The following is a 57,116-nucleotide window of genomic DNA, read 5'->3' as shown; positions in this document are numbered from 1 at the left end:
CTGGGCCTGTTCATGCGCCCGGCAGCCAAGGTGGGCATCATCGTGCTGGTGCTGTTCATGATCGGCATCGGCCAAGCCTGGGCCCGCGGACTGGACATCGACTGCGGCTGCTTTGAAGTCGATCCGGCCAACACCGACCAAGTAATGGACTACGTCAAGACCCTGGGGCGCGATCTTTTCTTCCTCGTGCTCATGGTCTGGATCTGGGTGCGTCCGTTCAAGAAGTTCGCAGTTTACCCCTAAGGCCTGCTTGGGTAGGCTATTTCCAGGTGCAAAGACCGCAAACAACCCTGTAAAGGATGAGTGGAGCAAGTGAGTAATTCTCGGAAAGTCACGGACCCGAATGCCAGCGGCAAGTCCGGGTTCCTGTGGGGCCTGGTGGCCCTGCTGGTGATCGTCGCCGTCGTCATCGGCTACATCATCTGGAACGGCCAGAGCGCGAAGACCGACGAGCTGGCTGACCGTGCCGTCGACGTCAACATGGACATGCAGTACGAGGACAACTCCGTCGTGCTCAAGTCCGCCAACACCAAGGACGACGCCCCGGTCGTCGACCTGTACGAGGACTTCTCCTGCCCGCACTGCGCGGAGCTGGCAGTCGCCTCCGATGAGAAGATGGCCCAGGCCATCGAGGACGGCAAGATGGTGGTCCACATCCGCACCCTGAACTTCATGGATGGCCAGGATGATCCGGAGAAGCTCGACGGCTACTCCACCCAGGCGGCCACCGCGGCCCGCGCCCTGGCGGAAGACGGCGACGTCCACGCCTACTGGAACCTGCGCAAGGTGCTGCTCGAGGATCAGCAGGACGTTGCCCGCCAGTGGGGCGCCGAGGAAATGGCCGAGGCCGCCAAGGCTTTCGATGCCTCCGGTGACGCTGTGGACAAGATCAAGAACATGGATCTGAGCGCCGGCCAGGAATTCGCCGCCGCCAACTACCACAAGCTGGAAAAGGACACCGGTTCCGTCTCCTCGCCGCGCATCTTCGTCGACGGTGAAGAGCTGGAGCTGACCTCCGATCTGGGCGCCTGGGTCGACCAGGTCGCTAAGTAAGGCCAGCCGGAGAAAAATTAGCTCACGCTGGCGATTTGGTTCGCGCCTTCGCCAGCGTGTAGATTAATACGAGTTGCCGCACTAGATGCCGCACGGTATCTGGCTATACGGCACAAGGGGCTATGGCGCAGCTGGTAGCGCACCACACTGGCAGTGTGGGGGTCACGGGTTCGAATCCCGTTAGCTCCACTCCACAACTTCATACCTATTTTCTTTGGGGCTATGGCGCAGCTGGTAGCGCACCACACTGGCAGTGTGGGGGTCACGGGTTCGAATCCCGTTAGCTCCACCAATTTTCCAAGACCCGGGTTCAGCTCAGCTGGCCCGGGTTTTGCTATCCCTCCCGCGGGCCCGGTTCGCTGGGCCCGATTTGGTTACGATGGTGGGATGGCTACTTTTACCAAGGATGTTGCCCAACCCGATCAAGCCGGGGCCGAGGCCGCGGGCCTGCGCTGGCTGCACGCGGCGGTGCCCGAGGCCGTCGTGGAGGTCGTCGAGGGAGGCCAGAGCTACCTGCGTACCGAGCGGGTCGAGCCGGCCGCCCCCACGGCGGAGGCGGCGCGGGAATTCGGCCGGCGCCTGCGCCGGATCCACGCCGCCGGGGCCGAGGCCTTTGGCTGCCCGCCCGCGGGCTGGGAGGGCAAGAATTTCATCGGCCGCGTCGAACAGGACTGCATCCCGAGCGATTCCTGGGGCAGTTTCTACGTCGAGCAGCGCGTTCTGCCCTTCGCCCGCGGGGCGGGCCTTTCCTCCGGGGACCTGGAGACGGTCGAGCGGGCCTGCCAGGCTATCGCCGCGACCGACTTCGACGTCGAACCCGCCCGCATCCACGGCGACCTGTGGGCCGGCAACCTGCTGTTTAGCGAGGGTGGCGCCGTGGTCATCGACCCGGCGGCCCACGGCGGGCACCCCCACACGGACCTGGCGATGCTGGAGCTTTTCGGCGCCCCCTACCTGGACGAGATCCTGGCCGGCTACGGCGATCCGAAGGTCGACTTCGACCTGCACCAGCTCCACCCGCTGGCCGTGCACGCGATGACCCACGGGCGCGCCTACCAGCGCCCGCTGGTGGCGGCCGCACGCGGCGTGCTCGAACGCTACTAGCTGGGCAGCGGGGGAGGCTAGAGCGGCCGCGGGCCCTGCGGCATCTGGCGCTTATGGGCGCCGGCGCGCCAGAGGCGTTCGATGGTAGCGGCGGCCTCGTCCGAGACCGGCTTGCCCTCCAGGTAGTCGTCGATGTCGGAGTAGGCGACCCCGAGTGCCTCCTCGTCGGGCAGGCCCGGCTTGTTGTCTTCCAGATCGGCGGTGGGCACCTTGGCCCAGGTCGAGCGCGGCGCGCCGAGGTGCACCAGCAGCTGCGCGCCCTGCCGCTTGTTAAGGCCGGCGAGCGGAAGGAGGTCCGCGGCGCCGTCGCCCCATTTGGTAAAGAATCCGGTGACGTTTTCCGCGGCGTGGTCGGTGCCGACTACCAAAAGGTTTTTCTCGCCGGCCAGGGCGTACTGGGCGACCATGCGCAGGCGGGCCTTGGCGTTGCCGCGGTTGAAGTCGCCGAGCGCGTCCTGGCCCAAGGACTCGGCGGTGGCGGCGGACAGGGCATCGGTAGCCGGGGCGATGTCCAGGGTCAGGCGGTGATCGGGCTGGATGAAGTCCAGGGCGACCTGGGCGTCGTCTTCGTCGGCCTGCTGGCCGTAGGGCAGGCGGACGGCCCAGAAGGCGGCGCCGTCGACCTGCTCGCAGGCCAGCTGGGCGAGCCGGCCGGCCAGGGTGGAGTCCTGGCCGCCCGAAATGCCTAAGACAAAACCTGCCGCGCCGGTCGTATCCAGGTAATTAACCAGGAAGTCGACGCGCTGCTCGACCTCTTTTGCTGGATCGATTAAGGGGCGGGTGTGCAGGGCTTTTATGATTTCGGACTGGGTGGAGTTCGGATCTGGTGACATGTGCTTCATCGTAGTGGAGTGCGACAATGTAGGACGTGAAACAAAGTTCTTATATTAAAACGGTGGCGACGGTGGCCGCGCTGGGTGGATTGCTCTTCGGCTACGACACCGGCGTGATGAGCGGTGCGTTGCTGTTTATCTCCCCTGAGTTCGGCATGAGCGCCCACGAGGAGGGCTGGGTGACCTCGGCGCTGCTCATCGGCGCCGCCATCGGGGCTCTGAGCGCCGGGCGCGTCGCGGAGTCGCTGGGCCGGCGCCGCACGCTGATCCTGGGCGGCGTCGTCTTCGTGGTGGGGTCTATCTGGTGCGCGCTGTCCGGTTCCGTGGGGATGCTCGCGGCCGCGCGGGCCTTCCTAGGCCTAGCGGTTGGCGCGGTCTCCATTGTCTCGCCCATGTACATCTCGGAGACGGTGCCCACGGCCGTGCGCGGCAAGCTGGTCTCGCTGAATACCTTGATGATCGTGGTGGGGCAGCTGCTGGCCTACCTGGTCAACTCCGCGCTGGCGGGGCTGGGCAGCTGGCACCTGATGCTGGCGGCCGCGGCCATCCCGGGCGCGGCGCTGGCGGTCGGCATGTGGTTCCTGCCGGACACGCCCGTCTGGCTGGTGGCCCGCGGGCGCACGGAGCAGGCCCGCCGGGTGGCCAGCCGGGTCGGGCTGGAGCTGGAAGAGGTCGCCGACAGTCAGCACGAGCAGGTGGACAGTAGCGAGTTCTCCCGCCTGAAGTCCGCGCGCTGGCTGCAGGTGACCGTGCTGCTGGCCATGCTGATGGGCCTGACCCAGCAGATAACCGGCGTCAATGCCATTGTCTATTTCGCCCCGACCATGATGAACCAGGTGGGGATCTCCACCCAGCACTCCGTGTATACCTCCATGGTCATTGGCGTGGTCTCCGTTATCGCGTGCTGGGTCGGCCTCAAGGTGGTCGACCGGGTAGGCCGCAAGCGCCTGTTGCTTATCGGCCTGACCGGCAACGTGGTCTCCCTGTTCGCCTTGGCCGTCGTGTATTCGCGGGCGGAGGGGTCGGTGGCCTTCGCCAGCCTGTCTCTACTGCTGATGGCCAGCTTCATCGCCTTCCAGCAGGCGGCGGTCTCGCCGACGACGTGGCTGCTGATTTCGGAGCTGGTGCCGGTGGGCATCCGCGGCATCGGCATGGGCATCGCGGGCTTGAGCCTGTGGGCGACCAACTGGGCCGTCGCCCAGTACTTCCTGCCGCTGGTGGAGTGGCTGACCGGGCCGTGGGCCTTCGCGCTCTTCGGCGGGCTGGGGATCGTGGCCATCGGCTATACCCGGGTGCTGGTGCCGGAGACCATGGGACGCAGCCTCGAAGAGGTCTCGCAAGACCTACGGCAGCGCTACCAACCCCAGGAGTGAATTTTGGGGTCTGGGGCAACGTACGGTAAAGTGTTTCCCCGTGTCAGTGCTGAGGTTGCTCAGCACGTTCTTTGTTATAGATTCAACCGCATTTTTATTGCGCATTCAGAAAGGAGCGCCCGATGAAGGTCCGCAAGTCGCTTCGGTCGCTGAAGAAGAAGCCGGGCGCCCAGGTTATCCGCCGCCACGGCAAGGTCTTCGTGATCAACAAGAAGGATCCGCGTTTCAAGGCTCGCCAGGGCTAGTCTGAACCGGACGCGCGAAAGCCGCTCCCCGTCGCACCACCAGTGCAATACGGGGAGCGGCTTTCTGCGTTACGGGGTAATTACACGGATGTAAGTGAATTATCTCACAATAGCTCGGCTCGTCCTGCGGAAATGCCAACGGTGTAGTTACGTCGATGGTGAGCGCCGGCCTAGATGTGGGGCTTGAGCTTCGGGTGTCCTGCGGATATCCCGTGCCAGAGCACAAGATATAGTGCCTGTTGCGGGCTTTTGCCCCAAAGTATAGTGTTGTCGGTGTTGCTCCGGCGGGCCTAGGCGCAGCCTCAAGCGCGGGCGTCGAAGAGTGCAGGAGGTGCTCTACGACCGGCCGGAGAAGAAGTAATCTGCCTCCCCGAAACGGATTAAGGAACCTGCCACCATGTCTATCAAGCTCTACACCAAGCCCGCCTGCATGCAGTGCAACGCCACCAAGAAGGCACTGGACCGTGCCGGCCTGGACTACGAGGCCGTCGATATCTCCCTGGACGACGAGGCCCGCGACTACGTCATGGCCCTGGGCTACGTCTCCGCTCCTGTCGTGGAGGCTAACGGTGAGCACTGGTCCGGCTTCCGCCCGGACCGCATCAAGGAGCTGGCCACCCTGGCAGCGTCTGCGTAACTAGGAGTCGAAGATATCCATGTTGGTCGTGTATTTTTCTTCCGCGACGGAAAATACGCGCCGCTTCGTGGAGAAGCTGGGCTTCCCCAATGCGCGGATTCCCCTGCGTCTCAACGATGAGCCGCTGACTGTCAACGAACCCTACGTTCTGGTCTGCCCGACGTACGGCGGGGGAGCGTCCATCAATCACCAAAACTCCCGCCCAGTTCCCCGGCAGGTCATCCGTTTCCTCAACGATGAACACAACCGGAGCCTCATCCGTGCGGTTATTGCGGGAGGCAATAGTAACTTCGGCACCGACTTCGGGAAGGCGGGGGACGTCATCTCCGCCAAGTGCAAGGTGCCGTACGTCTACCGCTTCGAACTGCTCGGCAACTCCGACGACGTGGAGATTTGCCGAGGCGGTTTGCTAGCGAACGCGCAGCAGCTAGGCCTCGAGCCCCCGCTGAGCGCGTAGTGCAACTTTGAAACGCCGGCCGCGGGGAAGCGGCCGGACAGATAGACTTAAAAACATGAAATATCGCGTTGGCTAACTTGGGCGGTTGGCAGTCGCGTCTCATCTTGCGGGACACGGCTGGCCAACCGTCTTCGTGAGCCGGCGCTTCCGTAGTAGATGAAAGGCCTGAGTGCAGCCGTGGATAACCAGTTGGGAAAGACTGTGGCAGAGCCGGTTAAGCCGGAGGAAAAGCTCGACTATCACGCGTTGAACGCGCTGTTGAACCTGTACGACGAAGACGGCAAGATTCAGTTCCACCAGGACCGTGAGGCTGCTAACCAGTTCTTCTTGCAGCACGTCAACCAGAACACGGTCTACTTCCACGATCTGGAAGAAAAGATCGGTTACCTGGTCGACAACCAGTACTACGACCCGGCGGTCATCGCGAAGTACGAGTTTTCCGACATCAAGGACCTTTTCAAGCGGGCTTACGCTTTCAAGTTCCGTTTCAAGTCCTTCCTGGGTGCGTACAAGTACTACACCAGCTACACGCTGAAGACCTTCGACGGCCGCCGCTACCTCGAGCGTTTCGAGGACCGCGTGGCCATGACCGCCCTGTTTTTGGCCGACGGGGACCTCGACTTCGCCGGCAAGATCGTCGACGAGATCATGACCGGTCGCTTCCAGCCGGCCACCCCGACCTTCCTGAACGCCGGCAAGGCCCAGCGCGGCGAGCTGGTCTCCTGCTTCCTGCTGCGTATCGAAGACAACATGGAGTCCATCGGGCGCTCCATCAACTCGGCCCTGCAGCTGTCCAAGCGCGGCGGCGGCGTGGCGCTGCTGCTGTCGAATATCCGCGAGTCCGGCGCGCCGATTAAGCACATCGAGAACCAGTCTTCCGGCGTCATCCCGGTCATGAAGCTGCTGGAGGACTCGTTCTCCTACGCCAACCAGCTGGGTGCCCGCCAGGGCGCGGGCGCGGTCTACCTGAACGCCCACCACCCGGACATCCTGAACTTCCTGGACACCAAGCGCGAAAACGCGGACGAGAAGATCCGCATCAAGACCCTCTCGCTCGGCGTGGTCATCCCGGATATCACCTTCGAGCTGGCCAAGCGCAACGACGATATGTACCTCTTCTCGCCGTACGACGTGGAGCGCGTCTACGGCAAGGCCTTCGGGGATATCTCCGTGACCGAGCACTACGAGGAGATGGTCGAGGATCCGCGCATCCGGAAGAAGAAGATCAACGCCCGCCACTTCTTCCAGACCATCGCGGAGATCCAGTTCGAGTCCGGCTACCCGTACATCATGTTCGAGGACACCGTGAACCGGGCTAACCCGGTCAAGACCGGCCGGATCAACATGTCCAACCTGTGCTCGGAGATCCTGCAGGTTAACTCCCCGTCGGAGTTCAACACCGACCTGAGCTACCGCACTCTGGGCAACGACATCTCCTGCAACCTGGGTTCGCTGAACATCGCCATGACGATGGACTCCGACAACTTCGCCCAGACCGTCGAGACCGCCATCCGCGGCCTGACCGCGGTCGCGGACATGACGGCTATCGATTCCGTCCCCTCCGTGCGCCAGGGCAACGACCAGTCCCACGCCATCGGCCTGGGCCAGATGAACCTGCACGGCTTCCTGGGCCGCGAGCACATCGAATACGGTTCCGAGGAGGCCCTGGACTTCACCAACGCCTACTTCGCGGCGGTGCTGTACGCCTCCCTGCGCGCCTCCCTGAAGATCGCGCAGGAGCGCGGTGAGGCCTTCGCGGAGTTCCCGCAGTCCGAGTACGCGACCGGCGAGTTCTTCGACCGCTACGACCCGGCGGAATTCCAGCCGCAGACCGAGCGCGTCAAGGAGCTCTTCGCCAACTCGACCATCCACACCCCGTCCGCCGAGGAGTGGGAGCAGCTCAAGCAGGACGTCGCCCGCGACGGCCTGTACAACCGCAACCTCCAGGCCGTGCCGCCGACGGGTTCCATCTCCTACATCAACAACTCGACGTCGTCCATCCACCCGATTGCCTCCAAGATTGAAATCCGCAAGGAAGGCAAGATCGGCCGCGTGTACTACCCGGCCCCGCACATGGATAACGACAACCTGGAGTACTTCAAGGACTCCTACGAGATCGGCTACGAGAAGATCATCGACACCTACGCCGTCGCCACGAAGTACGTAGACCAGGGCCTGTCGCTGACCCTGTTCTTCAAGGACACGGTCACCACCCGTGACATCAATAAGGCCCAGATCTACGCCTGGCGCAAGGGCATTAAGACCCTGTACTACATCCGCCTGCGCCAGATGGCGCTGGAAGGCACCGAGGTTGAAGGCTGCGTGTCCTGCATGCTCTAGGCAGCTACCCCTGACCGCCGGGAGCTAAAAGGCCCGAGGGAATCGAAGTGATTTCCTCGGGCCTTTCGTTTTCTTAACTTACCTGCTTATGCAGCACTTACCAGTCGCGGTGGGAGCTGGCGCGGTTTTCGTCCAGGATGATGCGCGAGAGGTGCTCGGCGCGGTCCGGATCGCGGTCCCGGATGGCGGTGGCGAGCTCGTGGTGGAGCCGCGTGGTGCCGGCGACCGGATCGCGCTTGGGGGAGCCGAAGACGGATTTGCCCTTGAAGATAGACAGCAGGGACGGAGCCAGCGCGGCGAACATTTCGTTGCCGGAGGCATGGAGAATCATGGTGTGGAAGCGCAGGTCGGTGGACAGCTCCTCGCCGACGCGCGAGGACGGGGAGGTCTCCAGCTCGGATAGCCGGCTGGCTAGCGCGAGGAGTTCGGCGCATTCCTCGGCGGAGGCGCGCTGGGCGGCCAGGCGCGCGGCGATGGGCTCGATGGCCAGCCGCAGCTGGTTCAGCGAACCCAGCTGATCACTGCGGGTGCGCTCGGACTGGAGCCGCCAGTTGATCACCGCCTGGTCGTAGACGGCCCACTCGGTCATGGGCAGGACCGTAATCCCGACGCGCCGGGAGGAGGCTACTAGCCCGAGTTGTTCCAGAGCGCGCATTGCCTCCCGGGCGACGGTCCGCGAGATATCGAAGCGGGCGCAGATATCCAGCAGGGTAAAGGTCTGGCCGGTGGCGATGGTCCCGTGAACGATTTCGGATCCGAGCTGATCGAGGACGGAGCTCAGCAGGGGAGTGGGGTGCTGGGAGGTGGGGGCAAGCAAAATCTAAAATCCTCGCGCGTGAACTGGGGGAGTGGTCGGAAGTGGGACTGGGTGCGATGACCTGGTAGGTCCCTGGCGGTAATGGGCCCGGCAGTAGGCGCTTACGTGGATATTATCGCTGGCTATAAGGATTTGTTAACACTTGTTGGAGGACTACACCGGATCGTTATTGAGCAGGGGTAACCGGGCGCGGCCGAGGTTAGGGCGACCATCGGGGACTCGCCGGCGCTTCCTCGGGTATCGTGGTGGGTTGTAATACCCCCCGATCGATGAAGGTAGGTCACCTGCGTTGTCTCACGAGTACGATGCGTATGTTTCCGGCCATGACCAGCCGGTTAAGGCAATCAACTGGAATACCATTCCGGACGAAAAGGACCTCGAGGTCTGGGACCGACTGACGGGTAATTTCTGGTTGCCGGAAAAGATCCCGGTCTCCAACGACATCCCGAGCTGGAAGACGCTCACGGAAAAGGAGCAGGAGACCACCATGCGGGTCTTCACCGGCCTGACGCTGCTGGACACCATCCAGGGCACCGTCGGCGCGGTCAGCCTGCTGGACGACGCGGTCACCCTGCACGAGGAGGCGGTCTACACCAACATCGCCTTCATGGAGTCGGTGCACGCTAAGTCCTACTCCAATATCTTTATGACGCTGGCGTCTACCCCGATGATTAACGACGCCTTCCGCTGGTCCGAGGAAAACGAAAACCTCCAGAAGAAGGCCAAGATCGTCATGTCCTACTACGAGGGCGACGATCCGCTGAAGAAGAAGGTCGCCTCCACGCTGCTGGAGTCCTTCCTGTTCTACTCCGGCTTCTACCTGCCGATGTACTTCTCGTCCCGCGCCAAGCTGACGAACACCGCCGATATCATCCGGCTGATCATCCGCGACGAGGCCGTCCACGGCTACTACATCGGCTACAAGTACCAGCAGGGCGTGCGCAAGCTGGACGAGGCTAAGCAGCAGGAGCTGAAGGAATACACCTTCGACCTGCTCTACGATCTCTACGACAACGAGATCGACTACACCGAGGATCTCTACGACGAGCTGGGCTGGACCGAGGACGTGAAGCGCTTCCTGCGCTACAACGCCAACAAGGCCCTCAACAACCTGGGCTACGAGGGCCTCTTCCCGGCGGACGAGACCCGCGTGTCGCCGTCCATCCTGTCCTCGCTGTCGCCGAACGCGGACGAGAACCACGACTTCTTCTCTGGTTCCGGTTCCTCCTACGTCATCGGCAAGGCGGAGGAGACCACCGACGACGACTGGGACTTCTAGCAAGGCCCCGCAAACCCCGACACCCCCGGCGGATACGTCAACCGAAAGGATGACGTATCACGGGGGTGTATTTTCGTCTCTGGACCGGCGCCAAAGCGGGCATGGCGCGGGAAATATTGTGGGCTACACCACGTTCGCCCCCGGGTGGGTGTCGGGCTGGCGAAAATCTAGGCCCAATTTGCTGCGACAATGCCGCCACACGAGTCACAGCAGGCCACTTAGCTGCGAATTCGAGTCTTAGAAACGGCTGGCAAAGTGGGGTGGAGTTGGCCTAGGATTAGGCGGTGTAAAACTTTTAAGCGCTTGTATGGCATAAAGCTGGCAAGCGCTTGCTAGTCAGGAGGATATAAATGACCGCTGTGGCGCCACGGTTGGACGACTACGTCCAGCCTTCACGTCCTGAGCCGACGGGGCACGGTAAGACCGGCTCCAAGGCTTGGACGATGTTGACCACCACTGACCACAAGCAGCTGGGCATCATGTACCTGATCATGTCGTTCAGCTTCTTCTTCCTTGGTGGCCTGATGGCACTGCTGATCCGCGCTGAGCTGTTCACGCCGGGTCTGCAGTTCCTGTCCAACGAGCAGTTCAACCAGCTGTTCACCATGCACGGCACTGTGATGCTGCTGCTGTTCGCAACCCCGGTCGTCTGGGGCTTCGCTAACTACATCCTGCCCTTGCAGATTGGTGCACCGGATGTGGCCTTCCCGCGTCTGAACGCCTTCGGCTTCTGGATCACCACCATCGGTGGTGTCGTGATGCTGGCTGGCTTCCTGACCCCGGGCGGCGCTGCCGACTTCGGCTGGACCATGTACCTGCCGCTGGCAGACTCCGTTCACACCCCGGGTATCGGCGCTGACATGTGGATCGTCGGCGTTGGCGCTACCGGTGTCGGTACCGTTGCTTCCGCAATCAACATGGTCACCACCGTGCTGACCCTGCGCGCACCGGGCATGACCATGTTCCGTATGCCGATCTTCACCTGGACCATCTTCACCGCTTCGGTGCTGGCCCTGATGATCTTCCCGCTGCTGCTGGCTGCTGCACTGGGCGTTCTCTACGACCGCAAGCTGGGCGGCCACATCTTCGATTCCGCTAACGGTGGCGGCATCCTGTGGCAGCACCTGTTCTGGTTCTTCGGCCACCCGGAGGTCTACGTTCTGGCCCTGCCGTTCTTCGGCATCGTCTCCGAGGTCGTTCCGGTCTTCGCCCGTAAGCCGGTCTTCGGCTACGTCGGCCTCATCTTCGCCACCCTGTCCATCGGTGCGCTGTCGATGGCCGTCTGGGCTCACCACATGTTCGTGACCGGCGCGGTCCTGCTGCCGTTCTTCTCCTTCATGACCTTCCTGATTGCGGTCCCGACCGGTATGAAGTTCTTCAACTGGGTCGGCACCCTGTGGAAGGGCCACATCACCTGGGATACCCCGATGATCTTCGCCATGGGCTTCATGGCCACCTTCCTCTTCGGCGGTATGACCGGCGTTATGCTGGCCTCCCCGGCACTGGACTTCCACCTGGCTGAGTCCTACTTCCTGATTGCTCACTTCCACTACACCCTGTTCGGTACCGTGGTCTTCTCCGCCTTCGCGGGTCTGTACTTCTGGTTCCCGAAGATGACGGGCCGTATGCTGGATGAGCGTCTGGGCAAGATTCACTTCTGGCTGACCTTCATCGGCTTCCACGGCACCTTCCTGGTTCAGCACTGGGTCGGCAACATGGGTATGCCGCGTCGTTACGCCGACTACCTGGAGTCCGATGGCTTCACCATCTACAACCAGATTTCGACCATCTTCTCCTTCGTGCTGGGTGCTTCCGTCATCCCGCTGATTTGGAACGTGTTCAAGTCCTGGCGCTACGGCGAGATCGTCACCGTCGACGATCCGTGGGGCTACGGCAACTCCCTCGAGTGGGCCACCACCTGCCCGCCGCCGCGCCACAACTTCAACTCGCTGCCGCGTATCCGCTCCGAGCGCCCGGCGTTCGAGCTGCACTACCCGCACATGGTTGAGCGCATGCGCTCCGAGGCGCACATCGGCGCTGGACACTAATTAGTGTCAACGAGGCGCTGAACCCTCCTGCCAACTAAGCCACCTTCTAGGCCCGGTTCTTAAACGGGCCACAGAAGGTGGCTTTTGGCGATCCGAAAGCCGCGTCACGGTGGGGGCCCAAGGGGCTGTGACCGTGGCCGCATCCGGCTGTGGCAGGATAAAGGCTGTGGATAATCAAGCTTTAAAGGACGTAGTGATTACGACCTCGGGGCCGGACAAGCCCGGGGTATCGGCTGCCTTCTTCCGCGTGCTGGCGGCCGTCGGGGTGGAACTGGTGGACGTGGAGCAGGCTATCTTCTCCGGACGCATCACCCTGGCGGCCTACGGGCGCCTCGACCCCGCGCTCGTCGAGAAGGCGGAGGCCGGGCTGCGAAACACGCTGAGCATCTACCAGCACACCGTCACCGTTGAGGTGGGCACGGATCGCTCCCCGCGGCCGCGCTCTAGCCACGTGGTGGTCATCATGGGGGCGACGGTGACCGCGGAGCAGATGGCGGCGCTGGCGCAGGAGCTGGCCAACTTCGACGCCAACATCGACCGCATCCGGGGCCTGTCCCGGCAGCCGCTGACCGGTCTGGAGCTGTCCGTGACCGTGGCGGGCGATGCCGCCGGTTTGCGGGCCCGGCTGGCCGAGCTGGCCGGGCGCTTAGGCGTGGACCTGGCCATCGAGGAGGCCGGCCTGCACCGCCGCGCCAAGCGCCTGGTCTGTTTCGACTGCGATTCGACCCTGATTACCGGCGAGGTCATCGAGATGCTCGCCGCCCGCGCCGGCCGCGAGGCGGAGGTAGCCGCGGTCACCGAGCGCGCCATGCGCGGCGAGCTCGACTTCGCGGAGTCCCTGCGCGAGCGCGTCAAGGCCCTGGGCGGGCTGGACGAGTCGGTGCTGGCGGAGGTCGCGGCTGATATCGAGCTCACCCCGGGCGCGCGCACCACGGTGGCCACGCTCAAGCGCCTGGGCTTCAAGGTCGCGGTGGTCTCCGGCGGCTTCTTGGAGGTCCTCCAGCCGCTGGCCCGCGAGCTTAACCTGGACTACGTGCGGGCCAACACCCTGGCCATTAGCGACGGGAAGCTGACCGGCGAGGTCACCGGGAAGATCGTCGACCGCGCGGCGAAGGCGGAATACCTGCGCGAATTCGCCGCGGACTGCGGCGTGCCCATGTCGCAGACGGTGGCGGTGGGTGACGGCGCCAACGATATCGATATGTTGAGCGCGGCGGGCCTGGGGATTGCCTTTAACGCCAAGCCGGCCCTCAAGGAGGTGGCCGACGCGCAGGTCAACCACCCGTACCTGGACGAGGTCCTGCAGCTGCTGGGCATCCCCTCCGCCGAGATCGAGAAGGATTAGTCCATGGGCACCGAGCAGGCTATCGATGCCTCTTTCCGCGCCGCCCACCAGCGGCTCCAGGAATCCTGCAGTTCGCGCGACTGGCACCGCGATAGGGAAGACCCCAATCAGCCGGAGACAGTCCAGGCCATGCAGATCGCGCTGAACCTGCCCAAGCAGGACACCCCGGCCCGCCACCGCGTGCTGGAAGCGGCTGCCCGGGCCGTGGTCGCGGTGTGCCTGGACGAGCGCGCCGGCGGCGATACGGCCTTCGCCGCTGCCCTGGGCCGCTGGTACGGACACCGCATCCGCAAGGTGGCCCGCCGCAGCCGCAACAAGGCCTGGAACGACGTCCAGGCGCTGCCCGGGGTGACAGTCGACGTGGCGCGCGCTTCCGTTCCCTCGGCGGTCAACGAGGTGGATCCGCTCATTAGCAAGCTGCAGATCGGCCACACGGACCTGCCCGCCGACCAGCCGGGCGACCCGGCGGCCGACGCCCCGGTCATCTACGTGGACGCCTCCCTCGGCATGAGCGCGGGCAAGGCCGCGGCCCAGGTCGGGCACGGCTCCATGCTGCTGGCCGCCAGCCTGAACGTTCAGGCGGCGTGGGAGTGGAAGCAGGCCGACTTCGCCCTAAGCGTGCGCGAGGTCGACCACGCCACCTTCGAGCGGGCGCAAGCCGAAGCCGGGGCGGTAGTGGTCGTCGACGCCGGGTTCACCGAGATCGCCCCGGATTCGGCGACGGTGTGCGCCCTGCCGCGCCCGCTCAGCACCTAACAGTCCGGGTCGGCTATGGGAAGGCCGGGCCCGCCTTTAGCGGCTCTCAACGAGGCGCCGAAGCGCGCCTAGCACCGTTTCCAGGCGCGTGGTGGACCAAAACGGCGGCATCGAGGCGCGCAGGAAGCCGCCGTAGCGCTTGGTCTCCAGGCGCGGGTCCAGCACCGCGACGACTCCCCGGTCGCTGGTTGCGCGCAGCAGGCGGCCGGCGCCCTGCGCCACGAGGAGGGCGGCGTGTGTGGCCGAGACCTCCATGAAGCCGTTGCGGCCGGCGGCCTTGGCGGCCTCCGTGCGCGCCTGCATCAGGGGGTTGTCGGGCCGCGGGAACGGGATGCGGTCGATGGCCACCAGCGAGCACGCCGGGCCGGGCACGTCCACGCCCTGCCAGAGCGTCAGCGTGCCAAACAGGCAGGAGTTTTCCTGTTTGCTGAACTTGTCCACCAGCGCGCCGATGGAATCCTCGCCCTGGAGGAAAATCTCGAAGGGCAGCTTCGGGCGCAGCTCCTCGGCGGCCTGCTCGGCGGCCCGGCGGGAAGAAAACAGGCCCAGGGTGCGCCCGCCGGCGGCGGTGATAAGCTGCTGCAGCTCGTCGAGCGTGGCCGGGGAAAGGCCGTCGCGGCCGGGCTGGGGCAGGCCCGCGGCGGTGTACAAGATCCCGGACTTGGCCGGGTCGAAGGGCGTGCCGACGTCCAGCGAGTCCCAGGTGCCCTGCGGCAGGCCCCACTGGGCGGCCATCGCGTCGAAGCGCCCGCCCAAGGCCAGCGTCGCCGAGGTCAACACGACGGTTTGTTCGGCGAAGAGGTTGTCCTGGAGCATCTGTGAGATGGACAGCGGCGCCACCGCCAGGGTATTCGCCCCGTTGCGACTGTCCCGGTCTAGCCAGACGACGTCCTCGTGCGCGGCCGGATCCCCGGTTGCGAAGACGTCGAGCAGCCGCGCGACGGTCTCCACGATTGAGCCCAGGTGGTTGGTCAGGTTCTGGCGCTCGGCGTATTTCTCCGGGTCCTGGGCCTGCTCGTTATCAGGGGCGCGGCCGATGGTGGACTTGATGTCTTCGACCGTATCCGCCAGGGAAGAAAGCTGGGACTTGGCGTTATCCGGCAGGTCCACCCAGCGGCCCGGGGAATACTCATCCAGGAGCAGATTGAATTCGTCCGCCTGCTCGCTCAGGCGGGCTTCCTTGCCGTTGGCGCCCAGCGCCTTGACGCGGTTGGCCGCCATCTTGAGGCCGCGCGCGGTCAGCTCCGCCGTGGACACGGAGGTGATCCGGCCGTCCAGCTCGTGGGCCTCGTCGATGATGACCGCCGAGTGCTCGGGCAGGATGGTGGCCTGGGAGACGGCATCGATAGCCAGCAGCGCGTGGTTCGTGACCACGACGTCGACCTGGGCGGCCGCCTGCCGGGCGGCCTCCGCAAAACAGTCGGCCCCGTGCGGGCAGCGCGCAGCCCCCAGGCACTCGTTCGAGGTGACCGAGACCTGCCGCCAGGCGAGGTCGCTGACCCCGCGGTCTAGGTCCTCGCGGTCGCCGGTGTCGGTCTCATCCGCCCAGTCGTAGAGGCGGGCGGCCTGGGCGCCTAGCCCCGTGGTCTCGGCTTCCTCGAAGAGCCCGGATTCCGCCTCCGCCAGGGATTCGGCCCGCGCCACCTTGTTCAGGCACAGGTAGTTTGAGCGGCCCTTCATGATGGCGAAGGTGGGCTTGCGCTGCATGATGGGCTCGAGGGCTTCGACCAGGCGCGGCAGGTCGCGCTGGACCAGCTGGCGCTGCAGGGCCAGCGTTGCGGTGGAGACCACCACGGTGGATCCGGTGTTGTGCGCGTGCCGGATGGCGGGCACCAGGTAGGCCCAGGACTTGCCCGTGCCGGTGCCGGCCTGCACGGCCAGATGCCGCTGGGTATCCAGGGCCTTAGTCACCGCGCTGGCCATGCGGATCTGCCCGTCGCGCCGCGCGCCGCCGAGGGCCTCAACGGCCGAGGACAGCAGCTCCTCGGTGGAGTGGTTGAGCGGCTCGCGAAAAGACTCGCTGTCGGGGTCGGCGGGTTCTGCTGGGTCGTGCGGGGCGTTTGTCACCCCGGTTAGTCTACCGGCCTAGGACTGGTGCGGCGGCAGCAACCCGACCGCCCGGGTGGGTACGGCCGGCTCGCCGCGGGACAGGGCCAGCCCCTCCCAGGGCAGCGTGCCGATGGCCGCGGCCAGGTGGGCGCGGGAGGTGTCCAGGTCTGGGATATCGTCGACGGCCTGACCGTCGCGCATCAGCGGGATGGTCAGCTGCTGGGTCTCCAGCCCGCCGACGTCCGGGGCGGTGGTGTCCGTGTAGGGGAAGACGACCTCCTCGACCGCCACGCCGGTGGAGCGGTAGGTGCGCAGCGCCTGCTTGGCGCCGCCGATGGATTCCTTGGAGGAGGAACGCTTGGCCACCGGGTGCCCGTCGACCTCCACGACCTTGTAGACCAGGCCGGCCGTCGGGGCGCCCGAGCCGGTGACCACGGAGGTGCCCACGCCGTAGACGTCCACCGGGTCGCCGCGCAGGCCGGCGATGGCGAACTCGTCCAGGTCGGAAGAGACCACGATCTTGGTCTCGGTATTGCCCAGATCGTCCAGCTGCTTGCGGACCCGGCGGGTGACCGCGCCCAAGTCGCCGGAGTCAATACGCACGCCGCCGAGTTCCTTACCCGCGACCTCCACGGCGTTGATAACGCCCTGGGTGATGTCGTAGGTGTCGACCAGCAGGGTGGTGCCCGCGCCTAGGACGTCGATCTGGGTGGCGAAGGCCGCCTTCTCGTTGGCGCTGCCGTCCTCGTTGACGTGTGCCAGCGTCCACGCGTGCGCGGCCGTGCCGGAGACCGGGATGTCGTAGCGGAAGCCGGCCTCCAGGTTGGAGGTGGCGACGAAGCCGGCCAGGTAGGCCGCGCGGGCGGCGGTGACCGCGGCGTATTCGTGCGTGCGGCGCGCGCCCATCTCCAGGATGGGGCGCCCGTCCGCGGCGGTGACCATGCGGGCGGCCGCGGAGGCGACCGCCGAGTCAGCGTTCATGATGGACAGGATGACGGTCTCCAGCACGATGCACTCGGCGAAGGTGCCGCGCACGGTCAGCAGCGGCGAATTCGGGAAATAAAGCTCGCCCTCGCGGTAGCCGTCCACCTGCCCGCTGAAGCGGTAGTTGCGCAGGTAGTCCTTGGTCTCCTCGTCGAGGAAGTCGAGGTGGGCCAGCTGCTGCTCGGTGAAGCGGAAGTTCTGGATGGCCGCGATGACCCGCGGCGTGCCGGCGACGACGCCGTAGCGGCGCTCGTTGGGCAGGCGCCGGGAGAAAACTTCGCAGGTGACTTGGCGGTGGGCGCTGCCGTCTCGCAGGGCTGCCTCGAGCATGGTCAGCTCGTACATGTCGGTGAGTAAGGCAGTGGAGGCGGTGATATTCGAGCTATCGTTCACATCGTGAAGTGTACGTCACAGGCGCGTGACGGGGGTGTTTATTGTTCAAATTGGATGACGACCCAGACCCGGCCGTGGCCGATCTCCGCCGCCACCGCCTGGAAGGTATTGGCCGGGTTCAAGACCACCTCGAGGTGCGGGCGGGAGGCGCGCAGCTTCTCCACGACCGCGTAGCCGGTAGCCCCCTCGACTGGCAGGTTGACCTGCAGCTGCGAGATGTTCTCGGGCGAGCGGGATTCCTTCCCGGCGGCCGCGTTCTGGCGGGCCTGCTCCCGGGCCGCGCCCTGGCGATCCGGCCACGGCAGCCCCGGCGGCAGCCCGTTGTCGAGGCGCCACTGGTTCAGGGCGGTGCCCACCTCTTGTTCCAACTCGGTCAGCCGGATTTGTTCCTCCGGGGACGCCGGCTCGGGCTGGGCGGTGGAGGATCCGTTGTCGGCGGATTCAGAGGAGCCCGATCCCCCGGGGCTGGATACCAGGGAGGCGATGGCCACGCCGACGGTCGCGGCGAGGGTGACGAAGGTGATGACCGCGCGGGCCACGCCGGGCAGATCGGCCGGGAAGCGGCCGGCGCGAACGTCGTTAATCAACCGCGTGAGCAGGGGAGGCTGTGACATGCTGTCCTTTCTGTCCGGCTCGGTCCGCGCTGCCGCGCTCGGCCGCTAGCACTGTGATTCAGTGGGGATGAAGTACGTTACAAGGCTCGTTGAGGCACAGGTTACCTGCCAGGCACCTTGTGCACTAGTGAAATTGGTTAGGCTATTAGGTATGACTGCCAGAATTTCCCCCATTTACATGGGCTCGCCCATGGCTACCCCGGAACTGGACGAGGACCTCAAGGTGGACGTAGCCACCAGCGAAAACCTGCCCTGGATGTGCATCGTCTGGGACGACCCGGTCAACCTGATGAGCTACGTCTCCTACGTCTTCCAGACGGTGCTGGGCTACGACAAGAAGCGGGCCAACGAGTTGATGATGCAGGTACACACCGAGGGCAAGGCGGCCGTGTCCTCCGGTGAACGCGACAAGATCGAAGCCGACGTCAAGAAGCTGCAGATCGCGGGCCTATGGGCCACCATGCAGCAGGCCGGCTAGGAGGCGGAGAAGAAAAACCCCATGCAAGAGTGGAAGAAAAAGAAATCGCTAATGCGCCCGGTGCGCTTTCACGCCGTCCTGGACCCCATGGAGCGCGAGGTTTTAGGCAACCTGACCTCGACGGTGGCCGAGGCCATCATCCAGCGCGCGCAGTCCGCACCGAAGGACGAGCTGGCCGAGATGATGGACATGCCCTCCGGCCACAAGGACGCCCCGGAGGATCCCTCCCTGGCGCGCCTGTTTCCGGACTTCATGGCCGACGGCGACGAGGAATTCGACGGCGACGCCTCGCTGATGCGCAGCCTGCACGAAAACGACATCGCCCGCGCCAAGCTCGCCAACCTGCAGGCCATCAACTCCGCGCTGGGGCCGACCGGCTCGGTGGAGCTTAACCTTTCGGAGGAAGAGGCCCACCAGTTCGTCGCCGGCCTCAACGATCTCCGCCTGTTCGTCGCCGCGGGGGATTTCAGCGGCCCGGACGCCGCCGTTACCGATCGCGACGCGCTCGTGGAATGGCTGGCCTTCAACCAGGACTCGCTGCTGCGGGCGCTGATGTCCTAATGCTCAGCGTCGGCCACGTCAGCCGCGGGGATACCGGGGTCACCGCGGTCTATTTCGGGCCCGCCGGGGCAGTGGCCGGCGTCGACGTGCGCGGCGGCGGCCCGGGCACGCGGGAAACCGACCTTTTGGCCCCACACAACACCGTCCAGCGGGTCCACGCCATCGTCCTGGCGGGCGGTTCCGCCTTCGGGCTGGCGGCCGCGGACGGGGCCATGCGGCAGCTGGCGCAGGAGGGGCTCGGCTTCGCCGTCTTCGGCGAGGACAAACCCGGCCCGCGCGTGCCCATCGTGCCGGCGGCCGTCATCTTCGATCTCGCCGTCGGGCCGACGATGCCCACCGCCGACGACGGCGCCGCGGCCATCCGCGCCGCCTTGGCCGGCGACGACCCCTCCCAGGGCAGCGTCGGGGCCGGCTGCGGGGCCACCGCCGGCAAGCTGCGCGGCGGGGTCGGACGGGCCCAGCTGGCGGCGGCCGATACCGGCTTTAGAGTCGGCGCCATCGTGGTGGCCAACCCGGTCGGCCAGGTCGTCGACGCGGCCACCGGCCGGCTGTTCGGGGCGCCGGGCCGGCCCGGCATCGACCGCGCGGCCTTTGCCGAGCTGCCCGACCCGGCCGCGAGCCTGAACACCACCATCGGGGTGGTTTACACTGACGCGCCGCTTAACAAGGCGCAGGCCCAGCGGCTGGCCCTGGCCGGCCACGACGGGATCGCCCGCGCGGTGCGCCCGGCCCACTCGCCGCTGGACGGCGACACTTTGTTCGGCGTTTCCACCGCGACCCCGGCGCAGGCGGCGGGCGCATCCGCGCCGGTGGGGGACGCGACGCTGGCGCGGCTGACCGCGCTGGCCGCCGATGCCGTCGAGGCCGCCATTGTCTCCGCCGTCTGCGCGGCCAGCGACGGCTTTGGCTACCCCGCGTATTCTTCCCTGCTGCGCTAAGCTGAAGTGCACTATGACATATTCCACTGGACCGTATTCGTCCCGGCCGGACCGTAGCCGGGGACAGACCGGCCCGGCGAATTTCGGGCCCTCGGGCGGGCCCCTCCAGCCGGCCGGCGGCGCTGGTATGCGCAAGCCCCAGACCAACCGGGGCGACTCAGTGAATTACACGCGCGCCGGGCGCCTGCGCACCGGCCTGGTCTTCGCCATCGGCTACCTGGTGGTGCTCTGGGGCATCCACATCGTCAACTACGTCATCTTCGGCGGGAGCTTAAGCTACTACGGCATCCACCCGCTGGACTTCAACGGCATCTGGGGGATTGTCACCGCCCCGCTGCTGCACGCCGACTGGGAGCACCTCATCGGCAACTCGCTGCCCGGGGCCGTGTTCTGCTTCCTCATCGGGCTCTCCGGCCGGAAGGCCTGGTGGGAGGTCACTCTGCTGGTGGTGCTCATCGGCGGGCTGGGAACGTGGCTGCTGGGCGGGCCCGGCACCAACCACATCGGCGCCTCCAGCCTGGTCTACGGTTGGCTGGCCTACCTGCTGGTCCGCGGCATCTTCAACCGCTCGCTCATCCAGATCGTCCTCGGTGTGGTCCTGGGGGTTGCCTACTCCGGCCTGGTCTGGGGCGTGTTGCCGATTTACGAGGGGGTGTCCTGGCAGGGCCACCTGTTTGGGGCCATCGGCGGCATCGTGGCCGGCATGACGATTACCTCCGACGACACGTCGAAGCAGATTATGCGCCGCAGCGTAAAATAGTACGGCGTGACTGAACTAGCCGATAAACCGCAGCCCGGACCGACCGCCCCCATCGGGATCTTTGATTCCGGGGTGGGCGGCCTGACGGTGGCGCGCACGATCATCGATCAGCTGCCGCACGAGTCGCTGCTCTACATCGGCGACACCCTGCACGGACCCTACGGGCCGCGGCCCATCGCAGAAGTCCGCGCGCTGTCGATTGACATCGCCGACGAGCTGGTCGAGCGCGGCTGCAAGATGATCGTGGTGGCCTGCAACACCGCCACCGCCGCCTTCCTCCACGACGCCCGCGAGCGCTACGACGTGCCGGTCGTGGAGGTCATCCGCCCGGCCGTGCGCCGCGCTATCGCGACGACGCGCAACCACAAGATCGGCGTGATCGGCACCGAGGGCACCATCAAATCCGGCGTCTACCAGGACCTTTTTGCCGTACACCCGGACGTGCAGGCCACCGCCGTGGCCTGCCCCGACTTCGTGCCCTTCGTGGAGCGCGGGATCACCTCCGGCCGCCAGATCCTGGGCATTGCCGAGGGCTACCTGGCCCCCATGCAGGCCGCCGGCATCGACACCCTGGTGCTCGGCTGCACCCACTACCCACACCTTTCGGGCGTCATCCAGCTGGCCGTCGGTGACGAGGTCACGCTGGTCAGCTCCGCGGAGGAAACCGCCAAGGACGTGCTCAAGGTGCTCACCGAGCGCGACCTGCTCGCGCCCGTAGACAACCCGGCCACGCGCGTTTTCGAGTCCACCGGCGACATGGAGATCTTCGAGAACCTGGCCTCCCGCTTCCTGGGACCGGGGGTCGGTGAATTCAACCACATTTCTCACTCCGGTTGATTTTCTCCCCGAAATGGCCGCAAATCGCCCCACTGTCGCCGTATTCGTGACACCATGAGGGGCATGAAGTTGACCATCTTGGGATGCTCCGGAAGCGTGCCCACTTCCGGGAACCCGGCCTCCGGTTACCTCGTGTCTTTCCCGGATGCGCCGTCCATCCTCATGGACTTGGGCCCCGGTACCCTCGCCGCGCTGCAGGACGTCCAGGATCCGTGCGACGCCCACGTGGCCTTAAGCCACCTGCACGCCGATCACTGCATGGATTTCCCCTCCCTGCTGGTCTGGCGCCGTTTCCACCCCTACGCGCCGGCCAAGGGCCGCAACTTTTGCCTGGGCCCCAGCTACGCGCCGCAGCACCTGGGGCGGCTGTCCTCCGACGCCCAGCCAGACGGCGTGGACGACATGTCGGATACCTTCGCCTTCACCCCCTGGGAGGACGGGGTGGAACAGCACGTCGACGACGTCGCCATCACCCCGTACCGGACTATCCACCCGGTCGAGACCTATGGCCTGCGCCTGCGCCACACCGAGACCGGCAAGATCATCACGTATACCGCAGACACCTCCTTCGATACCAAGCTGCTGCCGTTGGCGCAGGACGCCGATATCCTGCTGGCGGAGGCCGCCTGGGGCGCTAGCTCCGAGGGCAAGGCGGAAAAGATGCACATGTCCGGCGCGGAGGCCGGCCGCCTGGCGCAGCTGGCGGGCGTGCGCACCCTCGTGCTGGTGCACCTGCAGCCCTGGGGAGACGCCGCCGCGACCGTGGCGGCCGCCCGAGCCGAATTCGACGGCGAACTGGTCCTCGGCGAGCCCGGGATGGTCTTCGAACTCTAGCCTGGCCCCGGCGGGTAGCCTGGGAGCATGACTGATTTTCAACGAGCAGACGGCCGCGGCCTCGACGAGCTGCGCACCGTGCGAATTACCCGCAATTTCACCACCAACCCGGCGGGCTCGGTGTTGGTCGAATTCGGCAATACCCGCGTGATGTGCACCGCCTCGGTGGAAACGGGCGTGCCCCGCTTCAAGCGGGATTCCGGCGAGGGCTGGCTGACGGCCGAGTACGCCATGCTGCCGTCCGCCACCCACGAGCGCATGCCGCGTGAGTCCATGAAGGGCAAGGTCAAGGGCCGCACGCATGAGATCTCCCGCCTGGTGGGGCGCTCGCTGCGCGCCGCGGTGGATCTGAGCGAGCTGGGGGAGAACACCATCCAGCTCGACTGCGACGTCCTGCAGGCCGACGGCGGCACCCGCACCGCCTCGATCACCGGCGCCTACGTTGCGCTGGCCGATGCCGTGGCCGCCCTCAAGGAGCGCGGCGCCGTGCCGGGCGAGCCGCTGCTGGACCCCATCGCGGCGGTCTCCGTCGGCATCATCGACGGCCGGGTGTGCCTGGACCTGCCGTATGAGGAAGACTCCCGCGCCGAGGTCGACCTCAACGTGGTCATGCAGGAAAGCGGCGACTTCGTGGAAATTCAGGGCACCGGTGAGCACGGGCTGTTCGGCCGCGACGAGCTGAACCAGATGCTCGACGTGGCCCAGAAGGGCTGCACCGAGCTCATCGCCGCGCAGCGCGCCGCCCTGGGGTGGGACTAATGCAGCTGCTAGTCGCCTCGAATAACCCCAAGAAGTTGAAGGAACTGCACACCATCCTGGCCGAGGCTGGCATCGAGGGCGTTAGGCTGGTCCCGCTCAGTGAGGCAGAGTCCTACCCGGAGCCGGTCGAGGACGGGCGCACCTGCGCCGACAACGCGCTGATCAAGGCCCGCGCGGGCGCGCAGGCCACCGGCCTGCCGTGCGTGGCGGACGACTCCGGCCTGGCCGTCGACGAGCTCAACGGCATGCCCGGCGTGCTTTCGGCGCGCTGGTCCGGCCGCCACGGCGACGACGCCGCCAACAACGAGCTCCTGCTGGGCCAGCTGGCCCACGTGCCGGAAGAGCGCCGCACCGCGGCTTTTGTCTCCGTGTGCGCGCTAGTCACCCCGGCCGGCCAGGAACACGTGGTGGAAGGCCGCTGGCCCGGGCGCGTGCTGACTGCCCCGCGCGGGGAGGGCGGTTTCGGCTACGACCCGCTCTTCCAGCCGGACGGCGAGGAGCGCTCCGCCGCGGAGATGTCTCCGGAAGAGAAAAACGCCGTCTCCCACCGGGGCCAGGCGCTGCGGCAGCTGGTTCCGGTAGTGGCGGCGTTGCAGAAAAACTAGCGCGAAAAGCTAGAGCTGGAAGTCGCGCTGCACCTCGCGGCGGCGCTTGACCTCCATGTAGAAAGAGAAGAACGGGATGGTGCCGGCCAGGGCCGTGGTGAACCACTTCATCGGCGGCCACAGGGCCTTCGGCGCCAGGTTCAGGATGGACAGCAGGTACAGCACGTAGAAGGCGCCGTGGATCTGGGCGATGTGGGTGGCCCACTCGGGCATGTCCATGCCGACGATGTATTCCAGCACCATGCGCGTGGTCAGCACCAGCAGGAAGATACCGGTCACCGTCGCGGCGACGGTGAACAGGGTCAGCGCGGTGCGCACGCGGGCCTGGCGGGCCGGGTGGATGCGCTTCGGCGCGGTGGAAGCAGAAGTGTTCTCAGAAGTCATAGCGGTAATCTAGCTTAGCTTTCAATTGTCGTGCCGGACAGGCCTTAGCGGTCGAGGTCGGGGTTGACCTCGTGGTGCCCGCGGCGCGGGCGGTTGAGCGCGTTGAATTCCTCGACGTCGAGCTGCGGCCGGTGGGGGAGGAAGTCCTCGTCGATGGTGGTCGGCTTGGATTTGGTGACCTCCGGGGCCTCGTAGGCGAACCCGTCGAGGTCCTCCGCCTCGTTTTCGGCGGCGATGCGCTCGTTCTCGCTGCGCAGCGCGGTCCGGTAGGCGTAGATGACGAACGCCGCGAATAGCGGCCACTGGAGGGCGTAGCCCAGGTTCTGGAAGGTGCCGGAACCGGACTGGAAGCGGGTCCACTGCCAGTAGGCGAGCGCGAAGAAGGCGACCACGAGCACGGCGATGAGGACAATATGCCACCACCGCACTCGGATCCTCGGGCGCTTGCCGGTCTCTTGCGTGCTCACGAGTCCTAGCCTACCCACTGGCCGCGGCGCGCCAAAGTCATTAGTGAGCGAAAACGCCCGCCGCCCCGATTAGAACTCGCCGGAATCAATCCGGTAGTATCATTCGCATTGCGCGCCCGTGGCGGAATTGGCAGACGCGCTAGATTTAGGTTCTAGTGTCCGAAGGACGTGTGAGTTCAAGTCTCACCGGGCGCACCACTGCACAGAAAAATACCGAGGCCATCGCACCAGATGGCCTCGGTATTTTTGCGTCTTCTTACTCGACTTCGGTGAATTTCCGGTCCCACGCCGAGCGGATGGGGTTGGCGTCGGCCAGCAGGATATCGAAGCGATCGCCGGCGATTTCGACGATTTCGCTCAGCGCCACGCGGTGTTCTTGGGGCTCGGAGTTGGCCAGGCGGCGCACGCCGGCGTCCAGCACGCGCTCGAAGGTGTCGTTGGTGTCCAGGTAGGCCACAAACGGCATGCCGAAGCGCTCGCGGTAGGCGGCGGCCAGCTGGGTGATCTGCTCGGTCTGGACGTCGTCCAGCTCGCCGAGCCCCAGCGAGCCGCGGTCGGCGGAGATCTCCGCGGCGCCCTCGTCGTCGGCCAGCAGGAGCTCGTCCATGGCGGGGTAGTCGTGGATGAGCTGTTCGCGGCGCTCGACGTCGGCGGTGAGGACGGCGACCTGGATGGCCTCGCGCAGCTGCCCGACGTTGTCGAAGGGGCGGGACTCCCAGGTGGTTTCCAGCGGCCAGGTCTCGTTGTTGAACAGCGGGCGCAGGGTCGCCACGAAGTTGTCGCGGTCCATGGCGTTGAGCTCGTCCAGGGAAACGCCCGTGCCGCCGGTGCGGGCGACGTCCCCGCCGCGGGAGCGGCCGGTGTGGAAGAACAACAGGTTCAGCCCGATGGCGGTGATGGCGCCGATGGACATGCCCGAGGAGACGAAGGTCTGCGACCATTCCGGGAAGACCGCCGCGATGTCCGGCTTGAAGGTCACGAGCATGGCCAGCCCCAGCGCGGTGGTCACGATGACGGCGTTGCGCCCGTCGTTGATATCGGCCTTGGCGATGGTCTGCAGGCCCACCCAGGCGACGTTGGCGAACAGCGCTAACGATGCCCCACCCAGCACCGGCGCCGGGATCGCCGCGACCACGGCCCCGGCCTTGGGCAGCAGGCCCAGCACGATCATGAAGCCCGCGGCGGCCACGGCCACCCAGCGGGATTTCACGCCGGTCAGGCGGACCAGGCCGACGTTCTGGGCGAAGCAGGTGTAGGGGAAGGAGTTCATCACGCCGCCGATGACGGTGGACACGCCGTCGGCGCGCAGCGCGGCCTGGACGTCGGCGCGGCGGATGCGCTTTTTAACGATCTCGCCCGTGGCGAAGACGTCGCCGGTGGTCTCCACCATGGTGATGACCATGACGATCAGCAAGGAGAAGATGGCGACCAGGTCGAACTGCGGCAGGCCGAAATAAAACGGCGTCGTGATGCCGAAGGCGTCGGCCTCGCCTACTTCCGAGAAGCTCGCGTCGCCGGCCAGCAGAGCCACGCCCGTGCCCAGCACCAGGCCCAGCAGCACCGACAGGGTGCCCAGGAAGCCGCGGAAGAAACGCTGGACTAGGACGATGACGGCCAGGGTGCCGAAGCCGTACCAGAGGTCGCGGGCTGCGGGCTGCCCCTCGGCGTAGTTGGTGAAGTCGTTGGCGGACACAGCCAGCAGGGAGGTGCCCATCACGAGCAGGACGGTGCCGGTGACCACCGGCGGGAAGTAGCGGAGGAAGCGGCCGAACAGCGGCGCCATGAAGAAGGTGAACAGGCCCGCGACGATGATGGAGCCGTAGATGACCGGCAGGGAGGCCACCCCGCCCTGCCCGTCGGTGGCGCCCAGCCCGATGGCGATGATCGGCGCGACGGCCGTGGTGGTCACGCCCTGGACGATGGGCAGCCGCACGCCCACGTGCTTGCCGATGCCCACCGACTGGATGATGGTAGCGATACCGCAGGTGAGTAGATCCGCGTTGATGAGGTGGATGGTGGTGGCGGTATCCAGGTTGAGGGAACCCGCGATCAGCAGCGGGACGATGACCGCCCCGGCGTAGAAGGCGAGTACGTGTTGCAGGCCTAGGGCGGCGAGTTTGCCGGGGGCTGGAACTTGGTCGACGGGGTGTGTGCGCTTGGGCTGGGTGCTAGTTTGGGCAGCCACGAAGTCCTCCAGGGTGGGGCGAAGCAAAAAACGGTTGAATTCGTACTCTCTAAGCGTAGAAGGGCGGCGCAGATTTCGGGAAAACCGCAGCAAAACGTTCCGGTTATGACCAGAAAGCTGGCTCCCGCCCGGAGCTTAAACCGGACGGACGTTTTACTTAAAATGCCTGAGCAGCGCACTAGAGTCAGACATCAGACGTGTGGGCTATTGCACACTTTCTGGGTTGGAGTAACCACCTAACAAGCCCCTACACTGGGACTCAACGGGGCTTGCCGCTAGAGAAGCTCAAGACCATCGAAACCCGAGAAAAATACAGGTTACAAGGTGGATTGGGAATTGGGAATGGCGAGCGCGCCCCACGGTATAAGGGAACTTATAGATACAGAAGGGAGTCACCGATAGTGACCACCGCAACCCAAGACCTCAAGTTTGATGCCTGGAAGGGTTTTGAGACCGGCCCATGGACTGAGGGCATCGACGTGCGCGACTTCATCCAGCGCAACTACACCCCCTACGAAGGGGATTCGTCCTTCCTGGCCGGCCCGACCGAAAAGACCAAGCGCACCTTCCAGCACCTGGAAGACAACTACCTGTCCGTCGAGCGCAAGCAGCGCGTCTTCGACGTCGACACCCACACCCCGTCCGACATCGACGCCTTCCCGGCCGGCTACATCTCCGAGGATGACAACGTCATCGTCGGTCTGCAGACCGATACCCCGCTGAAGCGCGCCATGATGCCGTTCGGCGGCTGGCGCATGGTCAAGCAGGCCATCAAGGAAGCGGGCAAGGAAGTGGACCCGGAGGTCGAGAAGATCTTCACCCGCTACCGCAAGACCCACAACGACGGCGTCTTCGACATCTACACCCCGCGCATCCGCGCTGCCCGTTCCTCCCACATCATTACGGGCCTGCCGGACGCCTACGGCCGCGGCCGCATCATCGGCGACTACCGCCGCGTGGCCCTCTACGGTGTCGACTACCTCATCGAGGAAAAGCAGGCTTCCCGAGACTCCGTCGCCGACGCCGGCTTCTCCGAGCACTGGGCTCGCTTCCGTGAGGAGCACTCCGAGCAGATCAAGGCTCTGAAGAAGCTGAAGGTCATGGCCGAGCAGTACGGCTTCGACATCTCCGGCCCGGCTACCACCGCGCAGGAAGCTGTCCAGTGGACCTACTTCGGCTACCTGGGCTCCATCAAGTCCCAGGACGGCGCCGCCATGTCCATCGGCCGCCTGTCCGCGTTCTTCGACTGCTACTTCGAGCGCGACCTGGCCAACGGCACCATCACCGAGGAAGACGCCCAGGAAATCATCGACGCGCTGGTCATGAAGCTGCGCATCGTCCGCTTCCTGCGCACCGAGGACTACGACCAGATCTTCTCCGGCGACCCGTACTGGGCCACCTGGTCCGACGCCGGCTTCGGCGACGACGGTCGCCCGCTGGTCACCAAGACCTCCTTCCGCCTGCTCCAGACCCTGATTAACCTGGGGCCGTCCCCGGAGCCGAACATCACCATCTTCTGGGACCCGAAGCTGCCGGAAGGCTACAAGAAGTTCTGCGCCCACATCTCGATTGAGACCTCGTCCATCCAGTACGAGTCCGACCGCCAGATTCGTGAGCAGTGGGGCGACGACGCCGCCATCGCGTGCTGCGTGTCCCCGATGCGCGTCGGCAAGCAGATGCAGTTCTTCGGCGCCCGCGTCAACGCTGCCAAGGCTCTGCTGTACGCCATCAACGGCGGCCGCGACGAGGTCAGCGGCAAGCAGGTCGTGGAAGGCTACGACGCCATCCAGGGCGACGAGCCGCTGGACTTCGATGAGGTCTGGCAGAAGTACGAGGAGATGCTCGACTGGGTCGTCGGCACCTACGTCGAGGCCCTGAACATCATCCACTACAGCCACGACAAGTACGCCTACGAGTCCATTGAGATGGCTCTGCACGACTCCGATATCGTGCGCTCGATGGGCTGCGGTATCGCCGGCCTGTCGATTGTGGCCGACTCCCTGTCCGCCATCAAGTACGCCAAGGTCACCCCGGTTCGGGATGAGACCGGCCTGATTGTGGACTACAAGACCGAGGGCGATTTCCCGGTCTACGGCAACGACGACGACCGCGCCGACGACATCGCCGCAACCATCGTCCACACCGTGATGGAAAAGATTAAGGCCATCCCGATGTACCGCAACGCCATCCCGACCCAGTCGGTGCTGACCATCACCTCGAACGTGGTCTACGGCAAGGCCACTGGCGCCTTCCCGTCAGGCCACGAGGCCGGCACCCCGTTCGCGCCGGGCGCAAACCCGGAGAACGGCGCCGACAGCCACGGCATGGTCGCTTCCATGCTGTCCGTCGGTAAGCTGGACTACAAGGATGCGTTGGACGGCATCTCGCTGACCAACACCATCACGCCGTCTGGCCTGGGCCGTACCCCGGATGAGCGCATCACCAACCTGGTGGGCGTCCTGGACGCCGGCTTCATCATGGACAAGTAAGACCACCCAAAACCCAATCTCGTAGAAGGAGAAATCATCATGGCAACCCCGACTTTCGACCAGCGTCTCGAGGCAATGAAGTCCCGTCGTGCAGAGCACAACATGGACTCCGGCCTGTACCACGCCAACATCAACGTCCTGGACAAGTCCACTCTGGAGGACGCAGTTGAGCACCCGGAGAAGTACCCGAACCTGACCGTTCGCGTCTCCGGCTACGCCGTCAACTTCGTCAAGCTGACCAAGGAACAGCAGCTGGACGTCATCTCCCGTACCTTCCACCAGGGTTCGTAAAAACCATGGCTGATGGCGTTACTGGTGTTGTTACCCTCCAACCAGAAGAAGGCGAAAAGGTACGCGGCGTCGCCGCGGGCCTGGGTGGGGACAACGAACTCGACCAAATCACCCGCCCCGAGCTCATGGAAGCCCGCCGCACTGGCGACGTCGGCTTGGTGCACTCGTGGGAACTGGTGACCTCGGTCGACGGGCCGGGTACCCGCATGACGATGTTCATGTCCGGTTGCCCGCTCCGCTGCCAGTACTGCCACAATCCTGACACCTTCGAGATGAAGACCGGCTCCCTGGAGAAGGTCGAAGACGTGGTCAAGCGCGTCAAGCGCTACAAGCCCATCTTCGACGCTTCCAATGGCGGGTTGACCATCTCGGGCGGGGAGGCGCTGTTCCAGACGGCGTTCACCCGCCGGGTGCTCAAGGAAGTGCACGATGCCGGCATCCACACCACCATCGATACCTCCGGTTTCCTCGGGGCGCGCGTGCGTGACGAGGACCTGGACAACATCGACCTGGTTCTGCTGGATGTCAAGGCAGGCGATGAGAAGACTTACAAAGAAGTCACGCGGCGTGAGCTGCAGCCGACCATCGACTTCGGTGACCGGCTCGCGGCGGCAAACAAGCCGGTGTGGATCCGCTTTGTGGTCGTCCCCGACCTGACGGATAGCCCGGAAAACGTCCAAAACGTCGCCAATATCGTGGCACGGTGGCCCAACAACGTGGAACGCGTTGAGGTCCTTCCGTTCCATAACATGGGCGCCGACAAGTGGCGTGAGCTGGGTTATCCCTACACACTGGAAGACACTAAGCCCCCGGCTGCAGAGGACGTCGAAGCTATCCGCGACGTCTTCCGAGCCAAAGGCTTCACGGTCTACTAATTCCCTTATAACCCACAAACACCCGCTCGCTAGCTCTCCTAGTTCCTAGGAGGCAGCGGGCGGGTGTTCGGCGTTTTCCGGGCCCTAGGCGGCTATTCCTTGACGTAGCCGACGTTTTCGACCTCGACGCTGCCCAGGGACTTGGCGCCGAAGTTGGCCAGCTTCGGGTTGGTGGCCACCATCTCCGGGCCGTTCATCAGCGGCATGATGCCGAAGCTCGACAGCGCCTCCTTCTCCAGCTCGTTGGCCTTCTGGGTCTGCTCATTCGCGTCCGCGATCTGGCCCAGCTCCTCGATCTTCTTGTCCATCTCCGGGGTGCCGGTGCCGGACTTGTTCAGCTCCGAATCCGAGGCGTAGATCTGGTTGAAGCTGGCCACGCCCAGCGGGGAGGAGGACGCGAAAGCCATCGGGAAGATGTCGAAGTCGTGCTTGGTGACGATCTTGGAGAAGTCCGCCGACGGGCGCTCCTCGATGTCCAGCTTGATGCCGACGTCCGCCAGCATCTTCTGGGTGGCGGAAGCCTCCGCCTTAATTCCCGGATCGTCGCCGGTGAGCACGTAGCGCAGGGCCAGCGGCTGGCCGTCCTTCTCGCGGGTGCCGTCGGCACCCGGGGCCCAGCCGGCATCGTCGAGCAGCTGCTTGGCCTTTTCCGGATCGAAGGAGATGAGCTCGCCGAAGGAATCCTGGTAGCCCTCCTGGGTCTGGTACAGGGTGAACGAGCCCGGCAGGTCCTCCTCGTAGTCCAGGCCGTTGAAGCGGATGGAGGCCAGCTGGTCGCGGTCGATGGCGGTCATGAAGGCCTCGCGCACCTTGATGTCGTCCAGGCCCGGGGCGTCGGAGTTCAGCACTAAGAGTACGTTGGCCGGGCGCATGGCGGCGCGGATCTCGATGTCATCCATGTCCTGGATGGTGGCCAGGCGCTCCTTGGAGGCCACGCTGGTCGCGTCGATCTCGCCGGCCTTGAAAGCGTTGATGGAGGCCTGCGATTCCATCTGGCGGTAGGTGATCTTCTTGATGAAGGGCTTGTCGCCCCACCACTTGTCGTTTTCGGTGAAGGTGACGGTGCCGGCGCCGAAGTCGACGCTGTCGACGGTGTACGGTCCCGCGCCCCACTCCGGGTGGAGCTGGTTGACGTAGGCCTCGTTGAACTTCTCAGCGGTATCGACCTGCGGAGGCAGCAGGGAGGAGAACGTGTCCTGCCACCACGGGTAGGCCTGCTTGAACTTCACGACGACCTGCTTGTCGTTCTCGCCCGGGGTGACGGACTCGATCTTGTCGTAGCCCTCCGTGGAGTGGATGTTGAGCTCGTCCATCTCGCCGTTGTTGAACTTCCAGGTGTGCTCGAAGACCTTCCAGTCAATCTCCGTGCCGTCGTTGTACTTGGCGTCCGGGTTGATGGTGTAGGTCACCTGCGTCTTGCCGTCGACGACCTCTTCTTTCACGTCGGTCAGGTAGTCGGCGTTCGGGACGAATTCGCCCTCGCCGGTGTAGGTGGACAGCTGCGGGTTGTAGTACTCCCAGAAGGTCCGAGTGTAGGCGGTCATGTCTGCATTGAAGGCGTTTTGCTGCTCCGAGAACTCACTGATGCCCAGGGTCAGGTCGTCGCCTTCCTGCAGGTTCTCGCGGTCCTGCAGGTTGTAGGAGCCTTCCAGCTGCAGGTCGACGTCGATGGCGCTCGAGGAGCCGTCCGAGCCGCCCGCGCAGGAAGAAAGAAGCACCGCCGAGGCCGCGAGTGCTAACAGCGTGGTGTAGCGGTTTTTAGAAGACATGGTCAGAGATACCTTTCTGGCAGGGGGTGGAAAAGCTTAGGGGAGTGCTATGGAGTTATTTCTGCTGCGCCGGGCAGCAAACCTGGGGAAATTCTTAGGGCTCTATCGGCTCGTAGACCGTCCTTTTCCGGGTGCGCTCGACCGCCGGGTCAGGCACGGGGATGGCCGAGATGAGCGCCTGGGTATAGGGGTGCTGCGGGTGGTCGAAGACCTCGTCGATGGGGCCGGTTTCTACGAAATCGCCCTTGTACATCACGGCCACCTTGTCCGATAAGTGCCGGACCACGGAGAGGTCGTGGGCGACGAAGACAAACGAGATACCCAGCCGCCGCTTCAGGTCGTGCAAGAGGTTGATGATGCCGGCCTGGATGGACACGTCCAGCGCGGAGACCGGCTCGTCCAGGATCACCACCGACGGGTTGGTGGCCAGCGCCCGGGCCAGGCCGATGCGCTGGCGCTGCCCACCCGAGAAATGCCCGGGGAAGCGGTCGATGTGGTGTGAGGACAGGCCCACCAGCTCGAGCAGCTCGGAGATGCGGGCGTCGACGTCGCCGTCGTAGCCCAGTGACTGCAGCGGCTCGGCGATGACCTCCCGGATGGTCATGCGCGGGTTCAGCGAGCTCATCGGGTCCTGGAAGACCATCTGGATGTCCTTGCGCAGCTCGCGGCGTTGGCGGTCACCCAGCTGGGAGGCGTCGACGCCGCCGACCACCACGCGCGCCCCGTCGGCGGGCTTGAGCTCCATGACCTCCAGCAGGGTGGTGGTCTTGCCGGAGCCGGACTCGCCTACGATGGCCAGGCACTCGCCCTCGTGGACGGTGAAGCTGACCTGGTTGACCGCGTGCACCGTGCCCACGCGGCGCTTGAGAATGGAGCCCTTGATCAGCGGGAATTCCTTGCTGAGGTTCTCGACCTCGAGGGTCGTGCGGCGCTGCTCGAAGGGGGTATCGCCCAGCACGTCCTCGGCAAAGGTCGGCAGGGGGAACAGGCGCTGGCCACCAATCCGCGAGTCGATGATCTCGTCCGCGCGGTGGCAGGCGGCGCGGTGGTGGCTGACCGCCGGGTCCAGACTGGAGGTCATGCCGAGGAGCTCCGGCTCGCTGGCGCGGCAGGCATCGATAGCCACGGGGCAGCGGTCCGCGAAGGGGCACTCGTTCTTGAGCTCAATGAGCTGCGGCGGGGTGCCGGCCACCGGGGTCAGCGGCTCCGACTGGGCGGTATCCGCGCGCGGGGTAGAACCCAGCAGGCCGATGGTGTACGGCATCTTCGGGCTGTTAAAGAGCGTGTCGACGTCGGCGTATTCGACCGGGCGGCCGGCGTACATCACGGCGACGTCGTCGGCGGTGCCGGCCACCACGCCCATGTCGTGGGTGATCATGATGGTCGCCGCGCCGGTTTCCCGCTGCGCGACCTTGAGCACGTCCAGGATCTGCGCCTGGATGGTTACGTCCAGGGCGGTGGTGGGCTCGTCGGCGATGATGAGCTGCGGGTTGTTGGCAATGGCGATGGCGATGACCACGCGCTGGCGCATGCCGCCGGAAAACTCGTGCGGGAACGAGCGCAGGCGCTTGACCGGTTCCGGGATCCCCACCAGGTCGAGCAGCTCGGCGGCCTCCTTCTGCGCGGCCGCGCGCCCGATGGAGCGGTGGGCGGTGATTGCTTCGACCAGCTGGTCGCCGATGCTAAAGACCGGGGTGAGGGCCGACAGCGGATCCTGGAAGATCATCCCGATGCCCTTGCCGCGGATGGCCGACATCTGCTTGTCGGTCTTGCCCAGCAGCTCCTCGCCCTGGAAGCGGACGGAGCCGGTGACCTTGGCGTAGTCGGGCAGCAGTCCCATCACGGCCATGGAGGTCACGGACTTGCCGGAGCCGGACTCGCCGACGATGGCCAGGGTGCGCCCGGCCTCGAGGCTAAAGCTGGTCCCGCGCACGGCGTGGACGGTGCCGGCCTCGGAAGGGAAACTGACGTTGAGGTCTTCGACCTCTAACAGGGCGGTCATGCGCGTCCTCCGGAATTCGAGTTGGGGTCGATGGCGTCTCGCAGGCCGTCGGCGATAAAGGCCATGGAGACGGTGAGCAGGGTCAGGGTGGCGGCGGGGAAGTAGAACTGCCAGGGCGCGGCCTCGACGGCGTTGGTACCCACCGCCAGCAGCGTGCCGAGGGAGACGTCCGGCAGTTTCACGCCCAGCCCCAGGAAGGACAGCGCGGTCTCGGAGACGACGGTGGAGACCACGCCCAGCACCAGCTGGATGATGAGCAGCGAGCCGATATTCGGCACGATGTGGCGGACGATGATCTTCGGGCGCGAGACCCCCATGTAGCCGGCGGCGCGCACGTAGTCGTTTTCCCGCACGCTCAGCGCCATGGCCCAGATGACGCGCGCGGCGTACATCCAGCCGAAGGCGATGAGCACGATGATGAGCATCTTCCAGTCGCCGCCGGAGTCGGAGACGACAAGGGCGATGAGCAGGAAGGTCGGGATGGCCAGCAGGAAGTGGATAACCGCCAGGATGATCTTTTCGGTCCAGCCGCCGTAGATGGCCGCGCCGGCGCCGATGATCGCCGACAGGATGGAGGTGGCGATCGAGACGGTCAGCGCGATGACCAGCGATCGGCCCAGGCCGTGGACGACCTGCGCGAAAAGATCGTTGCCGGAGTTGGTGGTGCCGAACCAGTGCTCCGGCGACGGCGGGGCGGACAGGGCCAAAAAGTCCGGCTCGTCGAAGGCCCACGGCGTCAGATAGCTGCCGAAGAGGGAGACGGCGATAAGCCCCAGGAAGATGATGAAGCCGACGGTGGCCATCTTGTTGCGGAAGAACCGGCGGGTGTACAGCTTGAGCTTGTTCGTGCCGCGGATGGTGGTCTCGTCGGCGGTGTAGAGCTTGCGCTGCGACTCGTCGGCGTCGACGCCGGCCGCGGTGGCGGACAGGGCGCTGGGCTCGGTGGCCATGCTGAAGTCGGCGGTCGCGGTGTGCGGGCGGATGCCCAGGTTGTCCGCGGCCGAGTCGATGGCCAGGTCGTTGCGGAGGTGGGGCGTGGCGCGCCGGGCGGTCGCGCGCGGCTGGGTGGATTTGTTGCTCTTAGACATTTAGCTCACCCTTACCCGGGGATCGAGGATGACGACGATGAGATCGGCCAGGATGGCCGAGACCGCAATCATGACGGCGCCGAAGGCGGCCACCGCCGTGGTGCCGTGGATGTCGTTGCGGGAGATGGTCTGGATGAAGTACTGGCCCATGCCGTTCCAGGCGAAGATGGTCTCCGTCATGATGGCGCCGGTAAAAATGCCCGGCACGGAGAAGGCCACCGACGTAGCGACGGGGATGATGGAGGTCCGCAGCGCGTGCTTGCGGATGGCCTGGGTGCGGGTCAGCCCCTTCGCCCGGGCGGTGCGCACGTAGTCGGCGGACAGGTTATCCAGCAGCAGCGTGCGCTGCATCATGTGATAGCCGGCGTAGCTGATAATGACCAGCGAAATGGTAGGTAGGACCAAGTGCTGGGCGGTGTCGATGAGCTTGGGGAAAAACCCTTCCACCCCGGGCGAGCCGGCGCCGCTGACGTAGACGATGCGCTGCCCGGTCACCCGGTTGAGCCACAGGCCGACGGAGACGACGACCAGGGAGGCGACGACCACGTGGACGTTCATGGTGACAATCGACATGCCCTGCCAGAAGCGGTCGGCGAACTTGTACTGGCGGGAGGCGGTGTAAACACCCAAGCCCACGCCGAGGACGATGGAGATGATGGTGGCCAGCAGCAACAGCTGGGCGGAGACCAGCGCGCGCCGGGAGACTTCCTCGGTGACTTCCACCCCGAGCGGGGAAGCGCCCCAGTCCCAGCGCAGCACCACGCCAGTGAGCCAGGTCCACCAGCGCTCCAGCAGCGGGGTCTCTGGGTCCAGGTTGAGCGGCTGCAGGATGTGGCTGATTTGTTCTTGGCTCAGTGGTGGGCGCCGCCCGGCGTAGTTGGAGCGCGGATCCAAAAAGACTGACGCCAACAGGTAGGCGATGTTGGTGGCCAGGAAGATCACGATTAACCAACTGGCGGTCTTTTTGATGATGTATTTGACCATCGCGGTTTCCTTGGGTGTGGGAACGTACTTGGGTTGAGTGATCCAGTATCGAAGTTCGTCCGAATGTGGTGTGGATTACTAACTGTGACGTCGACAATAGCGGGCGTGAGAAACGAGCGGGGCAAAAATGAGAAAAAATCCTCCGGAAAGTTGTGCGGGCGTACCCCCATACGGGGAGGGCGGGGCCTAAGGCCGGTCACGATCCCACATCCGGGGTTCCGGGGCCGTGCCCGCAGTTCGGGCTGGGTGGGACCCTCGCGCATCGGCGGCGAATGTGTCAGACTAAGAGCTGACCGGTGCAATAGAATTCCCCGAAAACAGAAAGGCCGCGCGTGAGTACGCTTCTCGTCATTGGCATCATCGTCCTCATCGTCATTTTGACGTTGTTCGACGGATACTTCATTGTCCGCACCAAGGAGGCCGCCATCATGGAGCGGCTGGGCAAGTACCAGGGAGTGGCCCACGCGGGGCTGCACTTCAAGATCCCCTTCGTCGACCGGGTGCGCGAAAAGATTAACCTGCAGGTCCGCCAGCTCGACGTGATGGTGGAGACCAAGACCAAGGACAACGTCTTCGTCCAGATCCCCGTGGCGGTCCAGTACCAGGTCGTCCAGGGCCGCGAGCGCGAGGCCTACTACACCCTGTCCAGCCCCGACCAGCAGATCGTGGCCTACGTCCAGGACAACGTTCGTTCCTCCGTGGCGAACATGAACCTGGATGACTCCTTCTCCTCCAAGGACACCATCGCCCAGAACGTGGCCGAGTCCCTGCGCGACAACATGGCGGCCTACGGCTGGCACTTCGTCAACACCCTGGTCACCGACATCCGCCCGGACGAGCGCGTGCGCGAATCCATGAACTCCATCAACGCCGCCCAGCGCGAGCGGGAGGCCGCCGTGGCCCAGGCCGAGGCCGAAAAGATCCGAGTGGTCAAGGAGGCCGAGGGCGCGGCCGAGGCCCGCAAGCTGCAGGGCCGCGGCGTCGCCGACCAGCGCAAGGAGATCGTGGAGGGCATCGCCGCCCAGTACGAGATGCTGCGCAAGGCCGGCGTCGAGGAATCCCCCGAGGCCCTCATGCTGGTCTCCCAGTACCTGGACGCCATGGTGGACGTTTCCTCCAACGGCAACGCCTCCGTGCTCTACATGCCGTCCAACCCGTCCGGCATGGGGGATCTCTTCGAGGGCATGCGCGACGTGCTGATGAGCAACCACGCCCTGGACAGCCTGGACAAGTCCTCTAAGTCCTCGTCCAGCCAGCGCCCGCGCACCCGCAGCAACCCGGAGCGGGAGACCGGCTCCAGCAGCTCCAGCTCCAGCCCCGCCAGCCCGGCCGCCAACCCCAGCCTGCCGAGCGCTAGCGACGTGCGCGGCCAGGCCGCCGACTGGGCCAACGAGAACGGCATCCATTCCGCCCGCGACGCCTTCCAGGCCCTGCGCGACAAGCACGGGGAGTGGCGCAACAACGACTAGTGAGTTTGTTTTTCCGGCGCGCCGGAATCTCCACTAGCCTTAGGTGAGCACCAACCTGGACAAGGAGCAGCTCACCGTGAATCCTCGTGAACCTTTCGCCCTGTCCTTTTCGGGACAGGGTTTTTCTTGGGCCGACTCGCTGCGCGGCGCCGACCGTGAACTGCACGCCACGGTGGACAAGGCCGCGCAGCTGTTGGAGCCGCTTGCCGCCGAGCTGGCCGGCCGGCGCCCCCGCGGCTTCCGCCCCTTCGACTGGGCGCAACAGCCGCCGGCCTGGGATCTCAGCGCCCCCGAGGTCTCCGTGCCCGGCATCTTCCTGGCCCAGCTGAACCTGCTCGACGCCCTGGCCGCCCAGGGGCTAGTGGCTAGCGATGCCGTCGCCGCCGCCGGCCACTCCCAAGGCCGGCTGGCCGAATTCGTGCTCGACGAGGAGGCTGGCCGCGCGGAGATGCTGGCGATTGCCCAGCTCATCGGCGCGGCGATGACGCACACGGCGCGGCGCTACGGGCTGGTCCGCGATAACGACGCCGCCCCCATGGTCGCCGTCGCCGCAGACCCGCAGGACATCGCCGCGGCCATCCGGGACACCGGCGCGGACACGGTCATCGGCCTGCACAACAGCGCCCAGGATGCCGTCCTGTCCGGCCCGCCCGCCGACAACCTTGCCGTCGCCCGCGCCCTGGGGGTGGAGGCGCAGCCGCTCAAGGTGGCCGCGGCCTTCCACCACCCGCGCATGGGCGAGGCCGTCGACCAGGTCGTGGACTGGGCCCAGCAGGTGGGCCTAGACGCGGCCGTCGCGGAGCGGGCCGCCCGCGCGGTGCTCACCGACGTCATCGACTGGCCGGCGCAGGTCGACCGCCTCGCCGCCGCCGGCGCGCGGTGGATCCTGGAGGTCGGCCCGGAAGAAGGCGTGCGACCCCTGACCGAGAAGATCGTGGAGGGCCGCGGCATCGGGGTGCTCGCGGTCGGCACCGCGACCGGGCAGGCCCGGCTTATTGATCCCGGCCACCAGCTGGCCCCGCCCCGCCCGTACAGCGATTTTGCCCCGCGCACCACGGCCGACGGCGAGCTGGTGACCCGCTTTACCAGCCTGACCGGCTACCAGGCCGTGCTACTGGCCGGCATGACGCCCACCACGGTGGACCCGGCCATCGTGGCGGCCGCGGCCAACGCCGGGTACTGGGCCGAGCTCGCCGGCGGCGGGCAGGCCACGGACCAGCTGCTCGAAGACAACCTCGACTACCTGCGCGAGCACCTCGCCCCGGGCGTGAACGCGCAGTTCAACGCGCTCTACCTCAACCCCCGCCAGTGGCGTCGCCAGGTGGCCGGCCAGCGGCAGGTACCCGCCGCGCGGGCGAACGGGGCGCCGATCAACGGCATCGTGTGCTCGGCCGGCATCCCGCCGCTGGACGAGGCGGTGGAGATCTACCGGAGCCTGCGGGTGGGCAATATCCCCTGGGTGGCTTTCAAGCCCGGCGCGGTGCACCACGTCGATAAGGTGCTGGAGATCGCGCGCGAGGTGGCACCCGCCCCCGTCATCATGCAGCTGGAGGGCGGCCTGGCCGGCGGGCACCACTCCTGGGAGGACCTGGACGAGCTGCTACTGGCCACCTACGCGCGCATCCGCGCCGCGGAGAACGTCTACCTGGCCGTCGGCGGCGGCATCGGCACGCCGGAGCGCGGCGCGGAGTACCTGACCGGCGCCTGGGCGCGCGCCTACGGCCGCCCGGACATGCCCGTCGATGCCATCCTGGTCGGCACCGCCGCCATGGCCACGCGGGAGGCGACCACCTCCCCGGCCGTCAAGCGCGCCCTCGTCGCCGCCTCCGGCACAGACGGCTTCATCGCGGCCGGCACCGCCCGCGCCGGCATGTCCTCGGGCCGCTCGCAGCTGGGCGCCGACATCCACGAGGTGGATAATTCCTTCGCCCAGGCCGGCCGGCTGCTGGACGCCGTGGCCGGCGACGCCGATGCCGTGCGCGCCCGCCGCGCCGAAATCATCAGCGCCCTGGATGCCACCTGCAAGCCATATTTCGGCGACCTGACCAGCCTGACCTACCGGCGCTGGCTGGAGCGCTACCTCGAGCTGTCCCACTGCGGCGGGTGGGTCGATGACTCCTGGCGCGCCCGGTTCGCGCAGATGCTCCTGCGCGCCGAGGCCCGCCTGCACCCCGCTGACCACGGCGAGTTCGCCTCCCAGCTGCCCGCCGGCGAGCTGGACGCGGGAAACCTGGCCGACCTGCTGGCCAGCTACCCGCAGGCCGGCACCCAGCACCTGTGCGCCACCGATGCCGCCTGGTTCATCGATCTCCTCAAAGGCCCCGGCAAGCCCGCCAACTTCGTGCCGGTCATCGACGAGGACGTGCGCTGGTGGTGGCGCACGGACTCGCTCTGGCAGGCCCACGATGCCCGCTACCCGGCCGACGCCGTCTCCATCATCCCCTCGCCGCGCTCCGTGGCCGGGATTGATCGCGTCGACGAGCCCGTCGCCGAGCTGCTGGGCCGGTTCGTGGCCGCCGCGGCCGCCCGCGCGGAGTCCACCGGGCCCGCGGCGAGCGATCGCGAGCGGATCCTGTCCGCGCCGGCCTGGGAATGGGCCGGCCACCCGGTTCCCAACCCGGCGCGCCGGCTGGGCCTGGAAGAAGACGCGGATGGGGCATACCGCGTGCCCGGCCTGGGCGTGACGGTGGCGCTGCCTCAGGCGGCGACCGTGCCCGTCGTGGGCGCGGATTCGGCGTACCAGGCCATGCGGGAGCTGGCGCGCCGGGCCGCCGGCGGGCAGCTGCCGGAGGTCGTTGGCGGGGCGGCGGCGTGGTCGACGACGCTGAACTGCGCGGACTACCAGACCGTCACCGCGGGCTACCTGGCGGGCGCGTCCGGCCTGGCCGCCGACGCGCTGGTGGGGCCGGCCTGGCCGGCCATCTTCGCGGTCATCGCGGACACCGACGCCGTCGAGGGCCTGCTCCGTCTGGTCCACCTGGAGCACGCGGTGCGCCTGCGCTCCGAGCTGCCGCAGCACGGCGCCTCGGTCAGCGTGAAGGCCCACCTTGCGCATGATTTTGCCACCGCGCGGGGGCGGGTGCTGGAGGTGGAAGTCGGCATCGTGAGCGGGCACCAGCACCTGGCAACGCTGACCGAGCGCTTTCTGATCTCCGGTGCGGCCGGAGCCGAAACGCTGCCGGCACTGGACGTCACGGACCCGGCCGCGCGCCCGACCCCGCGGCTTAGCCGCGGCCAGGCCCAGGTGGTCGCGCCGGATAGCATGCGGCCTTTCGCCCAGGTCACCGGCGACTTCAACCCCATCCACACCGACGAGGACCTGGCGCGGGCGACCGGCCTGGCCCAGGGCCCGATAGTCCACGGCATGTGGACCTCCGCGCTGGCGCAGCTGGCCGCCGGCGAGAACATCGTGGGCTGGCACGCGCGCCTGCTGGCCCCGGTCCTGCCGGGGCAGACCGTCGAGTTTTCCACCGCGCGGACCGGGCAGGCCGCCGGCGGGGAAGTGCGCACCGTGACCGCCACGGTGGGCGGCGTCCCCGTGCTGGAGGCGACCGCCCAGCTGGCCGCGCCGGTGACGTGGTACGCCTTCCCCGGTCAGGGCATCCAGTCGCCCGGCATGGGGATGGCAGCCTACGCCGCCTCCCCAGCCGCGCGCGCCGTCTGGGACCGCGCCGACGCCCACACCCGGCAGGCGCTGGGCTTTTCCATCCTGGACATCGTGCGCCGCAACCCGCCCGAGGTGCAGGTGGCCGGCGAAAGCTTTTCCCACCCCGACGGCGTGCTGTACCTGACCCAGTTCACCCAGGTGGCCATGGCCACGCTGGGCTGCGCGCAGGTCGCCCAGCTGCGCGAGGCCGGGGTGCTGGAAGAGCACGCCTTCTTCGCGGGGCACTCGGTGGGCGAGTACAACGCGCTGGCCGCCTTTGCGGACGTGCTCTCGGTGGAGGCGGTCATCGAGATCGTCTACCAGCGTGGGCTGACCATGCACCGCCTGGTCCCGCGGGACGGCGACGGCAACTCCAACTACGGGCTGGCCGCGCTGCGCCCGCACAAGATGGGAATGTCGGACGCGGACGTTTTCGACTACGTCAGCCAGCTGTCGGCGATTACGGGCGAATTCCTGGAGATCGTCAACTACAACGTCAAGGGCAAGCAGTACGCTGTCGCCGGAACGCGCGCCGGGCTGCGCGCCCTCGAAGCCGATGCCGCCTCCCGCGGCGAGCGCGCCTTCGTCCTCATCCCCGGCGTGGACGTGCCCTTCCATTCCTCCCGCCTGCGCGACGGGGTGGACGACTTCCGCCGGCACCTCGACCAGCTCATCACGGCCGATATCGACCTGGACCGGCTGATTGGCCGCTACATTCCCAACCTGGTGGCCCGCCCGTTTGACCTGGGGGAGGAATTCATCCAGGCCATGGAGGAGGTCGTGGACTCGCCGTGGCTGGACGCCGCGCGCACGCAGCCGGCCCAGCAGCGCGGCCGCACCCTGCTGGTGGAGCTTTTGGCCTGGCAGTTCGCCTCGCCGGTGCGCTGGATCGAGACCCAGGATCTCGCCCTGGGGCAGCTGGGCGTGCAGCGCTTCGTCGAAATCGGCGTGGCCAGCGCGCCCACCCTGGCGAACATGCTGCGCCAGCACCCGGGGGCGGCGCGCGTGGAGATCCTCAACGCCGAGCGCGACGAGGCCGTCGTCTTCGCCACCGATGCCGACCCCGCACCCGCGCCCGAACCAGTAGCCGAGCCCGATCCGGAGTCGGAAGCCGCGCCGCAGCCAGCGCCAGCAACCGCACCCGAGCAACCGGCCCCCGGAGACACCCCCGCGGACCGGCCGCTGCTGCCCAGCGATGCCCTCCGGCTGCTGGTGGCAGCCTGGACCAAGGTGCGCCTTGACCAGCTGCGCCCGGAAGACACCATCGAGTCCCTGGTGGAGGGCCAGTCCTCCCGGCGCAACCAGCTGCTGCTGGATATCTCGACCGAGCTGGGGATCGCCGCCATCGATGGCGCCGCCGACCTCGATCTGGCCAGCCTGGGCGAGCTAGTCGACCGGCAGGCCCGCGGCTACCAGGCCTTCGGGCCGGTGCTCCAGCCCCAGGTGGAGACCTGCCTGCGCGATCTGACCGGCCCGGCCGCCCAGCCGACCTCCTACGTTTCCGAACGCGTGCGCGGCCGCTGGGGACTTGGCCCCGGCTGGCTGGACCGCGTGCTCGCCCACCTGGTCGACGGCACCCGTACTGGGGCCTCCCTGCGCGGCGGCGAGCTAGCCAGCCTGCCCGAAGGCCTCGACGCGGCTATCGATGCTGCCGTCGCCGCCGCCGGAATCACCACCCCGCTGCCGGAGCCGGCCGCGGCCGCGACCGCCATCGCTGACCCGGCCGCCCTGGGCGATCTCACCGATGCCTTAACCGCCAACGCCCGCGACTTGGTCGAGCGGCTGGATCCGGAGGCAGCCGACACGGATGGCCAGGATGATGGTGCCGGCGAGGACGGCGATAGCGCGCGCGAACTCGTCGCCGCCGTCGACCGCGAGCTGGGTGCGGGCTGGGCCGACTTCGTGCGGCCGGCCTTCGACCCGGCGCGGGCGGTCCTGCTCGACGACCGCTGGGCCTCGGCGCGCGAGGACGCCGCTCGGGGACGCGGCGACGTGACCGCAACGGGCGAGGAGGTCGCCCGCATCGCCGAGTATTCCGGCCACCCGGATCTTGCCGCCGCGGCCCGGAAGGACCCGGCGGGCCTCGACTACGCCGCCGACTGCGCGCTGGTCACCGGCGCCGCGCCGGGCTCCATCGCCGCGGCTATCACCGCCGAGCTGCTGCGGGGCGGGGCCACCGTCGTGGCGACCAGCTCCCGTCTGGACCAGGCGCGCCTGGACTTTTTCACCCGCCTCTACCGCGACCACGCCCGGGGCCAGGCGGCGCTGTGGGTCGTGCCGTGCAACGTGGCATCGTTTGCCGACGTCGACGCCTTAGCCGACTGGGTCGGCACCGAGCGCACCCGCACCGTCGGCGCCGAGGTGCGCGTGGTGAAGCCGGCGCTGACGCCGACCCTGCTCTTCCCGTTCGCCGCGCCGCGCGTGGCCGGCACCCTGGCCGAGGCGGGCGCGGGCAGCGAGCGCCAGATGCGCCTGCTGCTGTGGTCGGTGGAGCGGCTCATCGCCGCCACCGCCGGAATCTCGGAGCACGTCCACGTCGTCCTGCCCGGCAGCCCCAACCGCGGTCGCTTCGGCGGCGACGGCGCCTACGGCGAGGCCAAGGCGGCCCTTGATGCCATCGAAAACCGCTGGCGCCGCGAACCCGCCTGGGCCAACCGCGTGGGCCTGGTCCACGCCCAAATCGGCTGGGTGCGCGGCACCGGCCTGATGGGGGCCAACGATCCGCTGGTCGCCGCCGCCGAGGCCCGCGGCGTGCGCACCTGGGATACCCGCGAACTCGCCACCGAGCTGCTGGACGAAGGCGCCAACCCGGGCGCGCGCCGGGCCGCGCGCGAGGAGCCGGTCGCCCTGGACCTGACCGGGGGACTGGCGGCCGCCGAACTGGATTTGGCGGCGCTGCGGCAGGAGGCATCGTTAGCCGCGGCAGAAACCGAGGCGGAGCCGGGCGCGCGCGTCGTGCCGGCGCTGCCCAACCTGGCCGAGGGCGCGGCCCCAGAGCCGGACTTCGGCGAGGTCGCGGCCGGCCTGGAGGAGATGGTGGTCGTCGCCGGCGCGGGCGAGCTCGGCCCCTGGGGCAGCGCGCGCACCCGCTTCGAGGCGGAGCTCGGCGGCGATCTCAGCGCCGCCGGCGTGGTGGAGCTGGCCTGGTCGATGGGGCTTATCCGCTGGGAGGACGGCTGGGTCGACGCCGCCGGCGAGCCGGTGGCCGAGGCCGACATCTACGCCCGCTTCCACGACGAGGTCATGGCCAGCGTCGGTGTGCGCCGCCTGCGCGACGATGCCGGCATCCAGAACAACCTCGCCGGCGAGCTGACCACGGTCTACCTGGACCGCGACCTGACCTTCAGCACGGCGGACGCCGATAGCGCGCGCGCCTTCGCCGCCGCCGGCGCCCGGGTGCGCCCCGTCGGCGACGCCTTTCAGGTCACCCGCCCCAAGGGCAGCGAAATCCGCGTGCCGCGCCGCACCGTGATGACCCGGTTTGTGGGCGGCCAGCTGCCCGACGGCTTCGACCCCGCCGCCTACGGCATCCCCGCCGACATGCTGGAGAACCTGGACCGCCTGGCCGTGTGGAACCTCATCTGCACCGTCGAGGCGTTTACCTCCGCCGGGTTTAGCCCCGCCGAGCTGCTCGCCCACGTCCACCCGGCGCGGGTCAGCAACACCCAGGGCACCGGGATGGGCGGGGTGGCCTCCCTGCGCGGCCTCTACGTCGACCGCCTGCTGGGCCAGCCGCGCAACAACGACGTGCTGCAGGAAGCCCTGCCGAACGTCATCGCCGCGCACGTCATGCAGGACTACGTGGGCGGCTATGGGCAGATGGTCCACCCGGTGGCCGCGTGCGCGACCGCGGCGGTCTCCGTCGAGGAAGCCGCCGACAAGCTGCGGCTGGGCAAGGCCGACTTCGTGGTGGCCGGCGGCGTCGACGATATGAGCGTGGAATCCGTGACCGGCTTCGGCGCGATGGCCGCCACGGCGGATTCTGCGGCGTTGGCGGCGGCGGGCATCGCGGAGCGCTATTTCAGCCGGCCCAACGACCGGCGGCGCGCCGGCTTCGTGGAATCCGCCGGCGGCGGCGCGCTGCTGCTGACCCGCGGCGACGTGGCGGCCGAGCTCGGCCTGCCGGTGCTCGGCGTGGTGGCGTTTGCGGAGTCTTTCGCCGACGGGGCGCACACCTCCATCCCCGCGCCTGGGCTGGGGGCGCTGTCGGCCGCCCGGGACAACCGGCTGGCCGCCGCCCTTGCCCCGTACGGGCTAGACGCGGATGACGTGCGCGTTATCAGCAAGCACGACACCTCGACGGAGGCCAACGACCCGAACGAATCCGACCTGCACCAGCGCCTGGCGCGGGCCAGCGGGCGCACCCCGGGCAACCCCCTGTACGTGATCTCCCAAAAGCACCTGACCGGGCACGCCAAGGGCGGGGCAGCGGCCTTCCAGCTCATCGGGCTCATGCAGGTCATGCGGCGCGGTATCATCCCGCCGAACCGGGCCCTGGACTGCGTCGACCCCAAGCTGCGCCGGTATCCGGACCTGGTCTGGCCGCGCAGCCCCCTGCCGGCGGAGATTAAGGCGGGCCTGGTGACCTCCCTGGGCTTCGGGCACGTCTCGGCGCTTATCGCCGTGGTGCACCCGGGCGCGTTCGCCCAGGCGCTGCGCCAGGCCAAGGGCGAGTTCGCGCTCAACGAGTGGCGCACCCAGGCCGCCCGCCGCGAGCGCGCGGGGTGGGAGCGCCGCGACGGAGCCATGCACGGCCAGGCCGCCCTGTATACCCGGCCGGAGGGGCGCAACCTGGGCGGGCGCGGCACCGCGCGGGAAGCACAGGTACTGCTGGATCCGCAGGCCCGCCTGCGGGGAGGGGAGCTGCGCTAGATGTTCGCCGTTGGCACCGACATCGTCCACATCCCGGGCTTAGCCGAGCAGCTGGGGCGGGAAGGCACCACCTTCGAGCGGGTCTTTTCCGCCCTCGAGCAGCGGGTGGCCGCGACCAAGCCGCGCCGGGACGAGCACCTGGCGGGGCGCTGGGCGGCCAAGGAGGCCTTCATCAAGGCGTGGTCCCAGGCGCTCTACGGGCGCCCGCCGCGGCTGGCGGAACACGAGGTCGACTGGGCCGAAATCAGCGTCCAGCCGGACGCGTGGGGGAGGGTCGGACTGCAGGTGAGCGGCCAGGTCCGCACGGCTATCGATGCCTCCCTCCCCGGCTGGCAGGCCAGCCTCAGCATCTCCCACGACGGCGACTACGCGGTCGCGACGGTGATTATTTCCTGCTAGCGCGTGCGGCGCTTAGGTCGTGGCCACTAGGTCGTGGCCACCGAGAAGAGGTAGGCCACCAGCATGCGCTTGACCTCGCCGACGACGGAGGCGAAGCTATCGGCGTCCTCGGTGCGGATGGCGTAGTTGAGCAGGGAGACGACCGTGTGGACCAGGAATCCGGCCAGCTCGATGCGCTCCTCGTAGTCCATGCCGGTAGCCAGCGGGGCGAGGATGTCGGCGAGCGGCTCCAAGATCTTGCGCTCGGTGGCCGCGGCGGTCGCGCGGGTGGCCGGCGTGGACTGGACGGCGTGCCAGACGGCCCGCCGGGACGGGTCCTTGCGCCACATCGAGGCCAGGTGGTCGATGAACTCGTCCAAAAAGTCCGGCCACTGCAGCGCCGGAACGTGCTCGGAAAAGCGCTGGATCTCCGCTAGGTTCTCGACGGTGTCCTGGCGGTCGAGCTCGCAGACGAGGACGTATTTGTTCGCGAAGAACTGGTACAAAGTGCCAATCGGCACCTCGGCGCGGCGCGCGACCTCGTCGAAGGTAAAAGACTCAAAGCCTAAGTCCACGAGCACGCTGCGCGCGGCCTGCAGAATCCGGTTGAACCGCTCGCGGCTGCGGGCCTGCGCCGGCCGCCGGCGCGGGAGAAGGATCTCGGCCGTGCCGGCCTGTTCGCTCGCGTCAGTTCCGGGGTTGTCGGTGGAGGGTGTGCTCATCGAGGGATAATTTAGGCGTCTAGTTCTTTGCTGATGCGGGCCACGTGACCGGTGGCCTTGACGTTGTACTTAGCCAGGGCGATCTTGCCCTCGGCGTCCACCAAGAACGTGGAGCGGATAACGCCCTGGACGACCTTGCCGTAGTTCTTCTTCTCGCCGAAGGCACCGTAGGCCGTCATGACCTCCTTGTCCGGATCGGACAGCAGCGGGAAGTTGAGATCGTGATCGGCGCGGAACTTCGCCAGCTTCTCCGGGGTGTCCGGGGAAATGCCCACGACGGCGATACGCCGGTCGTTGAGTTCTTCCAGGGAGTCGCGGAAATCGCAGGCCTCCTTGGTGCAGCCCGGGGTATTGGCCCGCGGGTAGAAATAAACCAGGACCTGCTGGCCGGCGAAATCACTCAAGCTGACGGTGTTACCTTTATCGTCGCTCAAGGAGAATGCGGGGGCGGTGTCGCCTACTTCTAAACGCTGTTGGTCAGTCATGCTATCCACCATACCCGGCCCGGCAGGTGGCTGAGTTTGGGTCAATACGTCACGCTGGCGGCAAACGCGATAGAATGTCCGCGTACCCGATAATCTTTAAGCGAAATACCAGGAGTAGAACGTGGCACGCAGTATTGAGGACATCCAGCGCGACATCGAGCGCACCCGTCGCCAACTGGCCGGCACCTTGGACGAGCTGGCCGACCGCAGCCGCCCGCAGAACCTGGCTAACGATGCCAAGTCTGCCGCCCAGGACAAGCTCCAGGACAAGAACGTTCAGATCGCCCTGGCCGGCGTCGCCGCCGTCGTTGTTGGCGGGATCGCCTTCGCGGTCTTCCGTTCCCGTCGCCGTTCCAGCGACATCAAGGAACTGCAGCGCCTGCTCGCGCAGCGCAAGTAATTTCCCCCTTAGTCCAAATCCTTCCGAATCCGACCTTCGCCTCTTTGCCAGGCGGGGGTCTTTTTCATGCTCGGTGGTTCATCCGGGGCGGTTCATCCGCGGCGGGGCGGGGTCCAGACCACGCGCCCGTGGCGGCGGACGAGCCGCCCGCGGCGGGAGCGGGCGGGGGAGTCGTCGTTGACGGAGTTGTGGTAGCGGCACAACGTGACGAGGTTGTCGGCGTTGGTGTTCCCGCCCGCGGCCCAGGCCTGCAGGTGGTGGACCTGGCAATCCTCGGCGGGCGCGCGGCAGTCGGGCCAGGCGCAGGTGGGGTTTTCCAGCATGGCCAGGTGGCGCTGCTTCCAGGTGGCTAGCCGCTTGCTGCGGTACAGGTTCAGCGGGCCGTGCACCGGGTGGAAGAGCCCGACGTATCCGTAATCGCTCAGGATGCGCCCGACCAGCTCCGCCCCGGTCAGCCGGCCGCCGTTGGTTAGCTGCAGCTCGACGTCCTGGCCAGAGCCATCGAGCAGCTGCACGAACTCGTCCAGCTGGATGACGACGTTGGTGGTGATCTGCGGGCGCTCGGCCCCGCGCTCGAAGACGGCGCGCGCGTCCTCGACGGTCTTGATATGAGCGTGCAGGTCCGCGATGTCCAGCGAGGAGGCCGTGATGGACAGCGTCGCCGTCCCGTCGCTGCGCCGGGTGACGTTGACTCCGGGGTTGCGCGGCGGCCGCGGCTGGATGTCGTTGACGCGCTTGCGCCCCAGCGAGCGCAGCTTCTTGGCATCGCCCGGGGTGCGGGCGAGCTCGAGGAGCAGGGAGATGGCATCGGACTGCCGCTTGAGGCGCTTGACCTGGCTGTAGATGGCCAGCAGCGCGGCGTAGCTGTGGCCGGTCTCGGCGGCGGCATCGCGGGCCGCGGCGCGCTGGGCGGAAAAAGAGGCGGTGCTGAAGAATAGGTCGCGCAGGCCTAGCAGCGTGCGGGCGGCCTGGGGGTCTTCGCCCCAGCTTAGGAGGGTGTCGTAGTCGAGGTCGCGGGCAAGGGACAAGTACGTGATGCCGTCGGCGCGGCTTCGGATGGAGGCTTCGAGTGCGTGCATGACCCTCACGCTAGAAAGCCCGCCGCCCTGACTCAACGGCCAGGCGGTCGAAGCTGTGGATAACTCGCCGAATTTGTATTACACGGAATACAACGCGGGGTTATCCACAGGTCTTAGGCCAGCTCGGCCCCGGCGGCGCGTAGCTCGGCGAAGGTGGCCTGCGCGGCCTCCTCGCTCACCGGCGAGCACAGGTCCTGGCGCACGGTGACGGTGAAGCCTTCGCGGAGGGCATCGAGGGCCGTGGCGCGCACGCAGTGATCGGTGGCAATGCCCACGATGTCCACGCGCTTGATCCCCCGGCCCCGCAGGTAGTCCGCCAGCGACGTGCCCGCTTGGCTGGCGCCCTCGAAGCCGGAATAGGCGGCGGTGTAGGCGCCCTTGTAGAAGAATTCGTCGATCTGGTCCTGCGGCAGCGCCGGGTGCAGGCGGGCGCCCTCGCTGTCGGCCAGGCAGTGCACCGGCCAGGTGTCGACGAAATCGGGGTTGTCGGAGAAGTGCCCGGCCGGGTCGATGTGCCAGTCCAGGGTGGCCACCACCGCGGGATAGTCGGCAATAACGCCAGCGATGCCGTCTGCCACCAGGTTGCCGCGCTCAGTGCCGAGCGCGCCGCCGGGGCAGAAGTCGTGCTGGACGTCGACGACGAGGAGGGCATCGGCGTGCGTAGTCATGAGGACTAGTTTAACTGTCGGTAGGCTGGTCAGGGTGAAAACTCCGATTCCTTTTTACCTCGAAGAGATCCTCGACAAAGTGCGCTATTCCGACGGCGGCGCCGTCGCGGACTATATCCCCGAGCTGGCCGACGCCAACCCCTCCTACCTGGCCGCGGCCATGTGCACGACCACGGGCAACGTCTACAGCGCCGGCGATAGGGAGGAGCGCTTTACCATCCAGTCCATCTCCAAGCCCTTCGTCTACGCGCTGGCGCTGCAGGAGCTGGGCCTGGAAGCGGTGCGCGAAATCGTCGGCATGGAGCCCTCCGGCGAGGCCTTCAACGAGCTGTCGCTGAACGCCGAGGACCACCGGCCGGTCAACCCGATGATCAACGCGGGCGCCATCGCCGTCACGCAGTTGATTAACGGCGTGGATTCGACCGTCGACGAACGCGTCGAGCGCATCCGCTCCTATATGTCGCGCCTGGCCGGCCGGGAGCTCGGCATGGACGAGCGCGTGTGCGGCTCCGAGCTGGAGCACTCCGACCGCAACTTGTCCCTGGCGCACATGCTGCGCAACTACGGCATCATCGAGGACGAGGCCCCCGATGCCGTGACCACCTATATCCGCCAGTGCTCCCTCTTGGTCGACGTACGCGACCTCGCCGTGATGTCGGCCACGCTGGCCAACGGCGGCCGCCAGCCGGTCACCGGGGAGAAGATCCTGGACGCGGACGTGTGCCGCCTGACGCTGTCGGTGATGAGCTCGGCCGGCATGTACGACGGCGCCGGCCGCTGGATGGCCGAGGTCGGCATCCCCGCCAAATCGGGCGTGGCCGGCGGGCTCATCGGTACGCTGCCGGGCCAGTTGGGCATCGCGACGTTCTCGCCGCGGCTGAATAAGGAAGGCAACAGCGTGCGTGGCGTAGAGGCCTTCAAACTGGTCTCCCGCGACATGGGCCTGCACCTGATGTCGACGGAGGAGCGCTACGGTATCGCGCCCATCCGCGATATCCACGAGGAAGAAGACACCTACGTCTTCCGCCTGCAGGGGCAAATCAACTTCAACGCCGCGGAGACCATCCTCTACGAGCTGGCCGACCAGGACTTCGACAACGAGGCCGTGGTGCTGGACATGTCCGGCGTGACCGGGTCGAACCGCATGGGCCGGCGCATGCTGAAGGAGGGCCTGCGCCGCCTGCGCGAGTCCGGCCACGACATCGGCGTGGTGGATCCGGACAACCGGATGACCGACCTGAAGATGTCCGACGGCACCGAGGTTCCCGTCCACGACGCCGAGGACTACGAGATCGCCGGCGAGGAAATCTAGGCGCGCGGGGAAATCTAGGTGGTGCAAAACCAAAAAGCCCCCGCTGGCCAGTGAAATCACGGCCCGCGGGGGAGGTGGTGCGCCATCAGGGACTTGAACCCCGAACCCACTGATTAAGAGTCAGTTGCTCTGCCAATTGAGCTAATGGCGCATTGTTTCAAAAACTTGAGCCAATCTCTCGGCCGCTGTCCTTGCAACGGAAAATAACTTTAACCCCTTCAAAGAAAATAGTAAAATCGGCTGGTCATACCAGGTTTTTACGGGGTATTAACGCAACGTTATTGCGCGCTTCATTCGGAATGCAACGATTAGGTATCAAAGTGCTCGGAGCGTCAATTTTGTGTACAACTTGGGGCCATTTTGTCGATATGGTTAGTGAGATTGGGTGACGAGTCCGCGACGAAGGCGGCTCGGCGGCTGACTCGCAGGTTGACTTGCAGGTTGAAAGAACCAGGCTAGATAAGGGTTTTGAGTTTTGACTAGGACGATTTCGCTGCTGCGCCGTGGCGCAGTGACGGTGATTGCGTCGGTTACGGCGGTCTCGCTGGCCGCGTGCACGATTGGTGATCCCGAGGGCCAGGACGCGGGGGCGCCGGAGGTCAGTGAGGCATCGGAAGCCGGTGCCACCAGCGTGGCCAAGAAGGAGAAGAAGGCTCCAGAATTCTCGGTCAAGGACGGCGCCGAAGACGTCGATCCCTTCACCCCGGTGACCGTGAAGTCCCTGGGCAAGGGGCTGGAGACGGTCACCATGACCAACGAGCAGGGCTACGTCGTGGCCGAGAAGCTCTCGGAGGACGGCAAGACCTGGTCGAGCGACGAGACGCTGGGCTACAACCGGACCTACACCATCTACGCCAAGGACGAGAACGGCAAGGAAAAGACCGTCCAGTTCACCACGCCGGAGGCCAACGGCACCGCGGACGTGGCCATGGCCCCGCTGGACGGCTCCGAGGTCGGCGTCGGGCAGACCGTGAACTTCCGCTTCGGCGTGCCCGTGCCGGACCGCAAGAACGCCGAGGAGGCCCTGACGGTGGAGACCTCCCCGGCGGTCGAGGGCGCGTTCCACTGGGTCAACGACTACGAGGTCCGCTGGCGCCCGAAGGAGTACTGGGAGCCGGGCACGAAGGTGACCGCGAAGGCGGAGATCGAGGGCGTCGACCTGGGTAACAAGATTTTCGGCGGCTCCAACAACGAGGCCAGCTTCACCATCGGCGACCGGGTCATCTCCATCGTGGACGACAACACCAAGACCATGCGGGTCTACAAGAACCAGGAGCTGCTGCGTGAGATCCCGGTCTCGCTGGGCCGCGACGGCCAGTACGCCACCCCGAACGGGCGCTACATCATCGGCGACGAGCACGATCAGCTCATGATGGACTCCACGACCTTCGGCCTGGCTCTCGATGCCGGCGGCTACCAGACCGTCGTCGACTATGCCACGCAGATGTCCTATTCGGGCATCTACGTCCACTCCGCCCCGTGGTCGGTCTGGGCGCAGGGCAACACCAACACCTCGCACGGCTGCATCAACGTCACCCCGGAGGCCGCCCAGTGGTTCCAGCAGGTGGTCGGCCGCGGCGACATCGTCCTGGTCAAGAACACCTCCGGCGGGGTGCTCTCGCCCTACGACGGGCTCGGCGACTGGAACATGTCCTGGGAGGACTGGAAGGCGGGCAACGCCTAGCCCGCCCAGCCAACTCAACCTTTGCGGAGCGCATGCTCCCCGCGGCCGATGACTACCGTGGGGAGCATGCGTTTTTCTGTCTTAGATAGGGCCGCGGCAACCCCGGCCGAAACGGAGGCCGAGACCTTGCGCGGGGTCGCCGAGCACGCCCGGCACGTCGAGTCCTTAGGCTTCGAGCGCTTCACCGTCGCCGAGCACCACGGCGTCGACGGCATCCCCAGCGGGCAGCCAGCACTAATGGCGGCGCACGCGGCGGCGGCCACGCAGCGCCTGCGCGTGGGCACGGCGGGCATCATGGTGCCCGGGCACTCGCCCTTCCTCATCGCGGAGCAGGTGGCGACGCTGGCGGCGCTGTACCCGGGCAGGGTGGACATCGGCCTGGGCAATTCCGTCGGCTTTACCGCCCCGGTGCGCGCCGCACTTCGGCAAGACCCCAAGGCCCGGGAGCGCTACGGCGACGACCTAGACGAGCTCCTGTCCTACCTGCGCGGCGATGCCGCCGTGACCGCCCGCCCGCGCCTCGAGGGCGACGTGGGTCTGTTCCTGCTGGCCGGCTACGCCTCCGCGCGCACCGCCGGGCGCTTAGGGCTGGGCGTCATCCTGGGCGGGCCGGTGGCCAACCAGTTAAAGGCCGCCCAGACCTACCGCGCGAACTTCCGATCCAGCGAGTTTTGCCCCGCCCCGCACGTGATTTCCTCGCTGAATATCGCGGTGGCGGAAACAGAGGAAAAGGCCGCGGATCTGCTGGCCCCGGAGGCCTACGCCCAGGCGATGGCCCAATCCACCGGCCGGTTTAGCCCGCTGGTGCCGGCCGCGGACCTGGATCTCGCCGCGATGACCAGCCAGCAGCGCGCCCGCATGCGCGACATCCAGGCCCACCACGTCGTCGGCACGCCGGGCGCAGTGCGTCGGGAGCTAGCGGCAATTGCTAGCCAGCTGGGCGTGGAAGAGTTCTTGGTGACGGGTGATATCCCGGACCGCGCCGGCCGGGCCGAGAGCGAAAGGCTCCTTGCGCAACAGTAAGCAATAGCAAAAAGCAGGCCAAGGAATCCTTGACCTGCTTTAACTTTGGGGTGGCTGACGGGGCTCGAACCCGCGACACCCAGGATCACAACCTGGTGCTCTACCAGCTGAACTACAGCCACCATCGCTGCCTTAGCAGCGCTATTTAGGTTAACCCATCAACGGCGAATTACAAAAACGCCTGGTAAGCGTGGGTGCTTTCGGCCTTCGCCTCGAGGGCCTGGCCGCTGTCCGGGCCACCGTCGGTGCGGAAGACGCTGCGGCGGTAGTAGTCCAGCTCGCGGATGGACTCCACGATGTCCTGCAGCGCGCGGTGGGCCAGCCCCTTGTCGGGCTGGTGGAAATACGCCTTCGGGTGCCAGCGCCGCGCCAGCTCCTTGATGGTGGAGACATCGATCATGCGGTAATGCAGCGCCTGGTCCAGCCGGGGCATGTAGCGCCGGATGAAGGTGCGGTCCGTGGCGATGGAGTTGCCGGCCAGCGGGGCGGGGTGCTCCGGGTCGCAGTGGGCCGCGACCAGCTCGAGGACGGCCTGCTCGGCCTGCTCGACGGTGGTGTGGGAGGCGCGGATTTCGGTATCCAGCCCGGAGTTGGCGTGCATCTCGGTGACCACGTCGTCCATCTGCGCCAGCTCGTCCTCGGTGGCGTGGACGACGAGGTCGATGCCCTCGCCCAGGATGTTTAAGTTGCCGTCGGTGATAACGGCCGCGACCTCCACGATGACGTGGCGGTCCGGATCCAGACCGGTCATTTCCAGATCGATCCAGACCAAGCGGTCATGTTTGGGAGCTATCTCTTGCTTCTGCATAAACACCAGTCTAGCTACCCCATCTGCGAGTAGAACTTGCCCACCAGCGGCGCGATGAGCGGCGTCGGCAGAACCTGGCTGAGCGTGTTCATCGCCTTGGACAGCGGGCCCGGCACCACGCGGCGCTGGTTGCGGGCCATGGCCGCCAGGGTCTCCTGCGAACAGGACTCGTAGGTCGTCCACAAAAAATCGGGCACGACCTTGTCGACAATGGACTGTTCCTCCGCGGGGACGACGGCATCCCGGACCGGGCCGGGGGCCAGCAGCGTACAGCTGACCCCGCTGCCGGCCAGCTCGTAGTGCAGCGCCTCCGTAAATGCGTTGACCCCGGCCTTGGTGAAGACGTAGGTGGCGTTGTTGGGGATGGGGATGTTACCGGCCGCCGAGCCCACGTTGCAGATGGCGCCCCGCCGCCGCGGCAGCATCTGCTCCAGCACCGCGCGGGTAATCCGGTGCACGGCCGTGGCGTTGAGCTGGAACTGGTCGGTCTCGTAGCCGAAGTCCTGCTCCATGAACGGGCCAAAGCTAGCGATGCCCGCCGAATTGACCAGGATGCTAATCTCCCGGCCGCCGATGAACTCAATGAGCCGGTCGACGTCCTCGGCACGGGAGAGATCCGCATCGAAAGCCACGGCCTCGACGTCGTGGGCGGCGCGCAGCTCGCCCGCGATCTTTTCCAGCACCTCCTTGCGCCGGGCGACCAAGACCACGTTGTGGCCCAAAGCGGCCAGGTCGCGGGCCATGGCCTCGCCGATGCCCTGGCTGGCGCCGGTGATCAGGGCATAAGAATGGCGGGTGGGGGAGGGCAGTCCGGAGTTTTTCGGCATGACGGGTTCAAGTCCTTTCGCGGCGGGTGCGTTTCACCTTTAGGCGGTGCATTTTAGCCTAGCGAAAAGATCCGGGTTAGTTCAGGGAAAACCCTGATGCGCTGCGGGTCGATCCACGGTTGAATAGAAAGTGAAAGGAAAACCCCGACCCCTCGAAAGGAGAGAACCCCAATGAACGACAAACTCCACCGCTCCAGCACCGACCGCTACGTTGCCGGCGTCTGCGGCGGCATCGCCGAGACCTACAACGTCGATGCCACCCTGGTCCGCGCCCTGTTCGCCATCGCCACGTTGGCCGGCGCCTGGGGCCTGGCCATCTACATCGTGCTGTGGATCTGCATGCCGGAAGGCCCGCAGGCCTAGGACCGGCCCCGCGCTACTGCAACGGGCCGAAGTCCATGAATTCCCGCCAGGTATCCCATTCTTCCTGCAGGGCCGCCCGGCGGGATTCTTTGCTGGCGTGGCCGTCGATGAGGCTGGCGTCCTGCATGCGGATGCCGTTGTCGAAAAAGAGCGCGGCGTGCCCGGAGGCCCCGTAGCGGATGACGGGGATGAGGTTGAGCCCGTCGAAGGACAGGCTGGCGTTCGGGCGCACGTCCAGGCCCGCGATGGCCGCCAGAGTGGGCGCCAGATCCATGGGCGAGACGAGTTCCTGGGAGGTGCCGCCTTCGGCCACGCCGGGCCAATAGATGCTCATCGGCCCCGGGGAATCGCTGAGCGTGGCCACCGCCACGACGCCGGAATCCGGCAGGGAGCCCGGCTCCTCCCAGAGACGGAAGACGTTGTCGCCTGGCTGGGCGGGCTCGGCGCCCTCGGTGACGCGCCAGCCGGCGTCGGCGAAGACGTCGGAGATGCGGTAGCGCGCGCGGCGCTGCGGGTACTGGCCGGTGAGCACCGCGTTGCGGGCCGAGGGGTAGTCCGCGGCGGGCGGGTAGCAGTTGTCGAAACGCAGGCCCGGCGGGGCCAGCTCGGTGGGCCAGTGGGAGAAGGTAGCCAGGGTGATTTCCATGGCTGCCATTTTAGTCCCGCTCAGGCGGGACAAAGCGGTGCCCCCACCAGGATTCGAACCCGGGACACGCGGGGTAGAAACCCGCTGCTCTATCCACTGAG

At 66.7% G+C, this 57,116-nt stretch carries 48 protein-coding genes, 6 tRNA genes and 1 pseudogene (2 of these 55 cut by a window edge); 33 read left to right on the top strand and 22 right to left on the bottom strand.

The window, feature by feature from the left end:
* The 5 genes from VVS03_RS09315 to VVS03_RS09295 form a co-directional block, all read left to right on the top strand.
* Positions 1–243, top strand: the 3' portion of a protein-coding gene (locus VVS03_RS09315) for a MauE/DoxX family redox-associated membrane protein (RefSeq protein ID WP_368534376.1). Its footprint begins 219 nt before the window's first position; 243 of the gene's 462 nt are visible here — the last part of the coding sequence; its start codon lies off the left edge, out of view; its stop codon occupies positions 241–243.
* Positions 244–312: 69 nt separating this feature from the next.
* Positions 313–1,053: a thioredoxin domain-containing protein gene (locus VVS03_RS09310; protein ID WP_368534375.1), complete on the top strand. Its 741-nt coding sequence runs from the start codon at positions 313–315 to the stop codon at positions 1,051–1,053.
* Positions 1,054–1,169: 116 nt separating this feature from the next.
* Positions 1,170–1,242: transfer RNA gene (locus tag VVS03_RS09305), tRNA-Ala, on the top strand.
* A gap of 27 nt (positions 1,243–1,269) precedes the next feature.
* A tRNA-Ala gene (locus VVS03_RS09300) sits at positions 1,270–1,345 on the top strand.
* Positions 1,346–1,440: 95 nt separating this feature from the next.
* Complete coding sequence (locus VVS03_RS09295; RefSeq protein ID WP_368534374.1) at positions 1,441–2,157, top strand: fructosamine kinase family protein; 717 nt, start codon at positions 1,441–1,443, stop codon at positions 2,155–2,157.
* A 17-nt stretch (positions 2,158–2,174) separates the two neighbouring features.
* Here the strand turns inward: VVS03_RS09295 and nadE are convergent, their stop codons facing one another.
* Entirely contained in the window at positions 2,175–2,999 is an 825-nt protein-coding gene (nadE, locus tag VVS03_RS09290; protein ID WP_368520412.1) for an ammonia-dependent NAD(+) synthetase, read from the bottom strand.
* A 26-nt stretch (positions 3,000–3,025) separates the two neighbouring features.
* On the opposite strand from nadE, the gene VVS03_RS09285 reads away from it, so the two are divergent.
* The 5 genes from VVS03_RS09285 (at position 3,026) to nrdE (ending at position 8,042) form a co-directional block, all read left to right on the top strand.
* Positions 3,026–4,363 carry a sugar porter family MFS transporter gene (locus VVS03_RS09285; RefSeq protein WP_368534373.1) on the top strand — a complete coding sequence of 446 codons (1,338 nt, stop codon included), beginning with the start codon at positions 3,026–3,028 and terminating at the stop codon, positions 4,361–4,363.
* 122 nt (positions 4,364–4,485) lie between these two features.
* On the top strand, positions 4,486–4,608 hold the full coding sequence (gene ykgO, locus VVS03_RS09280; protein WP_003847162.1) for a type B 50S ribosomal protein L36: 123 nt from the start codon (positions 4,486–4,488) through the stop codon (positions 4,606–4,608).
* 397 nt (positions 4,609–5,005) lie between these two features.
* Complete coding sequence (gene nrdH, locus VVS03_RS09275) at positions 5,006–5,245, top strand: glutaredoxin-like protein NrdH (RefSeq protein ID WP_368520410.1); 240 nt, start codon at positions 5,006–5,008, stop codon at positions 5,243–5,245.
* Positions 5,246–5,264: 19 nt separating this feature from the next.
* Positions 5,265–5,702: a class Ib ribonucleoside-diphosphate reductase assembly flavoprotein NrdI gene (gene nrdI / locus VVS03_RS09270; protein WP_368520409.1), complete on the top strand. Its 438-nt coding sequence runs from the start codon at positions 5,265–5,267 to the stop codon at positions 5,700–5,702.
* Between the two features lie 177 nt (positions 5,703–5,879).
* The gene (gene nrdE, locus VVS03_RS09265; protein ID WP_368520408.1) at positions 5,880–8,042 is read left to right on the top strand and encodes a class 1b ribonucleoside-diphosphate reductase subunit alpha; all 2,163 of its coding nucleotides are present in this window, start codon (positions 5,880–5,882) and stop codon (positions 8,040–8,042) included.
* A 97-nt stretch (positions 8,043–8,139) separates the two neighbouring features.
* Here the strand turns inward: nrdE and VVS03_RS09260 are convergent, their stop codons facing one another.
* The gene (locus tag VVS03_RS09260; RefSeq protein WP_368520407.1) at positions 8,140–8,859 is read right to left on the bottom strand and encodes a FadR/GntR family transcriptional regulator; all 720 of its coding nucleotides are present in this window, start codon (positions 8,857–8,859) and stop codon (positions 8,140–8,142) included.
* Positions 8,860–9,148: 289 nt separating this feature from the next.
* Here VVS03_RS09260 and nrdF point away from each other — a divergent pair, with 289 nt between their 5' ends.
* The 4 genes from nrdF (at position 9,149) to VVS03_RS09240 (ending at position 14,287) form a co-directional block, all read left to right on the top strand.
* Positions 9,149–10,138 (top strand): class 1b ribonucleoside-diphosphate reductase subunit beta, encoded by a 990-nt coding sequence (nrdF, locus tag VVS03_RS09255; RefSeq protein WP_368520406.1) that lies wholly within the window; start codon positions 9,149–9,151, stop codon positions 10,136–10,138.
* 350 nt (positions 10,139–10,488) lie between these two features.
* Entirely contained in the window at positions 10,489–12,186 is a 1,698-nt protein-coding gene (gene ctaD / locus VVS03_RS09250; protein ID WP_368520405.1) for a cytochrome c oxidase subunit I, read from the top strand.
* 157 nt (positions 12,187–12,343) lie between these two features.
* Positions 12,344–13,531 (top strand): phosphoserine phosphatase SerB, encoded by a 1,188-nt coding sequence (serB, locus tag VVS03_RS09245; protein ID WP_409338197.1) that lies wholly within the window; start codon positions 12,344–12,346, stop codon positions 13,529–13,531.
* Between the two features lie 3 nt (positions 13,532–13,534).
* Positions 13,535–14,287, top strand: coding sequence for a peptidyl-tRNA hydrolase (locus VVS03_RS09240; protein ID WP_368520403.1), 753 nt, complete (start codon positions 13,535–13,537; stop codon positions 14,285–14,287).
* 36 nt (positions 14,288–14,323) lie between these two features.
* On the opposite strand, the gene VVS03_RS09235 is transcribed toward VVS03_RS09240, so the two are convergent.
* From VVS03_RS09235 to VVS03_RS09225, 3 genes are read right to left on the bottom strand one after another with little or no spacing between them, the layout of a single operon-like run.
* On the bottom strand, positions 14,324–16,354 hold the full coding sequence (locus VVS03_RS09235) for an ATP-dependent DNA helicase (RefSeq protein WP_409338193.1): 2,031 nt from the start codon (positions 16,352–16,354) through the stop codon (positions 14,324–14,326).
* Positions 16,355–16,372: 18 nt separating this feature from the next.
* Positions 16,373–17,713 (bottom strand): nicotinate phosphoribosyltransferase, encoded by a 1,341-nt coding sequence (locus VVS03_RS09230; RefSeq protein WP_368520402.1) that lies wholly within the window; start codon positions 17,711–17,713, stop codon positions 16,373–16,375.
* A 38-nt stretch (positions 17,714–17,751) separates the two neighbouring features.
* Complete coding sequence (locus tag VVS03_RS09225) at positions 17,752–18,327, bottom strand: CAP domain-containing protein (protein ID WP_368520401.1); 576 nt, start codon at positions 18,325–18,327, stop codon at positions 17,752–17,754.
* Between the two features lie 178 nt (positions 18,328–18,505).
* On the opposite strand from VVS03_RS09225, the gene clpS reads away from it, so the two are divergent.
* From clpS to rdgB, 8 genes are all read left to right on the top strand, one after another.
* Entirely contained in the window at positions 18,506–18,805 is a 300-nt protein-coding gene (gene clpS, locus VVS03_RS09220) for an ATP-dependent Clp protease adapter ClpS (RefSeq protein WP_290226377.1), read from the top strand.
* 21 nt (positions 18,806–18,826) lie between these two features.
* The gene (locus VVS03_RS09215; protein ID WP_368520400.1) at positions 18,827–19,366 is read left to right on the top strand and encodes a DUF2017 domain-containing protein; all 540 of its coding nucleotides are present in this window, start codon (positions 18,827–18,829) and stop codon (positions 19,364–19,366) included.
* Positions 19,366–20,304, top strand: coding sequence for a P1 family peptidase (locus tag VVS03_RS09210; protein WP_368520399.1), 939 nt, complete (start codon positions 19,366–19,368; stop codon positions 20,302–20,304). Before VVS03_RS09215 ends, VVS03_RS09210 begins: the two co-directional genes overlap by 1 nt.
* Before the next feature lie 127 nt (positions 20,305–20,431).
* Positions 20,432–21,064, top strand: a complete 633-nt coding sequence (locus tag VVS03_RS09205) for a rhomboid family intramembrane serine protease (RefSeq protein WP_368534675.1) — start codon at positions 20,432–20,434, stop codon at positions 21,062–21,064.
* A 6-nt stretch (positions 21,065–21,070) separates the two neighbouring features.
* A complete protein-coding gene (gene murI, locus VVS03_RS09200) occupies positions 21,071–21,901 on the top strand; it encodes a glutamate racemase (protein ID WP_368520398.1) in 831 nt (276 codons plus the stop codon).
* A 63-nt stretch (positions 21,902–21,964) separates the two neighbouring features.
* Complete coding sequence (locus VVS03_RS09195; RefSeq protein ID WP_368534372.1) at positions 21,965–22,735, top strand: MBL fold metallo-hydrolase; 771 nt, start codon at positions 21,965–21,967, stop codon at positions 22,733–22,735.
* A 27-nt stretch (positions 22,736–22,762) separates the two neighbouring features.
* Positions 22,763–23,494, top strand: coding sequence for a ribonuclease PH (gene rph, locus VVS03_RS09190; RefSeq protein WP_368534371.1), 732 nt, complete (start codon positions 22,763–22,765; stop codon positions 23,492–23,494).
* Entirely contained in the window at positions 23,494–24,099 is a 606-nt protein-coding gene (gene rdgB, locus VVS03_RS09185) for an RdgB/HAM1 family non-canonical purine NTP pyrophosphatase (RefSeq protein WP_368534370.1), read from the top strand. Before rph ends, rdgB begins: the two co-directional genes overlap by 1 nt.
* Positions 24,100–24,108: 9 nt before the next feature.
* Here rdgB and VVS03_RS09180 read toward each other — a convergent pair whose 3' ends face one another.
* Both VVS03_RS09180 and VVS03_RS09175 read right to left on the bottom strand, forming a co-directional pair.
* On the bottom strand, positions 24,109–24,483 hold the full coding sequence (locus VVS03_RS09180) for a DUF3817 domain-containing protein (RefSeq protein WP_070769676.1): 375 nt from the start codon (positions 24,481–24,483) through the stop codon (positions 24,109–24,111).
* Positions 24,484–24,527: 44 nt separating this feature from the next.
* The gene (locus tag VVS03_RS09175; protein WP_368534369.1) at positions 24,528–24,950 is read right to left on the bottom strand and encodes a hypothetical protein; all 423 of its coding nucleotides are present in this window, start codon (positions 24,948–24,950) and stop codon (positions 24,528–24,530) included.
* A 112-nt stretch (positions 24,951–25,062) separates the two neighbouring features.
* On the opposite strand from VVS03_RS09175, the gene VVS03_RS09170 reads away from it, so the two are divergent.
* A tRNA-Leu gene (locus VVS03_RS09170) sits at positions 25,063–25,148 on the top strand.
* 58 nt (positions 25,149–25,206) lie between these two features.
* Here the strand turns inward: VVS03_RS09170 and VVS03_RS09165 are convergent.
* A complete protein-coding gene (locus VVS03_RS09165; protein WP_368520427.1) occupies positions 25,207–27,135 on the bottom strand; it encodes a solute carrier family 23 protein in 1,929 nt (642 codons plus the stop codon).
* A 197-nt stretch (positions 27,136–27,332) separates the two neighbouring features.
* Here VVS03_RS09165 and pflB point away from each other — a divergent pair.
* Together pflB and pflA are read left to right on the top strand one after the other, a co-directional pair.
* Positions 27,333–29,915: pseudogene (pflB, locus tag VVS03_RS09160) on the top strand (formate C-acetyltransferase).
* Between the two features lie 5 nt (positions 29,916–29,920).
* Positions 29,921–30,790, top strand: coding sequence for a pyruvate formate-lyase-activating protein (gene pflA / locus VVS03_RS09155; RefSeq protein ID WP_290223023.1), 870 nt, complete (start codon positions 29,921–29,923; stop codon positions 30,788–30,790).
* A 92-nt stretch (positions 30,791–30,882) separates the two neighbouring features.
* Here the strand turns inward: pflA and VVS03_RS09150 are convergent, their stop codons facing one another.
* The 4 genes from VVS03_RS09150 to VVS03_RS09135 all read right to left on the bottom strand — a co-directional run bounded on the left by VVS03_RS09150 (position 30,883) and on the right by VVS03_RS09135 (position 36,633).
* Positions 30,883–32,559 carry an ABC transporter family substrate-binding protein gene (locus tag VVS03_RS09150; protein WP_368520393.1) on the bottom strand — a complete coding sequence of 559 codons (1,677 nt, stop codon included), beginning with the start codon at positions 32,557–32,559 and terminating at the stop codon, positions 30,883–30,885.
* A 94-nt stretch (positions 32,560–32,653) separates the two neighbouring features.
* Positions 32,654–34,561 (bottom strand): dipeptide ABC transporter ATP-binding protein, encoded by a 1,908-nt coding sequence (locus tag VVS03_RS09145; protein WP_368521393.1) that lies wholly within the window; start codon positions 34,559–34,561, stop codon positions 32,654–32,656.
* On the bottom strand, positions 34,558–35,649 hold the full coding sequence (locus tag VVS03_RS09140; RefSeq protein ID WP_368520391.1) for an ABC transporter permease: 1,092 nt from the start codon (positions 35,647–35,649) through the stop codon (positions 34,558–34,560). Before VVS03_RS09140 ends, VVS03_RS09145 begins: the two co-directional genes overlap by 4 nt.
* Entirely contained in the window at positions 35,650–36,633 is a 984-nt protein-coding gene (locus VVS03_RS09135) for an ABC transporter permease (protein WP_368520390.1), read from the bottom strand. It abuts the gene before it with no gap.
* Positions 36,634–36,965: 332 nt separating this feature from the next.
* On the opposite strand from VVS03_RS09135, the gene VVS03_RS09130 reads away from it, so the two are divergent.
* Genes VVS03_RS09130 through VVS03_RS09120 form a run of 3 tightly spaced genes read left to right on the top strand, consistent with a single transcriptional unit; the run spans position 36,966 to position 47,019 of the window.
* Positions 36,966–38,102 carry an SPFH domain-containing protein gene (locus VVS03_RS09130; RefSeq protein ID WP_368521394.1) on the top strand — a complete coding sequence of 379 codons (1,137 nt, stop codon included), beginning with the start codon at positions 36,966–36,968 and terminating at the stop codon, positions 38,100–38,102.
* A 43-nt stretch (positions 38,103–38,145) separates the two neighbouring features.
* On the top strand, positions 38,146–46,620 hold the full coding sequence (locus VVS03_RS09125) for a fatty acid synthase subunit beta domain-containing protein (protein ID WP_368534368.1): 8,475 nt from the start codon (positions 38,146–38,148) through the stop codon (positions 46,618–46,620).
* On the top strand, positions 46,621–47,019 hold the full coding sequence (locus VVS03_RS09120) for a holo-ACP synthase (RefSeq protein ID WP_368520387.1): 399 nt from the start codon (positions 46,621–46,623) through the stop codon (positions 47,017–47,019).
* Between the two features lie 26 nt (positions 47,020–47,045).
* On the opposite strand, the gene VVS03_RS09115 is transcribed toward VVS03_RS09120, so the two are convergent.
* Positions 47,046–47,720 (bottom strand): TetR/AcrR family transcriptional regulator, encoded by a 675-nt coding sequence (locus tag VVS03_RS09115; protein ID WP_368534367.1) that lies wholly within the window; start codon positions 47,718–47,720, stop codon positions 47,046–47,048.
* An 11-nt stretch (positions 47,721–47,731) separates the two neighbouring features.
* Positions 47,732–48,205, bottom strand: a complete 474-nt coding sequence (bcp, locus tag VVS03_RS09110; protein ID WP_368520385.1) for a thioredoxin-dependent thiol peroxidase — start codon at positions 48,203–48,205, stop codon at positions 47,732–47,734.
* Between the two features lie 121 nt (positions 48,206–48,326).
* Here bcp and VVS03_RS09105 point away from each other — a divergent pair, with 121 nt between their 5' ends.
* On the top strand, positions 48,327–48,605 hold the full coding sequence (locus VVS03_RS09105) for a DUF3618 domain-containing protein (RefSeq protein ID WP_070769608.1): 279 nt from the start codon (positions 48,327–48,329) through the stop codon (positions 48,603–48,605).
* 92 nt (positions 48,606–48,697) lie between these two features.
* Here the strand turns inward: VVS03_RS09105 and VVS03_RS09100 are convergent, their stop codons facing one another.
* Together VVS03_RS09100 and VVS03_RS09095 are read right to left on the bottom strand one after the other, a co-directional pair.
* The gene (locus VVS03_RS09100; protein ID WP_368534366.1) at positions 48,698–49,684 is read right to left on the bottom strand and encodes an HNH endonuclease signature motif containing protein; all 987 of its coding nucleotides are present in this window, start codon (positions 49,682–49,684) and stop codon (positions 48,698–48,700) included.
* Between the two features lie 113 nt (positions 49,685–49,797).
* Entirely contained in the window at positions 49,798–50,352 is a 555-nt protein-coding gene (locus tag VVS03_RS09095) for an isochorismatase family protein (protein WP_368534365.1), read from the bottom strand.
* A gap of 34 nt (positions 50,353–50,386) precedes the next feature.
* On the opposite strand from VVS03_RS09095, the gene VVS03_RS09090 reads away from it, so the two are divergent.
* The gene (locus VVS03_RS09090) at positions 50,387–51,664 is read left to right on the top strand and encodes a glutaminase (protein ID WP_368520381.1); all 1,278 of its coding nucleotides are present in this window, start codon (positions 50,387–50,389) and stop codon (positions 51,662–51,664) included.
* Positions 51,665–51,739: 75 nt separating this feature from the next.
* Here VVS03_RS09090 and VVS03_RS09085 read toward each other — a convergent pair.
* Positions 51,740–51,815 (bottom strand) — tRNA-Lys (locus VVS03_RS09085).
* A gap of 324 nt (positions 51,816–52,139) precedes the next feature.
* Between VVS03_RS09085 and VVS03_RS09080 the strand changes: the two genes are divergently transcribed.
* Together VVS03_RS09080 and VVS03_RS09075 are read left to right on the top strand one after the other, a co-directional pair.
* Positions 52,140–53,348 carry an Ig-like domain-containing protein gene (locus VVS03_RS09080; protein ID WP_368534364.1) on the top strand — a complete coding sequence of 403 codons (1,209 nt, stop codon included), beginning with the start codon at positions 52,140–52,142 and terminating at the stop codon, positions 53,346–53,348.
* Between the two features lie 66 nt (positions 53,349–53,414).
* Positions 53,415–54,371, top strand: coding sequence for an MsnO8 family LLM class oxidoreductase (locus VVS03_RS09075; protein WP_368534363.1), 957 nt, complete (start codon positions 53,415–53,417; stop codon positions 54,369–54,371).
* A 46-nt stretch (positions 54,372–54,417) separates the two neighbouring features.
* Here VVS03_RS09075 and VVS03_RS09070 read toward each other — a convergent pair.
* The 3 genes from VVS03_RS09070 to cmrA all read right to left on the bottom strand — a co-directional run bounded on the left by VVS03_RS09070 (position 54,418) and on the right by cmrA (position 56,006).
* Positions 54,418–54,493 (bottom strand) — tRNA-His (locus VVS03_RS09070).
* 47 nt (positions 54,494–54,540) lie between these two features.
* Positions 54,541–55,179: an oligoribonuclease gene (gene orn, locus VVS03_RS09065; RefSeq protein WP_368520378.1), complete on the bottom strand. Its 639-nt coding sequence runs from the start codon at positions 55,177–55,179 to the stop codon at positions 54,541–54,543.
* A 14-nt stretch (positions 55,180–55,193) separates the two neighbouring features.
* Complete coding sequence (cmrA, locus tag VVS03_RS09060; protein ID WP_368534362.1) at positions 55,194–56,006, bottom strand: mycolate reductase; 813 nt, start codon at positions 56,004–56,006, stop codon at positions 55,194–55,196.
* 171 nt (positions 56,007–56,177) lie between these two features.
* On the opposite strand from cmrA, the gene VVS03_RS09055 reads away from it, so the two are divergent.
* Positions 56,178–56,369, top strand: a complete 192-nt coding sequence (locus VVS03_RS09055) for a PspC domain-containing protein (protein WP_368534361.1) — start codon at positions 56,178–56,180, stop codon at positions 56,367–56,369.
* Positions 56,370–56,382: 13 nt separating this feature from the next.
* On the opposite strand, the gene VVS03_RS09050 is transcribed toward VVS03_RS09055, so the two are convergent.
* Together VVS03_RS09050 and VVS03_RS09045 are read right to left on the bottom strand one after the other, a co-directional pair.
* On the bottom strand, positions 56,383–57,015 hold the full coding sequence (locus tag VVS03_RS09050) for a hypothetical protein (protein WP_368521399.1): 633 nt from the start codon (positions 57,013–57,015) through the stop codon (positions 56,383–56,385).
* A 38-nt stretch (positions 57,016–57,053) separates the two neighbouring features.
* Positions 57,054–57,116: transfer RNA gene (locus VVS03_RS09045), tRNA-Arg, on the bottom strand (it continues 10 nt past the right edge of the window).

The sequence above is a fragment of the Corynebacterium sp. LK2537 genome, from assembly GCF_040946485.1.
GTDB lineage: Bacteria > Actinomycetota > Actinomycetes > Mycobacteriales > Mycobacteriaceae > Corynebacterium.
This window is presented reverse-complemented; position numbering and strand designations above follow the sequence as displayed.

What these genes read in the sequence shown, in the direction of transcription:
- VVS03_RS09295 (WP_368534374.1), top strand. Translation starts at nt 1,441, where the DNA reads ATGGCTACTTTTACCAAGGATGTTGCCCAACCCGATCAAGCCGGGGCC.
- nadE (WP_368520412.1), bottom strand. Translation starts at nt 2,999, where the DNA reads ATGAAGCACATGTCACCAGATCCGAACTCCACCCAGTCCGAAATCATA.
- ykgO (WP_003847162.1), top strand. Translation starts at nt 4,486, where the DNA reads ATGAAGGTCCGCAAGTCGCTTCGGTCGCTGAAGAAGAAGCCGGGCGCC.
- nrdH (WP_368520410.1), top strand. Translation starts at nt 5,006, where the DNA reads ATGTCTATCAAGCTCTACACCAAGCCCGCCTGCATGCAGTGCAACGCC.
- nrdI (WP_368520409.1), top strand. Translation starts at nt 5,265, where the DNA reads ATGTTGGTCGTGTATTTTTCTTCCGCGACGGAAAATACGCGCCGCTTC.
- ctaD (WP_368520405.1), top strand. Translation starts at nt 10,489, where the DNA reads ATGACCGCTGTGGCGCCACGGTTGGACGACTACGTCCAGCCTTCACGT.
- VVS03_RS09240 (WP_368520403.1), top strand. Translation starts at nt 13,535, where the DNA reads ATGGGCACCGAGCAGGCTATCGATGCCTCTTTCCGCGCCGCCCACCAG.
- VVS03_RS09225 (WP_368520401.1), bottom strand. Translation starts at nt 18,327, where the DNA reads ATGTCACAGCCTCCCCTGCTCACGCGGTTGATTAACGACGTTCGCGCC.
- clpS (WP_290226377.1), top strand. Translation starts at nt 18,506, where the DNA reads ATGGGCTCGCCCATGGCTACCCCGGAACTGGACGAGGACCTCAAGGTG.
- VVS03_RS09215 (WP_368520400.1), top strand. Translation starts at nt 18,827, where the DNA reads ATGCAAGAGTGGAAGAAAAAGAAATCGCTAATGCGCCCGGTGCGCTTT.
- VVS03_RS09210 (WP_368520399.1), top strand. Translation starts at nt 19,366, where the DNA reads ATGCTCAGCGTCGGCCACGTCAGCCGCGGGGATACCGGGGTCACCGCG.
- VVS03_RS09205 (WP_368534675.1), top strand. Translation starts at nt 20,432, where the DNA reads ATGCGCAAGCCCCAGACCAACCGGGGCGACTCAGTGAATTACACGCGC.
- VVS03_RS09195 (WP_368534372.1), top strand. Translation starts at nt 21,965, where the DNA reads ATGAAGTTGACCATCTTGGGATGCTCCGGAAGCGTGCCCACTTCCGGG.
- rph (WP_368534371.1), top strand. Translation starts at nt 22,763, where the DNA reads ATGACTGATTTTCAACGAGCAGACGGCCGCGGCCTCGACGAGCTGCGC.
- rdgB (WP_368534370.1), top strand. Translation starts at nt 23,494, where the DNA reads ATGCAGCTGCTAGTCGCCTCGAATAACCCCAAGAAGTTGAAGGAACTG.
- VVS03_RS09180 (WP_070769676.1), bottom strand. Translation starts at nt 24,483, where the DNA reads ATGACTTCTGAGAACACTTCTGCTTCCACCGCGCCGAAGCGCATCCAC.
- pflA (WP_290223023.1), top strand. Translation starts at nt 29,921, where the DNA reads ATGGCTGATGGCGTTACTGGTGTTGTTACCCTCCAACCAGAAGAAGGC.
- VVS03_RS09150 (WP_368520393.1), bottom strand. Translation starts at nt 32,559, where the DNA reads ATGTCTTCTAAAAACCGCTACACCACGCTGTTAGCACTCGCGGCCTCG.
- VVS03_RS09145 (WP_368521393.1), bottom strand. Translation starts at nt 34,561, where the DNA reads ATGACCGCCCTGTTAGAGGTCGAAGACCTCAACGTCAGTTTCCCTTCC.
- VVS03_RS09140 (WP_368520391.1), bottom strand. Translation starts at nt 35,649, where the DNA reads ATGTCTAAGAGCAACAAATCCACCCAGCCGCGCGCGACCGCCCGGCGC.
- VVS03_RS09135 (WP_368520390.1), bottom strand. Translation starts at nt 36,633, where the DNA reads ATGGTCAAATACATCATCAAAAAGACCGCCAGTTGGTTAATCGTGATC.
- VVS03_RS09120 (WP_368520387.1), top strand. Translation starts at nt 46,621, where the DNA reads ATGTTCGCCGTTGGCACCGACATCGTCCACATCCCGGGCTTAGCCGAG.
- VVS03_RS09115 (WP_368534367.1), bottom strand. Translation starts at nt 47,720, where the DNA reads ATGAGCACACCCTCCACCGACAACCCCGGAACTGACGCGAGCGAACAG.
- bcp (WP_368520385.1), bottom strand. Translation starts at nt 48,205, where the DNA reads ATGACTGACCAACAGCGTTTAGAAGTAGGCGACACCGCCCCCGCATTC.
- VVS03_RS09100 (WP_368534366.1), bottom strand. Translation starts at nt 49,684, where the DNA reads ATGCACGCACTCGAAGCCTCCATCCGAAGCCGCGCCGACGGCATCACG.
- VVS03_RS09095 (WP_368534365.1), bottom strand. Translation starts at nt 50,352, where the DNA reads ATGACTACGCACGCCGATGCCCTCCTCGTCGTCGACGTCCAGCACGAC.
- VVS03_RS09075 (WP_368534363.1), top strand. Translation starts at nt 53,415, where the DNA reads ATGCGTTTTTCTGTCTTAGATAGGGCCGCGGCAACCCCGGCCGAAACG.
- orn (WP_368520378.1), bottom strand. Translation starts at nt 55,179, where the DNA reads ATGCAGAAGCAAGAGATAGCTCCCAAACATGACCGCTTGGTCTGGATC.
- cmrA (WP_368534362.1), bottom strand. Translation starts at nt 56,006, where the DNA reads ATGCCGAAAAACTCCGGACTGCCCTCCCCCACCCGCCATTCTTATGCC.
- VVS03_RS09055 (WP_368534361.1), top strand. Translation starts at nt 56,178, where the DNA reads ATGAACGACAAACTCCACCGCTCCAGCACCGACCGCTACGTTGCCGGC.
- VVS03_RS09050 (WP_368521399.1), bottom strand. Translation starts at nt 57,015, where the DNA reads ATGGAAATCACCCTGGCTACCTTCTCCCACTGGCCCACCGAGCTGGCC.